Origin of the sequence: Nocardia sp. CDC159 (assembly GCF_023740735.1) — a bacterium.
GTDB lineage: Bacteria > Actinomycetota > Actinomycetes > Mycobacteriales > Mycobacteriaceae > Nocardia > Nocardia pulmonis.
In genome coordinates, this window is the sequence record NZ_JAMRXH010000004.1 from 1 (window position 1) to 55,444 (window position 55,444).

Consider the following 55,444-nt stretch of genomic DNA (forward strand, 5'->3'; position numbering starts at 1 on the left):
AAGGGGTGGGAGCTTCGCGGTGGGGAAGGGGTGGGAGCTTCGCGGTGGGGAAGGGGTGGGAGCTTCGCGGTGGGGAAGGGGTGGGAGCTTCGCGGTGGGGAAGGGGTGGGAGCTTCGCGGTGGGGAAGGGGTGGGAGCTTCGCGGTGGGGAACGGGTGGGAGCTTTGCGTCAGGGTTGAGTGGAGAGTTCGTGGTGGGGATCGAGTGGGGAGGTTGCCAGGGGGAGCGAGTAGGGAGTTCGTGGGCAGCGGGCGTTGTCGATTGGCGCGCGGGCTTTCGACGGGTGTGCCGGAACACTGTTTAGACTCGAAGTAGTTTTGGGTGTGAATCGACGAGGAGGACGGTGTCGCTGGAACAGTCCGCCGACCGGCTCGGGCGTCTGCTCGGGCCGCTGCGCCGGGCGATGGTGCGCTCGATCCGCCGCACCGATGCGGTCCCCGAGGTCAGCGAGAGCCAGTTCGAGCTGTTGCGGGTGCTGCCCGCCGATGGAGTGCTGGGTCCGCAGGCGGCGGCGGAGCGGATGCACGTGGCGCCGTCGACGGTCAGCAACCTCGTCAAGGCCATGACCAAAGCCGGTCTGGTGGAGCGCATTCGGGATCCCGATGATTTTCGCGCCGTCGGACTGTCGCTGACGCCGACGTCGCGCGCGGTGTTGGATCGCTACCTGCAGGTGAGCTCGGCCGTGCTGGTGCAGGCTCTTCGGCAGCTGCCCAAGCGGGATCAGCAGGCGTTGGAGCGGGCGATTCCCGCGCTCGAGCGGCTGCTGGTCGTGCTCACCGAGAATGACCAGCAGGAGTCCGGCGCGGGATGATCGTCAGTGCCGCAGCTGCGCGTCGGCGAAGGCGATGCTGTCGGCCGCGGCGGCCGCGACCACACCCTCGTGGGTTTGCCCGGGGTACTCGCGGTAGGTGACCGGTTGTCCGGCGGCGCCGAGTTCGGCGACGGTGAGTTGGGTCGTGGCCGGGAAGACGCACTGGTCGGCGAGACCCTGACCGATGCGGACGGGCGCGCGGTAACCGGTGGTGGGGATCTCGAACACCGAGGCGGCGACAGCGGTGACATCACCGTCGATCAGCGGTTTGGCCAGGAGCTGTCCGAACGCGAGATCGGCGACGTCGTCGGCCATTTCGGCGGGGCACTTGTGGTCGACGTCGGCCATGATCCGGGAACCTGTGGCGTTGAGGTAGGGGGTGGGGTCGAAATCCGGTCGCGCAACGGCCAACCCGCGCAGGATGTAGGCGCCGACCAAGGCAAATCCGGCCGGGGTGGCGGTCGCGGGGACCGCGGGATTGCCGAACGCGGCCAATTGCTGGGCTATGTGGTTGATCGGGGCCAACGCGACCGTGCCCCGCAAATCCAGTTCCGGTGCGTAGTCGGTCGCGTGGGTGGCGGTGAACAGAGCCGCGTGCCCGCCCTGGGAGTGGCCGACCGCCACCCACCGATTCGACAGGCCGGGGTCGACTGTGCGGGCGGCGCGGACGATATCGATGGCGGCGTGGGCTTCGGTGCGTCCGTCGAGGTAAGGCTGCGTGCCCGGGTCGCCGAGGGCGGCATAGTCGGTGGCTACCACCGCGTATCCGTGCCGCAGCCACCGGGCCAGGAATTCGTTCCTGTCGTCGTCGGAGCCGCTGGTGGACGGGGCGCATGCGGCGGCGATGCCGACGGTGGGATGGTGCCACGACATCACCGGCCAGCCACCGGGCGGCGGCGTTCCCGAAGGAAGGAATACGCGCCCGGTCACCGGGACGGGCTGGTTGTGCGGCCCGGTCGACCAATAGGTGATGCGTTGTGCCACACCGGCTCCCGCAGGCCGAGCCGCGCCGGTCAGCTCGCCGAACTCGATCACCGCGCCAGGCGTCGCCACGGTGGCCTCGTCGTGGGTTGGTCGAGCATCGGCGGTCGGCGCCGTCACGATGACGGCCGCGGTGGTTGCCGCGGTCAGCAAAAGCCGGCGACGCTTCATCGCGGGGTGCTCCTCTCGGAACTTTCGTTCTTGGCGATCCAGGCCGTGCGCATGTCGCGCAGGGTCCACATCAGCTGATCGTCGGGGATGAAGAAACCACCCAGACCGCTGGCGAACAGCAGGTCCAAGCTGTGGCGGGTGGTGGCATTCAATCGATGCTCGAGGTCCGCGCCCGGCTCGGGCGGGGCCGGGAGCAGGATCACCACGGTGTCCTCGCGCTGTTCGACGGCCTCGATCCGCACACCGTCGGGCCGACAGCCGTATTCCTCGGTGATCGCCGCGGTGGGGTCGGCGAGCAGCTCCCGTCGATAGTCGGGATCGACCATGAGCCGGGTGTAGTACGCGGTGATGTAGTCATGCGTCATCGGTGCCTCCCGGACGGTAGCCGCGGCGCATGGCCAGCAGGTCGACCTTGGCGGCCTCGGGCATCAACCACACGAACGATTCACCGCTGCGCCACAGATCGAACTGATTCACCACCTCCACGTCGTCGGGGCCGCATTCGGGGCGGGCCGGGGGGAAGGTGAAGTAGAGCGTGTCGCGGCGCTGCACCCGAATATCGAACCGCAGCCCGGCCGGTACCGAGACGCCCAGAGCGGCAAGGGCTTTCGTCGGATCGGTGCGCAGCTGTTCGGCGAATTCCGGGTCGGTCCAGGCGCGGCGGGTCAACGCCGCCTCGAGATCATCGCTCATCGGTCACCTCGCGGCGTCGGTCGAGGCTTATCAGGACAGTCGTACTCATCGGCACCCCTCTCCATGTACTTTTGTTACAAAATACTTTACAGGCAAAAATGAGTCGCGGTCTGTGACCCCTGCTACACGGTGCGCGGCGCTGCGGTGCTCGAATGGGAGAGTACGGTCGATCTGCGCGGGTCCGCGGCATCGACACCGTCGGATCGGGTGTTCCCCCGAGCGCGGCATTCCATCATCCGGGACGGGCTCGCCCTGGGGAGAGGTGGCGTGGCGGCACCGGATATCGTGGCGCAGTCTGTGGTCGGGCACGGGAGCTCGATATCTGCGGCCGGTGATACTGAACGGAGTGTTGTGAGATGAAGCTTGCTGTCATCCCAGGAGATGGGATCGGGCCGGAGGTCATCGCCGAGGCGCTCAAGGTGCTCGATGCGGTGGTGCCGGGCGTGGAGAAGACCCATTACGACCTGGGGGCCAAGCGGTATCACGCGACGGGGGAGGTGCTGCCGGAGTCGGTGCTGCCGGAGTTGAAGCAGCACGATGCGATTCTGCTGGGGGCCATCGGGGATCCGTCGGTGCCGAGCGGGGTGCTCGAGCGAGGGTTGTTGTTGCGCACCCGGTTCGCGCTCGACCATCACGTGAATCTGCGGCCGTCGAAGCTGTATCCGGGGGTGAGCAGTCCGCTGGCCGGGACGCCGGATATCGACTTCGTCGTCGTGCGCGAGGGAACCGAGGGGCCCTACACCGGAACCGGCGGTGCGATTCGAGTGGAGACGCCGCACGAGGTGGCCACCGAGGTCAGCACCAACACCCGCTTCGGCATCGAGCGCGTGGTGCGCTACGCCTTCGACAAGGCGAACCAGCGGCGCAAGCATCTGACCCTGGTGCACAAGACCAACGTGCTCACCTTCGCCGGATCGTTGTGGCAGCGCACGGTGAACGAGGTGGGCGCGCAGTACCCGGACGTCGAGATCGCCTACCAGCACATCGATGCCGCGACCATCCATATGGTCAACGATCCGGGCCGCTTCGATGTCATCGTGACCGACAACCTGTTCGGCGACATCATCACCGATCTGGCCGCGGCCGTCTCCGGCGGCATCGGCCTGGCCGCCTCGGGCAATATCGACGCCTCGGGCGCCAACCCGAGCATGTTCGAACCCGTGCACGGCAGCGCCCCCGATATCGCGGGTCAGGCCAAGGCCGATCCGACCGCCGCGATCCTGTCGGTCGCGCTGCTGCTCACCCACCTCGGCAGGACCGAGGAGGCCACCCGCATCGAGTCGGCCGTCGCCAAGGATCTGGCCGCCCGCACCGGCGCCGCGTCCACGACCGAGATCGGCGACCGCATCGCCGCCGCGATCTGATCTTCTCCGTCGGCCCCGTGTCCCAATCCCGTTAGGACGCGGGGTCGTTCGGTATCGAGATCCGGGAAGTGCTTGCCCCCGAAACTATTTCGAAGCGGTGGCTCTTCACACCCTAGGGGTGTTGCAAAAGATGCACCGGGACGGCACTCGTGTCCGATTTTCTCTGACACAATATGAAAAAGGTTGCCTCCCTTGGGCACCCAGCAACCTTCACGGGCTCGCCAGCAACCTACGCTCCCGGTTTGCCGGAAGCATCCGGGTCAGTTGTCCAGTACCCCTTGAGCTTCCGACCGAGACGCCGGCCGCGTCCGGACGCTTCGGTCGTCCGGGACGAGAGGCACTGCGGCGACGGCGATTACGGCCGCGATCAGATAGGCCGCGGGGAAGCCTACGGCGGCGATGACCGCGCCGAAGGCCGGTGCGATGGCGGCCGAGGCCAGATTCTGTCCGGTGTTCTGGATGCCCAGCCCCCGCCCGCTCCAATACGGCCCGGCGATCTCGGCCACCGCGGTGAAGGCAAGACCGTTGTCCGCCACGGTGATCACCGAGGCGACCACCAGGATCGGGACCGCCGCCCACCACCAGTGCAGCCCGGCGGCCGCGGCCAGGCCCGCCATCGACAGCACGGCCGCGACGGCAACCGTTCGCAGCGGCCGCAGTCGGCTGCCCACCCGATCCGACCAGATGCCCACCCCGATCCGACCGCCCGCACCCAGCAGCTGCGTCACCGTGACCAGCGCGCCCGCGATCGGCAGCGACAGACCCACATCGCGGTGCAACCACAGCAGTGCGAAGGTCCACACGGTGGCCTGCGGAATCACCAGCAGCACCGACACCCCGTGGATGCGCAACAGCGTCGTATCCCCGCGATACGGATTGTCCGGCCGGGCATCCCCCGACAGCGGAGGCCGTGGCGGATCGATGATGCCGATCGCGCAACCGGCCGCGGCCAGTCCGGCCATCACCGCCGGGACCAGCATCGCGGCGGAAAAACCGTGCGCGGCAGCGGCAGTGGGGATCGCCAGCGCGCCGACCGCGAGTCCGAGCGGCTGTGCGGTTTGCCGGATCCCCATCGCCAGGCCGCGTCTTTCCGGCGGGAACCAGCCGACGATCACCCGTCCGCTCGCCCCGTTGGTACTGGCCGCGCCCATGCCCGCCACGAACAGCAACGCGCCCAGCACAAAGTGATTGGACACCGCGGCCGCCGCCGCACCGGCCGCGCACATCAGCAGCGGACCGGCCACCAGTACCGCCCGCTCCCCGATCCGGTCGACCGCGTATCCCCAGGCGATGAGCATGCAGCACAGTCCGACGGTCGGCATCGCGACCAGCAGACCGGCAGTGGGCAAAGACATTCCGTGGTCGGTCAGCGCGGGGAGCAGAAACGGCGTGCCGTGCACCATGATCGCGCTGGAGCTCTGCGCGAAGACGCCGAGTGCGAGCATGGCCCACCGGCGGGTCGCCCGGATCTCGGACAAGGTGGCCATGCGCATCACTCCTGTCTCGCATAATGGGACGATTGTCTTGCATTATGAACGAGGGTCCAGCGTACACCCGCCGCGCGAATCGAAATTGCGCAGGTCGATAGACTGCGACCCATGCGTCTAGGTCGTGTTGCCAGCCCCGACGGGGTCGCTTTCGTGAGTATCGAGGGGTCCGAGCCGGACGCCGTAGTACGTGAAATCGCCGAACATCCGTTCGGCACGCCGACGTTCACCGGCCGCAGCTGGCCGCTGGCCGATGTGCGACTGCTGGCGCCGATCCTCGCCAGCAAGGTGGTCTGCATCGGTAAGAACTATGCCGCGCACGCTGCCGAGATGGGCGGCGAGGCGCCGGAGGATCCGGTGATCTTCCTCAAGCCCAATACCGCCATCATCGGTCCGAACGCGCCGATCCTGTTGCCGCCCAGCTCCTCTCGGGTGGACTACGAGGGCGAGCTGGCGGTGGTGATCGGCCGTCCCTGCAAGGATGTTCCGGCCGCCCGGGCCAAGGATGTCATTCTCGGTTACACCGTTGCCAACGATGTCACCGCCCGTGACCAGCAGCGACACGATGGCCAGTGGACCCGCGGCAAGGGCTATGACACCTTCTGCCCGCTGGGCCCCTGGATCGAGACTGCCCTGGACCCGGCCGATCTGGAGATCACCACCGAGCTCGACGGCGAGGTCCGCCAGCGCAGCCGCACTTCGCTTCTGCTGCACGACATTCCGAAGCTGGTCGAGTGGATCACCGCGGTGATGACGCTGCTGCCCGGTGATGTGATCCTCACCGGTACGCCGGAAGGTGTAGGAGAGATCAAGGATGGGCAAACTGTGTCCGTGACGGTCGAGGGCATCGGCACCCTAACCAATCCCGTTGCCGCCAAACGCTGATCGAGAGAAGGAACATGACTGACGTACGGGTCCGATTCTGCCCGTCACCGACCGGCACCCCCCATGTCGGCCTGATCCGGACCGCCCTGTTCAACTGGGCCTTCGCCCGGCACCACGGCGGCGCCTTCGTCTTCCGCATCGAAGACACCGACGCCGCACGCGATTCCGAGGATTCCTACCGGGCGCTGCTGGACGCGCTGCGCTGGCTCGGCCTGACCTGGGACGAGGGTCCCGAGGTGGGCGGGCCCTACGGTCCGTATCGCCAGTCGCAGCGACGCGAGCTGCACACCGACGTGGTGCGGCGGCTGCTGGAGGCGGGGGAGGCCTACGAATCCTTCTCCACCCCAGAGGAAGTCGAGGCCCGGCACCGCGCGGCCGGACGGGACCCGAAGCTGGGCTACGACAACTTCGATCGCGATCTGTCGCCCGAGCAGATCGCGGCGTACAAGGCCGAGGGCCGCCCTGCCGTGATCCGGTTGCGTATGCCCGATCGCGACATCACCTGGACCGATCTGGTGCGCGGTGAGACGACCTTCCGCGCCGGGAGCGTGCCCGACTTCGCGCTCACCCGCGGCACCGGCGACCCGCTGTACACCCTGGTCAATCCGCTGGACGACGCATTGATGAAGATCACGCACGTGTTGCGTGGTGAAGATCTGTTGTCTTCGACACCGCGGCAGATTGCGCTGTATGAGGCATTGCAGCGGATCGGGGTGGCGGAGTTCACTCCGGAGTTCGGTCATCTTCCGTTCGTGATGGGGCAGGGCAACAAGAAGTTGTCCAAACGTGATCCCGAATCGAATCTGTTCGTCCACCGCGAGCGCGGATTCATTCCCGAAGGTTTGCTGAATTACCTCGCGTTGCTCGGCTGGAGTCTCGCCGACGATCGCGATGTGTTCAGCATGGCGGAGATGGTTGCGGCCTTCGACATATCGAAAGTGAATTCGAATCCGGCGCGTTTTGACCAGAAGAAGGCCGATGCGCTCAACGCGGAGCACATTCGTTTGCTCGATTCGGGTGATTTTGCCCACCGGCTCCGCGAGTACCTGACCGAGCACGGTCACATCGGGGCCGAAGTGGACGAGGCGCTTTTCGCCACCGCGGCGGAGTTGGTGCAAACCCGAATCGTCGTGCTCGGCGATGCCTGGGATCTGCTGAAGTTCCTGTTCGTACCGGCCGACGAGTTCGCGATCGACCCGGTCGCGGCCCAGAAGAACCTCGGGCCCGATGCCGAGCCGGTGTTGCGCGCGGCCGTGAAGGCGCTGGCGGGCGTATCGGACTGGGCGGCGTCCGCGCTGGAGGAGGCGCTGAAAACGGCGCTGGTGGACGATCTGGGCCTCAAACCGCGCAAGGCCTTCGGGCCGGTGCGGGTCGCGGTGACCGGATCGCATATCAGCCCGCCGCTCTACGAGTCGCTCGAGCTGCTCGGGCGCGAGATCACGATGGAGCGGCTGCGCGCCGGGCTCGAGCGAACCTCCTGAGCCCGGTCGGACGCCCAAAACAGGCCGTCTGCCAGGCGATTTGTAGTTTTCCGGGCCGGGTTTGGTACTCTTCTTCCCGGCCCGGAAAGCGGCCCTCACCCCGACGGGGGAGAGGGAGAAAGCCCAGGTCATTGGGGTATGGTGTAATTGGCAACACAGCTGATTCTGGTTCAGCCATTCTAGGTTCGAGTCCTGGTACCCCAGCGGTGAGTGTTGATTCGCTTCGGTTCGCGGTCGAGGTGGACAGCCTCCAGGCGATTTGGTCGCCGAGGTCTCGGCCGGTTAAGCTAGCCGAGCCTCCACTCCGGAGCGCCAATCCTGGTCCCGTCGTCTAGCGGCCTAGGACGCCGCCCTCTCAAGGCGGTAGCGCGGGTTCAAATCCCGTCGGGACTACTTGCGAAGGCCCCCAGCTCATTGAGCTGGGGGCCTTCGTCGTGTCGGCCTGGGTCCCGGCCTTCGGCCGGGAAACAAGAGGGCGGGGCCCGGGCCAGCGAGGGCGCGGAGCTCGGGGCTACGGGGAGGTCGAGCTGGAGGCCTTCGTCGAGTTCAGGCCCGGGGCGGCCAGGTCGACCCGCCTGCGGGGATTTCCGGCATGCCGAGTTTGCGGTGGTCCCAGCTGCGGATTCGGGTGGGGATGATGCGGATGGCGACGCGCTTGTTGAGCATGGCCTCGACCATGGGGCGGACGTCTTCGGTGTAGGGGCCGGTATAGCGCTCCCAGACGCTCACTCCGACGCGGAACAGAGCCTCGGGGTCCTCCACGATTTCGGCGCGACCCTCGATCGACAGGCCGCGCAGCTGGTCGTAGGTGTCACCGGCCTCGACGAGGACGGTGACGCGGGGGTCGCGGCGGATGTTGACCGCCTTCTGTGATTTGGCCTTGGTCTCGAACCAGATCTGGCCGTCGACCAGGCCGTACCACATGGCGGTCAGGTGGGGCAGGCCCGATCTGCCCAGCGTCGCCAGGGTCATGACGCGGCTGCGCGCGAGGAATTCGGTGGCCTCGGCGTCGGACATGACGATCTGAGCGCGTTGTTTCACTCCCATACGCCGACTGTAGTTTACGGCGTATGGTCCGCGTCACAGCCGGATCCGGCCAGCGGGCGCTCAGAGCCGTTTGTGCAGCGCGTCGGCCGCGGCGACCAGGTCGGCAGCCCAGCGTGCGCCCGGTCGGCGGCCCATGCGGTCGATCGGCCCCGACACCGAGACCGCGGCCACCACGGCCCCGGTCGAATCGCGGACGGGCGCGGACACGCTGGCCACCCCGGCCGCCCGCTCGGCCGCGCTCTGCGCCCAGCCGCGGCGGCGCACCTCGGTCAGCGCCCGTTCGCCGAAGACCGCGTCCATCAGCACGCTGCGCTGCAATTCCGGATCGCCCCAGGCCAGCAGCACCTTGGCCGCCGAACCGGCGGTAAGCGGCAGTCGTGCGCCCACGGGGACGGTGTCGCGCAGCCCGGCCGCCGGTTCCAGCGCGGCCACGCAGACCCGCGAATGCCCGTCCAGGCGGTAGAGCTGCACGCTCTCGCCGGTGATCTCGCGCAGCCGGGGCAGGATGGCCGCGGCCGCGTCGAGCAGCGGATCGTCGGCCGTGGTGGCCAGCTCGGACAGGGCCGGACCGGGCCGCCACAGGCCGTTGCTGTCGCGGGCGAGCATGCGGTGCACCTCCAGGCCGACGGCCAACCGATGCGCGGTCGCGCGGGGCAGGCCCGTGCGCGTGCACAGCTCGTTCAGCCCGCACGGCTGCTCGGCCACCGCGTAGAGCACGGACATGGCTTTGTCGAGCACTCCGATACCGCTATGCTGTCTCATACAACGATACTAACGTCTCGCATAGTGAGATTTGCAAACCGCACCGCGTTGTCAGCCCATTCGATGCGGTGAATGCCTACCGAAAGGTGGATCGAAGATGGCCGACCGGCCACGCACTCTGGCGGAGAAGGTCTGGGAGCAGCACGTCGTCTCCCGTGGCGAGGGCGCGGGGGACGCCCGCGAGCCCGATCTCATCTACATCGACCTGCACCTGGTGCACGAGGTGACCAGCCCGCAGGCGTTCGACGGCCTGCGCGCGGCCGGGCGCGGCGTGCGGCGGCCCGACCTCACCATCGCGACCGAGGACCACAACGTCCCGACCGTCGACATCGATAAGCCGATCGCCGACCCCATTTCCCGCACTCAGGTGGATACGCTGCGGCGTAATTGCGCGGAATTCGGCGTCCGGCTGCACCCGATGGGCGATATCGAGCAGGGCATCGTGCACGTGGTCGGTCCGCAACTGGGCCTGACCCAGCCGGGTATGACCGTGGTCTGCGGCGATTCGCACACCTCCACTCACGGCGCGTTCGGCGCGCTGGCCATGGGCATCGGCACCAGCGAGGTCGAACACGTGCTGGCCACCCAGACGCTGTCGCTGCGGCCGTTCAAGACCATGGCGATCAATATCGACGGTCAGCTGCCGCCCGGCGTGACGAGCAAGGACGTGATCCTGGCCGTCATCGCCAAGATCGGCACCGGTGGCGGCCAGGGCTATGTGCTCGAGTACCGCGGCGAGGCCGTGCGGGCCATGTCCATGGAGGCGCGGATGACCATGTGCAACATGTCCATCGAGGCGGGCGCCCGGGCGGGAATGGTGGCGCCCGACGAGGTCACCTATGAATTCCTGAAGGGCCGCCCGCACGCACCGCAGGGTGCGGACTGGGATGCGGCCGTGGCGGCCTGGGAGGCACTGAAGACCGACGAGGGCGCGGAATTCGACGCCGAGGTGCATATCGACGCGTCGTCGCTGACCCCCTTCGTCACCTGGGGCACCAATCCCGGACAGGGTGCGCCGCTGGGCGCGACCGTGCCGAATCCGGCCGAGATCGCCGACGAGACCGAGCGGGAGGCCGCCGAGAAGGCGCTGCGCTATATGGCTTTGGAGCCCGGTACTCCGCTGCGAGAAGTGCCCGTCGACGCCGTGTTCGTGGGTTCGTGCACCAATGGCCGGATCGAGGATCTGCGGGCCGTGGCCGAGGTGTTGAAGGGCCGCAAGGTGGCCGACAACGTGCGGATGTTGATCGTGCCCGGCTCGATGCGGGTGCGCGCCCAGGCCGAATCCGAGGGGCTGGGCGAGATTTTCACCGCCGCGGGCGCGGAGTGGCGGCAGGCGGGCTGCTCGATGTGCCTGGGCATGAATCCGGATCAGCTTTCGCCCGGTCAGCGCTGTGCTTCCACCTCCAACCGCAACTTCGAGGGCCGGCAGGGCAAAGGTGGCCGCACGCACCTGGTTTCGCCGCTGGTCGCGGCGGCCACCGCGGTGCGCGGAACCCTGTCCTCACCTGCGGATCTGAACTGACCCCAGCCAAAGCGCTGGGGCGAGCCGGCCGACTTTTCGTACCAACCAGGAGAACTCATGGAACCCTTCAAGGTGCACAAGGGGATCGGGGTGCCGCTGCGCCGATCCAACGTCGACACCGACCAGATCATCCCGGCGGTCTACCTCAAGCGGGTCACCCGGACCGGCTTCGAGGACGGTCTGTTCGCGGCCTGGCGTTCGGATCCGGGCTTCATTCTGAACACCGAGCCCTACAACCGGGGGTCAGTCCTGGTCGCCGGTCCGGATTTCGGGACGGGATCCTCACGTGAGCATGCCGTTTGGGCCCTGCTGGACTACGGCTTCCGGGTGGTGATCTCACCCCGGTTCGGCGACATCTTCCGAGGTAACGCGGGTAAGGGCGGCCTGGTCGCGGCCCGAATGTCACAACATGATGTCGAATTGCTCTGGAAGTTGCTCGAGGAACAGCCCGGTCTGGAATTGATCGTGGACCTCGAGGCCCGCACGGTGACCGCTGGAACCACCGTGTTGCCCTTCGATATTGACGACTACACCCGGTGGCGTCTGCTCGAGGGTCTGGACGACATCGGCCTGACACTGCGTCGGGAGGGCGCCATCGCCGAGTTCGAAAAGGCAAGGCCAGCATGGAAACCCACCACCATTCCGAACCCTATTTCGCAGACGTAAACACTCCTGGGTGTTAGCTGAGAGCTACCAATCGCGATTGCTGCACGTGTGCCACGCCACATGAAATTTGGCGTGGCACATAGACTCTTGCCCAATGAAGGTTTACCGTGGTACCTAGTCGGTCCGACGACGGGCCATTAGTCTGCGGAGGATTCAATGAACAAGGCGGAACTGATCGACGTTCTGACCGAGAAGTTGGGCACTGACAGGCGCACGGCCACTGCGGCAGTCGAGCAGATTGTCGACACGATCGTGCGCGCGGTGAACAAGGGTCAGAGTGTCACCATCACCGGATTCGGTGTCTTCGAACAGCGCAAGCGTGCGGCGCGGGTGGCGCGTAACCCCCGCACCGGCGAGACCGTGAAGGTGAAGCCGACTTCGGTACCCGCATTCCGCCCGGGTGCGCAGTTCAAGGCGATCATCGCGGGCAAGCAGAAGATCGCGGCGGCCGGTCCGGCCGTGAAACGCGGTGTCGCAGCGCCGGTGTCGGGTGGCACGAAGAAGACCGCCAAGAAGGCCACGGCGAAGAAGACCACCGCCAAGAAGACCGCCGCCAAGAAGACGGCGACCGCGAAGAAGGCGGCCAAGAAGGCCCCGGCCAAGAAGGCGACGGCGAAGAAGACCACCGCCAAGAAGGCCCCGGCCCGCAAGACCGCGACCAAGGCCACCGCCAAGAAGACCACGGCCAAGGCCACGGCGAAGAAGACCACCGCCAAGAAGACCGCCGCCAAGAAGACGGCGACCGCGAAGAAGGCGGCCAAGAAGGCCCCGGCCAAGAAGGCGACGGCGAAGAAGACCACCGCCAAGAAGGCCCCGGCCCGCAAGACCGCGACCAAGGCCACCGCCAAGAAGACCACGGCCAAGGCCACGGCGAAGAAGACCACGGCCAAGAAGACGGCCGCGAAGAAGACCACGGCCAAGCGGACCGCTGCCAAGCGGACCGCGCGCCGCTGACCCACCACGCAAGACCCCCGGCCGAAGTACATGGCCGGGGGCTTCTTGTGTTTGGTGGGCCGGAGCCCTGGATCCGGCGCTGGGGCGCCGGATCCAGGGAATGGAGAGGGGGAGCGCGCCCTGGGGAAATAGGGGAGCGCGCCTGGGGGAGTGGGGAAGCGCGCCTGGAGGAGTAGGGGAGCGCGCCTGGAGGAGTGGGGAAGCGCGCCTGGAGGAGTAGGGAAGCGCCTGGGAGAGAGTGGCGAAGCGCCGGGAGAATGGCGAAGTGTTGGGGAGAATGGGGAGCGCGCCGGGGAAAGTGGGGAAGTGCTGGGAGAGAGGGGAAGCGCGCCGGGAGAGAGGAAGTGCGCTGGGAAGTGGGGAAGCGCGACGGGCTAGCGCGGCCGTAGGGCGCGGTCCAGGTGGTCGGCGGCGACCAAGCGGCCGTCGGCTATCGATAACACCCAGACGCTGCCCTTGCGGTTGCGGGCGGGAGGTAGTGCGACGCCGTCGATTTCGGCCCAGTTGGCGAGGAGGGGCGGAATCACCTTGCCCTGACTGCAGATAACGCGGACGGTGTCGGGAGAGACCAGTGAGCGGACGCGAGTCAGGGCCTCCTGAGGTGCTGCGGCATAACCCTTTTCGGACAGAAGGGGTTCCAGGATGATGTCGGTGCCGAGTTCGTCGGCGAGGGGCTGGACGGTCTCCACGCAGCGGCGTGGCGGGGCCGAGACGATCTCCTTCGGGCCGAAGGTCAGCAGATTGGGGGCCAGCGTGAGGGCCTGCTCGTAACCGGCCGGTTCCAGCGGGCGCTCCTCATCGGGTCCGGCGTAGCGGCCGCGTCGCCCGGCCTTGGCGTGCCGGACAACCAGCAGCGTGGCCGTATCCGGGGGTAGCCGCAGGAAACTGCGCAGGATGCGCCGATCCATCGGATAGGACAGCTGGTCCATCACCTGCTCGACGCGGTGCCACTCCAGCACGTCCACCTCGGAATTGGCGTTGAACTCGCCGCCCAGGACGGTGGCCGCCCAGTAGTCGACCCGCTTCAACTTCCGATGCCCCGTCACCGGATAGGTGACATGGCCGAGATAGCGGCCCAGGCGGCAGTTCAGCCCGGTCTCCTCGCCCACCTCGCGCACGGCGGCGATCATCGGCGTCTCACCCGGATCGAGCTTGCCCTTGGGCAGCGACCAGTCGTCGTACTTCTGGCGGTGGACCACGGCGATCTCGATCGAGCCGTCGGCCGCCCACCGCCACAGCACGGCACCGGCCGCCAGGATGTTGGCCGTCACGCGGGGGTCGGAGAATCCGTTCTCCTCGGATTCCTGGGCCACCGAACGCCTCACCGCTGATCCGGCCGTCGCAGACGCATGAGGAACTCCTGATGATCGCGCACCTGATCCACCCGCCCGTCGCCGATCGGCTCGGGTTCGGCCTGCCAGCTGCCATCCTGTTGGAGTACCCAGCAGCGGGTCGCGGGGTCGAGGGCCGAGTCGAACACCACGCCGAGCTGCTCGCACAGCTTCGGGTCCTTCACCTGCGCCATGACTTCCACGCGCCGATCCAGATTGCGATGCATCATGTCGGCGCTGCCGATCCAGAACTCGTCCTGCGCCCGGAAGTGCAGCATGCGCGAATGCTCCAGGAAGCGACCGAGAATCGAGCGCACCTCGATGTTCTCACTCATGCCCGGCACACCCGGCCGCAGCCCGCAGATCCCGCGCACCACGATCTGCACCGGCACGCCAGCCTGTGAGGCGCGATACAGCGCGTCGATGATCTGCTCGTCGACGATCGCGTTGCACTTCAATCTGATCCGCGCCGGCAGGCCCTGCTCGGCGAGCTCGGTCTCGCGGCGGATCCGCTCGATGATGCCCGAACGCACACTGCTCGGGGCGACCAACAGGTTGCGGTAGTTGGCCTTTCGCGAGTATCCGGTCAGCGAGTTGAACAGGTCGGTCAGGTCGGCGCCGATTTCCGGTGCCGCCGTGAGCAATCCGACATCCTCGTACAGGCGGGCCGTCTTCGGGTTGTAGTTGCCGGTGCCGATGTGGCAGTAGCGGCGGATGGTCGACCCCTCGCGCCGCACTACCAGACAGGTCTTGCAGTGTGTCTTCAACCCGATCAGGCCGTAGACCACGTGCACACCCGCCTGTTCCAGCTGGCGCGCCCATTTGATGTTGGCCTGCTCGTCGAAGCGGGCCTTGATCTCCACCAGCGCCACCACCTGCTTACCGGCCTCGGCGGCGTCGATGAGGGCGTTGACGATGGGGGAATCACCGGAGGTGCGGTACAGGGTCTGCTTGATCGCCAGCACCTGCGGGTCGGCGGCGGCCTGTTCGATGAAGCGCTGCACACTGGTGGAGAACGAGTCGTAGGGGTGGTGCACCAGCACGTCGCACTCGCGCAGGGCGGCGAAAACGTTTCGGGGCGTTTCCCTTTCGCCGAAGGCGGGCGGGGTGGCCGGGACATAGGGCGCGTCCTTGAGGGCCGGTCGGTCCACGCCGTACACCTGCCACAGGCACGACAGGTCCAGCAGTCCGGGCACCTGGATGACATCGGCCGGATCCACGTCGAGCTCGCGCAGCAGCAGCTCGAGCATGTGCTCGGTCATATCGTCGGAGACCTCGAGGCGTACCGGCGAGCCGAACCGTCGCCGCGCCAGCTCCCGCTCGAGCGCCTGCAGCAGATCCTCGTCGCGGTCCTCGTCCACCTCGAAGTCGGCATTGCGGGTGATCCGGAACGAGTGGTGCTCGACCACCTCCATGCCCGGGAACAGCTGTTCCAGATGGGCCGCGATCAGGTCCTCCATCGGCAGGAACGCCTCGAGCGGGCGTTCGAGCGCCTCGGGATCGCGGGGCTCGCGGGGGCGGGTCACCTTCACGAAGCGGTTGACGTTGTCGGGCACCTTCACGCGGGCGAAGTGCTCGCCGCCGGTCTCGGAATCCTTCACCGTCACGGCCAGATTCAGGCTCAGGCCGCTGATGTAGGGGAACGGGTGGGCCGGGTCCACCGCCAGCGGGGTGAGCACCGGGAAGACCTGGTCCTGGAAGTACCGCGACAGCCGCTGGCGCTCCTCGTCGTCGAGGTCGGCCCAGCCGATGATGGCGATGCCCTCCTCGGCGAGCGCCGGACGAACCTGGTCGAGGAAGACCCGCGCGTGGCGCACGGCGAGATCCTGGGTGCGCTTGGCGATCAGGGTCAGCTGTTCGGTGGGTGTCAGGCCGTCGGCGGAGCGGACCGCCAGACCGGCGTCGGCGCGGCGCTTGAGCCCGGCGACGCGGACCATGTAGAACTCGTCGAGGTTGGAGGCGAAGATGGCGAGGAATTTGGCGCGCTCGAGCAGCGGTTCGGAGGTGTCTTCGGCGAGGGCCAGCACCCGGGCGTTGAAATCCAGCCAGCTCAGCTCGCGGTTCAGATAGCGATCCTGGGGCAACTGCGCCGCGGCCGCGGCCTTGGGCGGCGGGGTCGCCGCCGGCGGCGCCGCCGGTAGTCGCGGCTGCTGGATGTCCGTTTCGCTCACCCTCACGATCATTCCTTACCCATCCGGCGATACCTCGCACGACACCGCCCACCGACAACCTATCGCCGCTCCGGCGATCATTCAGCACACATGTAACCCCGCCGTGCACCTGCGCGTGAGATCCATGTGAACGGGACGCGGCCATCCGATGTCGTCGAGCAGGGCCGCCGTGGCCGGGCCGACGCCCAGTTCGATCGCGCCCGCCAGATCGGCGGCGGTGTCCACGTCCAGGCGCAGGCCCGGCCAGTCACCGGCCAGATCCTTCGCCCCGGATTCGATGTGCCGCCGCGCCGAGTCGGGACCGAAAAGCGGTGTCAGCGGGGCGGTTCCGTCGCGCACCAGCAGTGCGGCGGTGCCGCGCCCGGTGTGATCGGCGACGACCGATCGGCCGCGGGCGGGCGCGGCGTTCAGCATGTCGGACAGCTCGTCCGGGCGCAGCGCGGGCAGATCCGCCTGTAGGGCAAGCAGTTCCACCCGGCCGTGGCGGCGGCGCACGGCCGCGGCCGCATCCGACAGCGCCGCGTTGAGCCCGTCGGCCCGCGCACCCGCGTCCGGGTGGACATGGGCGTCCAGCGCGCGCACGACCTCGGCCACCCCCGCGTCCGGGGTCACGACCGTCACCGAGCCCAGCCCGCCCGCGGCGGCCGCGGTGACGGTGTCCGAGAGCATGGCAAGAACCAGTCGCGCGCGCTCGGCCGGGGACAATCGGTCGGCGAGTCGGCTCTTCGCCCGCTCGAGGTTCTTCACCGCGATCACGGCGTGGACGGCATCCGGACGCATGGGCCAATCGTCGCACGCCGGGCACAGTGGTGGATGTCATGCCGGGTAGGGGGAATACCGGCGGGGCGGGCCCGGGTGGATGGCATATTGGCCTTCATGACTAGGGCGGCTGTGATGGGTGCGGGCTCGTGGGGCACCGCGTTCGCGAAGGTGTTGAACGACGCGGGAACCGACGTGACGATGTGGGCTCGGCGCGCGGAGGTGGCCAAGGCCATCGCCGCCGAACATCGCAATCCGACCTATCTGCCCGAGGTGTCGCTGCCGGGCGTGGCCGCTACCGACGATCCGCGCGTGGCACTCGACGGCGCCGATATCGTCGTACTGGCCGTGCCCTCGCAATCGCTGCGCGCCAATCTCGCGTCCTGGCGGGTGCCCGCCGACGCGACGCTGTTGAGCCTGGCCAAGGGCATCGAGACCGGCACGCTGCTGCGGATGAGCCAGGTGATCCACCAGGTCACCCACGCCGATCCGGGCCGAATCGCGGTGCTGTCCGGACCGAATCTGGCCCGCGAGATCGCCGCCGAACAACCGGCCGCCTCGGTGGTGGCCTGCGTGGATCCCGAGCGGGCCGAGGCCGTGCAGCACGCGTGCGGCACCGGCTACTTCCGGCCCTACACCAATACCGACGTCATCGGCTGCGAGCTCGGCGGCGCGTGCAAGAACGTGATCGCGCTGGCCTGCGGCATCGCGGCCGGAATGGGGCTGGGCGACAACTCGATCGCGAGCCTGATCACCCGCGGCCTGGCCGAGATCATGCGGCTGGGGGTGGCGCTGGGGGCAAATCCGGTGACGCTGGCCGGTCTGGCGGGCGTCGGCGATCTGGTCGCGACCTGCACCTCACCGCTGTCGCGCAATCGCTCCTTCGGCCATGTGCTCGGGGCGGGCGGGTCGATGGATGCCGCGCAGCAGGCCACCCACGGCCAGGTGGCCGAGGGTGTGAAGTCGTGCACCTCGATCCGCGCGCTGGCCGAGCGGCACGAGGTGGAGATGCCGCTGACCACGGCCGTGCACCGGGTGTGCCACGAGGGGCTGGCGGTATCGGACGCGGTGGGCGAGCTGCTCGGGCGGCGGATGAAGCCGGAATGAATGGCGGTACGACGGTTTGGGTACGGTTCGGTCTATGAGTAATCGGGTCAGGGTCGCGGTCCTCTTCGGCGGACGGAGCAACGAGCATGCCGTGTCGTGTGTCTCGGCCGGCTTCGTGCTACGCAACCTCGACCCCGAGCGGTTCGAGGCGGTGCCGATCGGGATCACCCGGGAGGGGACGTGGGTTCCGGCCGGATCCGACGCCCGCGCGCTGGCCATCGCCGACCGGGCGCTGCCGTCGGTGGATGCGAGTGGCGCCGAACTGGTGCTCGCGCCCTCGGGCAGCCTGCTCGCGGTGGACGGCTCCGGCGGCCCGGGCGCGGTCGACGTCGTATTCCCGGTGCTGCACGGCGCTTTCGGCGAGGACGGCACCGTGCAGGGACTGCTCGAGACGGCCGCCCTGCCCTACGTGGGACCCGGCGTGCTGGCCAGCGCGACCGGTATGGACAAGGAGTTCATGAAGAAACTCCTTGCCGCCGACGGCATTCCGGTCGGCGACTACGTCGTGCTGCGACCGGGTGTCGCCACGGTGCGCGCGGCCGATCGCGAACGCCTGGGCCTGCCGGTCTTCGTCAAGCCCGCCCGTGGCGGATCCTCGATCGGTATCACCAAGGTGGCCGACTGGGAGGAGCTGGACGCGGCGATCGCCGTTGCGCGCCAACACGATCCGAAGGTGATCGTGGAGGCGGGCATTGTGGGTCGCGAGGTCGAGTGCGGGGTGCTGGAGTTTCCCGACGGCCGGGTGCAGGCCAGCGTTCCGGCCGAGATCCGGATGCCCGAGGCCGAGACCACCGCTCCGGACTTCTACGACTTCGACACCAAATATCTCGACGACGTGTGCGAGTTCGACATTCCCGCCAAGCTGGACGACGATGTGGCCCAGCAGATCCGGGAGCTGGCGGTGCGCGCGTTCGCCGCCCTGGACTGCCAGGGCCTGGCCCGCGTCGACTTCTTTCTCACCGCCGACGGCCCGGTGATCAACGAGATCAACACCATGCCCGGCATGACCGCGATCTCGATGTACCCGCGCATGTGGGAGAGCACGGGCATCGACAATCCGACCCTGGTCACCACCCTGATCGAGACGGCGCTGGCCCGCGGCACGGGCCTGCGCTGATCGGTCGTGCCTAGTTCGGCACCGGTCCGGGATCGATCGGCTGCGCGGGCAGCGCCTTGGTGATGGTGTTCGAAATGTCCTGCAGCGGAGTCGGTCCGGCGCTGTTGGGCATGGTCACCGCGATGTAGGTGCCGCGGTCGACGGCGAACCAGGTGCCGGAGGTCACGCCGCTGGTCTGGTCGCGGATCTCGAACCAGTTGACGCCGTTGACGACCTGCAGCGCGGACGCCTTGTTGAATTCCAGCGGCCGGTCCAGCCCGCAGCGCAGCACGATCGGCTCACCGCCGTCGGGCAGTTGCCAGGCCGTGGTGGCGGGCGGTGCGGGCTGCACGAGTTCGGCCCGGGTGTAATCGCCGATCTGGTCGGGCAGGGCGGGCAGCAGGGTGGTGCATTGCGGGCCGGTCGCGGCGGGCGCGGGGACTGAGCCGAGCGCGAGCGGCTCGCGGGTGGTGTGCTGCCGCGCCATCACGGCGATGACCAGCACGGCGACGATCAGGGCGACCGGTAGGGCGACGGCCGTGGCGATCAGGGCGGCAGGCATTTTCGGCGCCTCGGATTCGGTCGAACCGTAGCGATCGCCGGACTCGGCCGCGGGGTCGGCGCCGCCGCCCGCGGTCGGCTTTGCGCTGGCCGCGTCGATGTCTCGACCCGCCTCGTCGTCCGGTGTGCCCGTCTGGGGCCGCTCCGTGTCCTTGCTCATCCGGGGGTTCGTCTCCGCTCGTGCCGCGCCGCACGGTTTCCGGCATTCGCCGTCACGGCGGCTGGTGGTCCGATTGCGAACCCGAGCGTAGCGAACCGCCCGGCCACCAGCCGTGAGCAGGGCGGTTCGTTCGGGCCCGGCGGTCACGGTAGCGTCGTTGGGTCCATCGCCCATCTCGCGCTCACCGAAGGAGGACGGTCATCGCCGCCAGCAGCCCGCGCACCGTGCGCGAACTCGGGGAGTTCGGGCTGATCGCGCGCATGAACCGCGGCCGCGGCCAGGGGCCGAATGTGGTGCTGGGCCCGGGCGACGACGCGGCGGTGCTCGCGGCTCCGGCCGGGCGCTATGTGGTCAGCGCCGACATGCTGCTGCAGGATCGGCACTTCCGGTTGGACTGGTCGAGTCCGCGCGATATCGGTGCGAAGGCGATCGCGCAGAACGCCGCCGATGTGGTCGCCATGGGCGCGGCTCCCAGCGCCTTCGTGGTCGCGCTGGGCTGTCCGGCCGAGACGACCGTGGAATTCGTCGATGGCCTGGTCGAGGGGCTGTGGGCCGAGGCCGGGCGCGCGGGCGCGTCCATCGCGGGCGGGGATGTGGTGAGCGCCCCGCTGCTGGTGCTGTCGGTGACGGCCTTCGGCGATCCGGTCGATCGCGCGCCGGTGCTGCGCGCGGGCGCGCGGCCGGGCGACGTCGTGGCGGTCGCCGGGCGGCTCGGCTGGTCGGCGGCGGGATATGCGATCCTGTCGGGTGGGCACGACCTCGAGCGGTTTCCCGAAGTCGTTGCCGCACATCGCGTTCCACAACCGCCCTACCGCGCCGTCCTGGAGCTGCCGCCGGACGTCACGGTGACGGCGATGACCGATGTCTCCGACGGCCTGCTCGCCGATATCGGGCATATCGCCGAAAGCTCCGGTGTCGCCATCGATCTCGACGCCGCCGCCGTGCGCGATCCGGCGCTCGACCCGATCGCGACGCTGGTCGGCGCCGATCCGCTGACCTGGGTGCTCGCCGGTGGTGAGGACCACGCCTTCGTCGCGACCTTCGCTGCCGGACAACGGCTTCCGCCCGGATGGGTGCGGATCGGCCGGGTCGCCGAGGGAGCCGGGGTGAGCGTGGACGGGCGGGGATGGTCCGGACCGGTCGGCTGGGAGTCGTTCGCGGGCGGTGGGTGAGCTACCGTCGTGAAACCGTCCGCGCTATGTTTTCCGGCCATGGGCGCTAAACCACTGTCGGAGATCATCGATACGGGCTGGGCCGAGGCACTCGCGCCGGTCGCCGAGCGCATTGCCGAGATGGGCGAGTTCCTGCGCGCCGAGAATGCCGCGGGTCGCGGCTATCTCCCCAAGGGGGAGAATGTGCTGCGCGCGTTCCAACGGCCGTTCGACAAGGTCCGGGTGCTGATCGTGGGCCAGGATCCCTATCCGACGCCGGGCCATGCGATGGGTCTGAGTTTTTCGGTGGCGCCGGATGTTTCGCCGGTGCCGCGCAGTCTGGCCAACATCTTCGCCGAATACTCCAAGGATCTGGGCTATCCGACGCCCTCCTGCGGCGATCTGTCGCCATGGTCGGATCAGGGCGTGCTGATGCTCAACAGGGTGCTGACCGTGCAGCCCGGACAGCCCGCCTCGCATCGGGGCAAGGGCTGGGAAGCGGTGACCGAGCAGGCCATTCGCGCACTCGTCGCCCGCGAGCAGCCGATGGTGGCCATTCTGTGGGGGCGCGATGCCGCCACCTTGAAGCCGATGCTCGGCACTGTGCCGTATATCGAATCCGCCCATCCCTCACCGCTGTCCGCCTCGCGAGGTTTCTTCGGTTCCAGACCCTTCTCCCGAACCAACGAAATGCTCGGTACATTGGGGGCCGCCCCGGTGGATTGGCGCTTGCCGTAGCCGGGCACGAGGTTGTTCGAGCGAATCAGGAGCAGTTGCATGCAGATCAAGTCCGTGCGCGGTGCCGTGGTCACCGCCGTTGCCGGAGCGGCCATCCTGGGCGCACCCGCGATGGCGCAGGCCGGGACGATCCCGTTGGAGCAGGAGACGGTCACCCAGCAGGCCGAACCGGTGCTGGCCCTCTACGACCCGCAGACCGGATCGGCCTCGCTGTCGTCCAATGTGAACGCGCGGGTGCTGTGCCTGTTCCAGAGCGTCAGCGCGGCGGGCGGACTGGACTGCCTCAACGGCGGGAGGTGAGTTCCGCGCGGCGGATCATGCGGACCTCGACGGCCGGTGTGAACGCCTCGACCCTGCGGGTGCCGTCGAGTTCGAAGCCGTATTTTCGATAGAAGGTCTGGGCGCGCGGATTCTCCTCGAAGACCCACAGCGAGGTGTCCACCCTCGGGTCGAGCGTCGCGCGCATCAGATCGTGGGCGACACCGGTGCCGTACCACGCGGTGCGGACGTACATCGCGTACAGCTGTTTGGCGGTCACCGGTGGCTCGTCCAGCGAATGCCCACCGCTGGCGAATCCGATGACCGTGTCGTCGAGAACCGCGACGACGGTGTTTTCCGGATATCGCCGCAGCCGGTGCTCCCACGTCACGGTCAGCTTGCCGACGTCGAAGGCCGCCAGGATGTGCGCGGGGACCAGGTCCCGGTAGGCGTCTCGCCAGCAGGCGATATGACATTCGGCCAGGCCGCGCGTGTATTCGGTGGTGAGCGGGACGACCCGCCAGCGTCGCTCGGTCACCATGTCCCCATTGTGCAGAGAAGGCCGGACGCCCCGTGTGGTTTGTGCCATACCGGTCGTGGAACGCCCGAGATGAATATGCGCGCCGGGAGGTGTCGGTGGGGGCGACTAGGCTGGCGAGGGGGGTTGCGCGGGAAAGGACGGTGACGGTGCCCGGGGTCCGGGAGACGCTCGACGGAGCGGCATTGGCGCGCTGGGGCCAGCTCTGCCTGGACGGATTGGAGCGTCATCGCGACGAGATCAATGCGCTGAACGTCTTCCCGGTGGCCGATTCCGATACCGGCACCAATCTGCTCGCCACCATGCGGGCCGCGGTCGCCGCGGTGCCCGAGACCGCCTCCGCGCACTCGGTGCTGGGTGCGATGGCCCGTGCGGGAACCGGTGGGGCACGGGGGAATTCGGGCATCATCCTGTCCCAGGTGCTGCGCGGCCTGGCCGAGGCCGTCGACGGAGCGGAATTGTCCGCGCCCAGCCTGCCGGTGGCCCTGCGCGGTGCGGCCGTCCTGGTCCGGGAGGCCCTCAGCGAACCCGTCGAGGGCACCATGCTGACCGTGCTGGAGGCCGCGGCCGATCGCGTCGCCGATACCGCCGGGGAGCCGCTGGCCGACATCGCCCGCGCCGCCGCCGAGGGCGCGGCCAAGGCGCTGGCCGATACCCCGTCGCAATTGGGTGTGCTGCGCGCGGCCGGTGTGGTCGACGCGGGGGCACGGGGGTTGCTGGTCCTGTTCGATGCCCTGGTCGAGGTGATCACGGGGAGTGCGCCGGTTCGCCCGGGGTATGTGCGGGGTGCGGCCGGGGTACGGACGGCTTCGGCCGACACGGCCCCCGCCCCCGGGCCGTCCCCGGTTTCCGCGTCCTCCCTTGTTCCCGCCGTAGTCGGGACCCCCCACTACGAGGTCATGTACCTGCTCTCCGGCACCGACGAATCGCGGATCGCGGGCCTGCGGAACGACCTCGCGCGGCTGGGGGATTCGGTGGTGGTCGTCGGGGACGGCGAGGGCGTCTTCTCCGCCCACGTGCACTGCGCCGACGCGGGTGCGGCCATCGAGGCGGGGCTGGCCGCGGGCACGCTCGGCAGTATCCGGATCGAGGGGCTGGCCGTGAACCCCCTTGCGGCACAGGGGTCATCCGATCGCGGCATCCTCGCCGTCGTGGCGGGCGCGGGCGCGGCGCGATTGTTCGAGGACGCCGGGGCGGTGGTGCTGGACGGGCGGGTGACCGCCGAGGTGCTGCTGGACGCGATCCGGCGGATGCCGCACCGGGAGGTCCTGGTGCTGCCCAACGGCGCGCTGCCCGCGCACGAACTGGTGGCCGTGAGCGTGGCCGCACGCGACGGCCACCGCGAGGTGCTCATGCTGCCCAGCGGGTCGATGGTGCAGGGGCTGGCGGCGCTCGCGCTGCACGACGACGGACGCATCGCCGTCGACGACGCCTTCACCATGTCCGAGGCGGCGGCGGGCACCCGCTGGGGTGCGCTGCGCATCGCGCCCGAGCGGGCCCTGACCATCGTCGGAACCTGCGAGCGGGGCGACGGTCTCGGCCTGGTCGGCCACGATGTGGTGGTCATCGATCCCGATCCGGGCCGCGCCGCGCGCACCCTGCTCGATCGCATGCTGGGCCTGGGCGGCGAACTGGTCACACTGCTGCTCGGCGCGCAGGCCCCGCCCGGCCTGGGCGACGAACTCGCCGAACACATCTCCGCGACCTTCCCGGGCGTGGAGGTCGTCTCCTACGACGGCGGCCAGCCGGTGGACCTGGTGCAGATCGGGGTGGAATAGATGGCGACTCTGAGCGATCGGCTCGATCACGTACTCGGCGTGAAGGCGGCCGAGCCGCTGGCCGACGCCTTCGACATGCATACGGTGGAGGATCTGCTGCGGCACTATCCGCTGCGCTACGCCACCCAGGGGCAGCCGCTGACCGAGGAGGCCCCCGAGGAGGGCGCGCACATCACCGTGGTCGGCGTGGTCACCAAGACCGAGCTGCGGCCCATGCGCCAGCGCCGCGGCAAACTGCTCAAGGTCGAGCTCGACACCGGCTCGGCGCGCCCGGTGGAGATCACCTTCTTCAACGGCGACAAGGTGAATTACCTTGTCAAACAGGGCGTTCGGGCCATGATGTCGGGCACCGTGCACTGGTGGCGGCCGGACCGCTGGAATCTGTCGCATCCGTCGTATCTGATCCTGCCCGAGGCGGGGGAGTCGGTGGAGAACCTCACCGCGGTGCGCGGGAGCGGCAGCCTGCGCGGGCTGGCGCAGAGCGCGAAAGGCGCGGAGGGTGTGGACGTCTCGTTCTTCGAACGCGAATACATTCCGGTCTACGCCGCCACCGCCAAGGTGCAGAGCTGGGACCTGCTGGCCTGCGTGCGGCAGGTGCTCGATCAGCTCGACCCCATCGACGACCCGCTCTCCTCGGAGATCCGCGACGAGCGCGGGCTGATGGCGATCTCCGACGCGCTGCGCCTCATTCATCTGCCCGAGCGCAAGTCCGATATCGAACAGGCCAGGGAGCGGCTGCGTTTCGACGAGGCGCTGGCCCTGCAGCTGGTGTTGGCCGAACGCCGCCACGATGTCGAGGGCCGCGCCGCGCGGCCCTGCCCGCCCCGGACCGACGGCATCGCAACGGCTTTCGAGCAGCGGCTGCCGTTCGAGCTGACCGCCGGACAGCAGAAGGTGATCGCCGAGATCTCCGACGATCTGTCGCGCAGCCATCCCATGCATCGGTTGCTGCAGGGCGAGGTCGGCTCGGGTAAGACGATCGTCGCGCTGCACGCCATGCTGCAGGTGGTCGACAGCGGACTGCAGTGCGCACTGCTGGCGCCGACGGAAGTGCTTGCCGCCCAGCACTATCGGTCGCTGCGCGGCATGCTCGGCGATCTCGGCACGGCCGGGGAGCTGGGCGCGGACGAGCGGGCCACCAAGGTGGTGCTGGTGACCGGGTCGATGTCCGCGGCGGCCAAGAAGTCCGCACTGCTGGACGCCATGACCGGCGAGGCGGGCATCGTCATCGGCACCCACGCGCTGATTCAGGACGCCGTGGAGTTCCACGATCTGGGCATGGTGATCGTCGACGAGCAGCACCGCTTCGGCGTCGAGCAGCGAGATGCCCTGCGCGCCAAGGCCAAGGGTGACCTCAGCCCGCATCTGCTGGTGATGACCGCGACGCCGATCCCGCGCACCATCGCCATGACCACCCTCGGCGATCTGGAGACCTCCACCCTCACCGAACTGCCGCGCGGCCGCTCGCCGATCACCACCCGCGTGGTGCCCGCGCGGATGAAACCGGCCTGGGTGGAACGGGCCTGGGAGCGCATCCGCGAGGAGGTCGCCGCGGGGCGGCAGGCCTATGTCGTGTGCTCGCGCATCGGCGACGAGGAGGACGACGCCAAGGGCAAGGGGAAGAAGGCGAAGGCGGCCGCGGAGAAGGAGGGGCCGACCACGCACGCGGCGACCGATGTCTACGAGACCCTGCGCACCGGGCCGCTGGCGCAGTTGCGGGTGGGTCTGCTGCACGGACGGCTGCCCAACGACGAGAAGGACCGCGTGATGCGGGCTTTCAACGAGGGCGAGATCGATGTGCTGGTGTGCACGACGGTCGTCGAGGTCGGTGTGGATGTGCCGAACGCGACGGTGATGGTGATCGTGGACGCCGACCGTTTCGGGGTGAGTCAGCTGCATCAGCTGCGCGGCCGCGTCGGTCGCGGTAAGCATGCGGGGCTGTGCCTGCTGATCACCGAGACCTCGCCCATGGGCACGGCCATGGCCCGGCTGGAGGCGGTCGCGGGCACGCTCGACGGTTTCGAGCTGTCGGTGCTGGATCTGCGTCAGCGCCGCGAGGGCGACGTGCTCGGCTCCGCGCAGTCCGGCACCGCCCGCAGCCTGCGCCTGCTGTCGCTGCTCGACGACCTCGAAGTCATCACGGCCGCACAGCAATTGGCGCGCGAGGTGGTCGCGGCCGATCCGGGGTTGACCGAACATCCCGGGCTGGCGTCGATGATGCATGCCGCGGTCGATTCCGAGCGGCTCGAATACCTCGCCAAATCGTAGCTCGCCGCCCCGAATTCCATTGTTTGGCACTTTGTCGGTGGGGAATGGGATGCTGCCGGATGGGATTGTGAGTCGAAGGGAGCGCCAGTGGTAGCGATCGATGTCGGGGGCCGATGGAAATCGTCGCTACCGCTGCTGTTCTCGCGGCTGCCGATCCGGCAGGGCATCGGCGGGGTACCGCCGACCATGCTGGTGATGACCGGCATCGTCAGCGTGCAACTCGGTGCGGCGCTGGCGACACGGCTGTTCGCCGCCACCGGCCCGGCGGGGGCGGTGAGCCTACGGCTGTTCTTCGCCGGGCTGGTGCTGCTGGTGTTCTGGCGCTCGGCATTGCGGGTCGGACGCCACGCTCTCCCGGCGGTGCTCGGCTTCGGCGTGGTGCTCGCGCTGATGAACCTCTGCTTCTACGAGGCGATCGACCGCATTCCGCTGGGGATGGCCGTCACCATCGAATTCCTCGGGCCGCTCGGGGTCGCGCTCGCCGGCTCGCGCCGCTGGATCGATCCGGCCTGGGCGGTGCTGGCCGGCGGCGGCGTCCTGCTGCTGACCAGGACCGATGGACCGGTCGCCTGGACCGGCGTCGCCTTCGCGCTGGCGACCGCGGTGCTGTGGGCCGCCTACATCCTGCTCAGCGCCAAGGTTGGCGAAAGGACCAGCGGCGGTGGCGGTTTGGCGCTGGCGATGGCCTTCGGCGGCCTGCTCGCCGCCCCGGTGGGCATCGCCGAGGCGGGATCGGCCCTGCTACAGCCGATGGCCCTGCTCGCCGGCTTCGGGGTGGCGCTGCTGTCCTCGGTGCTGCCGTATTCGGTGGAACTCGAGGCCCTGCGCCGCATTCCGCCGCGAGTGTTCGGCGTCCTCATGAGCCTCGAGCCCGCGGTCGGCGCGGTGGCGGGATTCGTGGTGCTGGGACAGTTCATGAACCTGTCGCAATGGGGCGGCATCGCCTGTGTGGTGGCGGCCTCGATCGGCGCGACCCGCAGCGCGAAGAGTTGACGCCGGTCAGCGGGGTGCGCGGGGGTAGGGGAGGTCGATGGAGGTGTTTTCGGTGATGGAGAGGGGGCGGCCGATCTGGGGGAAGGCGCGCTGGGGGCAGGCGGAGCGCTCGCAGACCTTGCAGCCCGCGCCGATCGGGACCGCGGCCGAGGGGTCGTCCAGGTGCAGGCCCTTGGAATAGACCAGGCGATCGGCGTATTCGATATCGCAGCCGAGGCCGATGGCGAATTCCTTACTGGCCGTGCCGAATCCGTGCGCGCCGGGATTGGTGGTGCGGGCGATCCAGAGGTAGCGGCGGCCGTCGGGCATGGCGGCGACCTGGGTGAGGATGCGGCCGGGATGGGCGAACGCATCGTGCACCACCCACAGTGGGCAGCTGCCGCCGACGCGGGAGAAGTGGAAGGCGGTGGCGGATTGGCGTTTGGAGATATTGCCCGCGCGATCGGTGCGCACGAAGAAGAACGGCACCCCGCGTTGGCCCTGCCGCTGCAGGGTGCTCAGCCGGTGGCACACCGTCTCGAAGCCGACCTCGAAGCGCAGCCCCAGCAGATCGATGTCGTAGCGCAATTCCTCGGCCGAGCGCAGGAACTTCCCGTACGGCAGGATCAGCGCACCCGCGAAGTAGTTGGCCAGCCCGACCCGCGCCAGCGCTCGCGATTCGCCGGTCAGCGACGGCGTATCGCCGAGCACCTCGTCCAGCAGCGGCCCGTACAGCAGGAAGGCCAGCGTGGTCGCGATCTGGAAGGCGCGCTGTCCGGGCCGCAGCCGCCGGGCCAGGGTCAGGGTGCGGGTCTCGGGCTCGTAGTACCGCTTCGGAATGTTCGGGTCCGCGCCGTCCCCGCGCACCAGCACCGTCACCCCGGCCTTCTCCTCGGCCACGCGGGCCAGCTGCCGATCCAGTGAGCCGATCGACAGCCCGCACTCCTCGAACAGCCGCTCGGCCGCGAGATCGAGCTGGGCGATGTGATTGTGATGGTCGTAGAAGAAGTCGCGCACATCCTCGTACGGCATCGGCACGCCGGGCGCACCGGTCGGGGTGGCGACCTTGGAGGACAGTAGGTCGAGCTGATCGGTCGCCGCGCGCAGGCGTCGATGCATGGCCACGATCGTCTTGGCGACCTCGGGCAGCCGGGTGGCCAGATCCTCCACCTCCGCCGCGGGCGGCGCGGTGCCGCCCGCCGCCTCGACCAGCACCTCGTGCAGATCCGACACCAGCCGGGCGTCGGAGTCGGCGGCGAAGAACTGCACGTCCAGATCGAAGGTGGAGTTCAGCTTCAGCAGGACCGGGATGGTCAGCGGTCGCTGATCGCGTTCGAGCTGGTTGAGGTAGCTGGGGGAGAGGTCCAGCGACTTCGCCAGGGCGGCCTGGGTCATCCGTCGTTCCTCGCGCAACCGCCGTAGCCGGGCACCCGCATACATCTTGCGCACGTGCAGATGCTACCCACAGATCTTCGCAATCATTGCAATTTTAACGGTACTCGCCGACAAAAATCGGCGATTGCGAGGTGTTTTGTCCTTCTGTGCCGCTGCGTAGCGTGCGAAGTATGAAGGTTCACATCGTACGTGCGCACGCCTCCTCGGAGGATTTCCCCCGAGCGGACCATCTGGCGACCCGCATTGCGGAGGTGGCGGCCGATCCGGTGGCGGTACCGGCCGAGGTGAGCGAGGCGGTCATCGATCGGATCATCGACAACGCCGGTGTCGCCGCGGCCGCACTGCTGCGCCGCCCGCCGACCACCGCGCGCCGCCAGGCGCAGACCCATCCCTTCGTGCCCGGGGCCACCATCTTCGGTCTGCCTGTGGCACAACGATTTTCCCCCGAATGGGCGGCCTGGGCAAATGGCGTGGCGGTGCGGGAGCTGGATTTCCACGACACCTTCCTGGCCGCGGAGTACTCCCATCCGGGTGACAACATTCCGCCGATCCTCGCCGTCGCCCAGCACGCCGGGCGCAGCGGGGCCGAACTGATCCGCGCCGTCGCGACCGGATACGAGATCCAGATCGATCTGGCGCGCGGAATCTGCCTGCACGAGCACAAGATCGACCATGTCGCCCATCTGGGCCCCTCGGCCGCGGCCGGAATCGGCACGCTACTCGGGCTCGACGTCGAGGTCATCTACCAGGCGATCGGGCAGGCGCTGCACACCACCACCGCCACCCGGCAATCGCGCAAGGGCGAGATCTCCAGTTGGAAGGCCTTCGCCCCGGCATTCGCGGGCAAGATGGCGGTCGAGGCGGTGGACCGGGCCATGCGCGGGGAGGGCGCGCCCGCGCCGATCTGGGAGGGCGAGGACGGGGTGATCGCCCGGCTGCTCGGCGGCCCGCAGGCGGAATACGAAGTGCCGCTGCCGGTTCCGGGCGAGCCGAAGCGGGCGATCCTGGACAGCTACACCAAGGAGCATTCGGCCGAGTATCAGAGTCAGGCCCTCATCGATCTGGCGCGCCGAATTCGTTCGCGCATCGGCGATCTCGGCCAGGTCGCCTCGATCGTGCTGCACACCAGCCACCACACCCACGTCGTGATCGGCAGCGGCTCGGGCGATCCGCAGAAATACGATCCGCACGCCAGCCGGGAGACTCTGGACCATTCCGTGCCCTATATCTTCGCGGTCGCGTTGCAGGACGGGACCTGGCATCACGAGCGGTCCTACGCCCCCGAGCGCGCACGGCGGGCCGACACCGTCGAACTGTGGCACAAGATCTCCACGGTCGAGGATCCGGAATGGACGCGGCGCTATCACTCGACCGACCCGCGCGACAAGGCATTCGGCGCCCGCGCCGTGGTGAGGATGGCCAGCGGCGAGACGATCGTCGACGAACTCGCGGTCGCCGACGCGCATCCGCTGGGGGCGCGGCCGTTCGGGCGGGCGCAGTACATCGAGAAGTTCCGCACCCTGGCCGAAGGGGTGCTCGACGCCGCCGAACAGGATCGCTTTCTCGATGCGGCGCAACGGCTTCCGGAGCTGAGGGCCGATGAGCTGGACCAGCTTGGCTTCAGCGTCGCGCCCGAGATCCTGGCCGCCGCCCCCGAAACCGGAACGGGGCTCTTCGGATGAGCGATCTAGTTCGGATCCCACACCAGGGCCTGCGCGGCGATCACGTGCTGGCCGTTGAACGTCACCGCGGGCGAACCGTGCAGTCGATAGCCCTCGTCGAGCAGGGCGCTGATCCGCTCGCAGAAGCGGGCGTCGTCGGGGCCGGTGATCAGGCGGTAACGCAGGGGCGTATCGGTCATGCCGTCAGCCTAGGACGGGGGACACGGTGAGCGGGCTCATGGCCGCCGAGAGCTCGGCGGCGGACAAGCGGGCGGCGTTGCGGGCGGGCCTGGCGAGCGGGCGCCTGCAGCGATTGCCGGGTGCGTTCAATCCGTTGGTGGCCAAGCTGATTCAACGACTCGGCTTCGAGGGGGTGTATGTCTCCGGCGCGGTGATCTCGGCGGAGCTGGCGCTGCCCGATATCGGGCTCACCACGCTGAGCGAGGTGGCCGAGCGGGGGCGGGTGATCTCGCGGGTCACCGATCTGCCGACGTTGATCGACGCCGATACCGGATTCGGTGAGCCGATGAATGCCGCGCGCACGATCACGCTGCTGGAGGAGGCGGGGGTAGCGGGTGCGCATCTCGAGGACCAGGTGAATCCGAAGCGGTGCGGGCATCTCGACGGTAAGACCGTGGTGCCGACCGGGGAGATGGTGCGCCGGATTCGTGCGGCGGTGTCGGCGCGGCGGGATCCGGACTTCGTCATCTGCGCCCGCACCGATGCCCGTGCGATCGAGGGGTTGGGCGCGGCCATCGACCGGGCCAAGGCCTACGCCGATGCCGGGGCCGATCTGATCTTCACCGAGGCGCTGGCCGATGCCGCCGAGTTCGCGGCATTCCGTGCGGCCGTGGATGTTCCGCTGCTGGCCAATATGACCGAGTTCGGCAAGTCCGAGCTGCTGTCGGCCGGGCAGTTGCAGGAGCTGGGTTACAACGCCGTCATCCATCCGGTCAGCACGCTGCGGTTGGCCATGTACGCGGTGGAGTCGGGATTGCGTGAAATCGCCTCCACCGGAACGCAATCGGGTCTGCTCGAGCGCATGCAGCACCGGTCGCGGCTGTACGAACTGCTCGACTACCCGCGGTACAACGAATTCGATTCCAGCATCTTCACCTACACCCCGAGCGAGTGAATTCATGACCGAGATCAAGAAGGGCCTGGCGGGAGTCGTGGTGGACACGACCGCCATCTCCAAGGTGGTGCCCGAGACCAATTCGCTGATCTACCGGGGCTATCCGGTGCAGGATCTGGCCCGCTATCGCGGTTTCGAGGAGGTCGCCCAGCTACTCTGGCACGGCGAACTGCCCGATGCCGGGCAACTGCGCGTGCTGTGCGAGCGCGAACGGGCGCTGCGACAGGCCGACCGGTCGCTGCTGGCCCTGGTCGACCGGCTGCCCGACACCTGCCATCCGATGGATGTGGTGCGGACGGTGGTCAGCTATCTGGGGGCGCAGGATCCGCTGGAGGATCGGGGAACGAGCCGGGAGGCATTGCTGGCCAAGGCATTACGGCTGACAGCGGTGCTGCCGACGGTGATCGCCGCCGATATGCGCCGCCGCCGCGGGCTCGATCCGATCGCGCCCGACGAGGACCGCGGCTTCGCCGAGAACTTCCTGTACATGTGCTTCGGCGACCGAGCGCGCCAGCTGGACCAGCGCCTGGTGCGCGCCTTCGAGACCTCGCTCATCCTCTATGCCGAGCACAGTTTCAACGCCTCCACTTTCGCCGCCCGCGTGGTGACCTCCACCCGCTCCGATATGTACTCCGCGGTCACCGCCGCCATCGGCGCCCTGAAGGGCCCGCTGCACGGCGGCGCCAACGAGGCCGTCATGCACATGATGCTCGACATCGGCGAGCCCGAACGTGCCCGAGAGTGGTTGCGCGCCAAACTCTCCCGCAAGGAAAAGATCATGGGCTTCGGCCACCGCGTCTACCGCAACGGCGACTCCCGTGTCCCCACCATGAAATCCGCCCTCGACGACATAGCAGCCCTCCTCGGCGACACCCACTGGCTCCGCATGTACACCGAACTGGAATCCGCCATGGCCGAAGCCACCGGCATCAAACCCAACCTCGACTTCCCCTCCGGCCCCGCCTACCACCTCCTAGGCTTCGACACCGAAACCTTCACCCCCATCTTCGTCATGAGCCGCATCACCGGCTGGACCGCCCACATCATCGAACAGTCCCAATCGAATACGCTGATCCGCCCGCTGTCGGAATACGTAGGCCAGCCCCAGCGAGCCCTCGACGTGGCATAGCCCCGGCTTCGCCGGGGACATGGTGGAGGGCCGGGGACATGGTGGAAACTCCAGGCGGAACAGAGAGGAGACGCCCATGGCCGCTTGTCCCTACACCAGCCTCGGCCTAGTTCTCCTTGGCTTCGCCCTCGCCTGTACCCGGCCTCCCGCCTCAACCCGCTCGTACCCGACCTGCGGCTTTGCCCCGCTCGTACCCGGCCTGCGGTCTTGCCCCGCGCCTGTACCCCGCCCCCGGGTTTCCTCCGCGCTCATACCGCGCCTCGAGGTTTCCTCCGCGCTTGTACCCCGCCCCCGGCTTCCGCCCCCTTGTACCCAGCCTCGGCGCCCCCAGGGCGCCGAGGCTGGGTCATCGCACTCCTCCGACTACCGAACCGCGTTGGCCGCCTGCACCATATTCGCCAGCGCGGCCTCCACCTCCGCCGGGCCGCGGGTCTTCAACCCGCAGTCCGGGTTCACCCAGAGCCGGTCCGCCGGAACGGCTTTGAGTGCCGCTCGTAGGGAGGTCGTGATTTCTTCGACCGAGGGGACTCGGGGGGAGTGGATGTCGTAGACGCCCGGGCCGACGCCGAGGTGGAAGCCTGCGGCGTTGAGGTCGTCGAGGACCTCCATGCGGGAGCGGGCGGCCTCGATGGAGGTGACGTCGGCGTCGAGGGCGGCGATGGCGTCGATCACCTCGCCGAATTCGGAGTAGCACAGGTGGGTGTGGATCTGGGTGGCGTCGGAGACGCCGCTGGTGGCCAGGCGGAAGGCGCGGACCGACCAGTCCAGGTAGTCCGGCTTGGCCTCGGCGCGCAGCGGGAGCAGCTCGCGCAGGGCGGGCTCGTCGACCTGGATGACCCGGATGCCGGCGGACTGCAGGTCGATCGTCTCGTCCCGGATGGCCAGTGCCACCTGGCGGGCCGAATCGGCCAGCGGCTGGTCGTCGCGGACGAACGACCAGGCCAGAATCGTCACCGGGCCGGTGAGCATGCCCTTGACCGGCTTGTCGGTCAGCGACTGCGCGTAGGAGATCCACTCCACCGTCATCGGCTCACGCCGCACCACGTCGCCGTACAGGATCGGCGGGCGCACGCAGCGGGTGCCATAGGACTGCACCCAGCCGTTCGCCGTGGCGGCGAAGCCGTCCAGCTGTTCGGCGAAGTACTGCACCATGTCGTTGCGCTCGGGCTCGCCGTGTACGAGCACGTCCAGGCCCAGCCGCTCCTGCAGCGCGATGACGGCGTCGATCTCGGCGCGCATCCGGCGGTTGTATTCCTCGACGCCGATCTCGTTGGCGCGCAGTGCGGCTCGCGCCTTGCGGATCGCCGAGGTCTGCGGATACGAGCCGATCGTGGTGGTCGGTAGCGGCGGCAGATCCAGGCGCTCGCGCTGCAACACCCGCCGTTCCTCGGCGGGTGCGCGCCGGTCCGCGTCCGGGCCGAGGGAGTCCAGCCGGGCGCGCACGGTCTCGTTGTGCAGCCGCGGATCCTGCCGACGACTCGCCAGAGCCGCACGCGCGGTAGCCAATTCGTCGGCGACCGCCTCGGTGCCCGCACGCAGCGCTGTCGCCAGCGAGCGCACCTCGGCCACCTTCTCCGCACCGAAGGCCAGCCACGACCGCAGCGCGGGATCGAGATCGGTCTCCGCCGACAGCGAATACGGAACGTGCAGCAGCGAACTCGACGTCGACACCGCCAGCGCACCGGTGCTGCCCAGCAGCGTTCCCAGCGTGCCCAGCGCCTGATCGAGATCGGTGCGCCACACATTGCGACCGTTCACCACGCCCGCGACCAGCAGCTTGTTCGCCAGCGCGGGGATGGCCGCGATATCGTCGGCGGTGGTGCCGCGGGTGAAATCGACCGCGATCGCGTCGATCTCGGTCCCCGCCAGCGCCGCCAGCGCGGCACCCGGTCGGCCGAAGTACGTCGCGACCAGGATCGCCGGTCGCTGCGGCGCCTGCGTCAGCTGCGCGTAAGTGTCCGCGGCCAGGGCGATTTCGTCGTCGGACAGATCGGTGACCAGCACGGGCTCGTCCAGCTGCACCCATTCGGCCCCGGCGGCGGCCAACTGCCGCAACAACTCGCGGTACAGCGGCACCAGCTCGCCCAGCCTGCTCAGCGGGGCGACGCCGTCGATGCCCTTGGCCAGCTTCAGGAAGGTCAGTGGGCCGACCACGACCGGCCGGGCGGGCACGCCCAGCTCCAGCGCCTCGCGCAATTCGTCGAGGATCTTCTCCGGATGCAGCGAAAACGTTGTGTCGGAACCTATTTCCGGAACCAGATAGTGGTAGTTGGTATCGAACCACTTGGTCATCTCCAGCGGTTCGATCGACTCGGCCCCACGCGCGGCGGCGAAGTACCGTTCCAGCGGATCGGCGATCCCGGCCACCCGCGGCGGCAGCGCGCCGAGCAGCACCGCGGTGTCGAGGACCTGGTCGTAGTAGGAGAAGGTGCCGACCGGCACCGAATCCAGGCCCGCCGCCCGCAGCGCGGTCAGCTGGTCGGAACGCAGCGTCTTCGCGACGCCGTGCAGTTCCGCGGCGTCGATGCGCCCGGCCCAGTAGCTCTCGATCGCGCGTTTGAGCTCGCGCCGCGGCCCGATCCGCGGGATGCCGAGAACCGTTGCGGTGAAGGGAGTTCGCGATGTGACAGTCACAATCAGTCTCCAGTGCTCGAAGTCACAGGGCACCGCCATGAGACAGACGGAGCCCGAGTTCGCACTGGTGTCCGCCCGCCGTTTCCACGAGGCGGTGGCCGCCGGATACGGCGTATCCGGCACAGCTGGCAGGTCTTCGGACTCGCAGGCGCACTACCCGTACCTACTGGCCGTCGCTTCCCAGGGGTCACCCCAGTGCCGATGACGGCGGTCGTTCCTGCATACCGCTGCGGGACAGTCCCGGATTCCCACCGGGTTCCCTCTCACCGGTCCCGGGGACCGGCTCGACACCGCATTCCGACGCTCGGGGCTCCAACTCGTCGGCGCGATGAACCAGCTGCGCATCCGAGCATAAGCGACATCGGTGAAAGTTTTGTTCCGGATACCGTCCCGAGCGGTGGTGTCGAAGAGAGCTTCGGCTCGCGCGCGAACGCCGCGTGCACGATCATGGTTAACCATCAATGTTCCATTCGGGAATATCGAAGGATTCCGCCGTGCCGCAGCCGACCGTCTCGATCGTGATCCCGACCCATCTGGCGAACCCGGCGGACCTGGCGCTGCTGGACGTTCAGCTCGCCGCACTGGCCGCCCAGACCTTCGACGGCCCGTTCGAGGTGCTCGTGGCCGACAACAATTCCGCTGTCGACCTGCGCTCGCATGTGGCGGCGCATCCGCTGCGCGCGCGGTTGTCGCTGCGCTACGTGGATGCGGGCGGGCCCCGCGGCGCGGCGCACGCCCGCAATGCCGGTGCGGCCGTGGCGACGGGGGAGATTCTGCTGTTCTGCGATCACGACGATCGGGTGTATCCGCAGTGGGCGGCGCGGCTGGTGGAGTTCCTGGAACAGGACCTCGATGTGGTCGGCTCGGCGGTCGAGGGTCGCAGCCTCAACCGGCCGCGCGCGGTCGCGGATGTGCCACCGCCGGAACGGTTTCAGGCGCCGGGGCTGTTCGCACCGCAGATCGTCGGCGGCAGCATGGGCGTGCGTGCGCAGGTTTACCGCAAACTGGGCGGGCTGGATGTCGGCTACGCCGCCAACGAGGATGTCGAATTCGGTTGGCGTGCGCATCGGGAGGGCTATCGGGTCGGCTTCCTGCCCGAGGCGCTGGTGGCCTACCGCTATCGCCACGGCTTCCGCGCCGGTTACCGGCAGGGCCGCCCGCGCGGCCGCACACTGGCCCGTCTGCAGGGCGAGTACCCCGACAGCGGTATGCCGCCGATCCGGCTGCCGCTGCTGCTGCTGACCCTCGTCGTGGTAGGGGGTAATCCGCGGCTGACGGGGGAGGAGCGCGGGCTGTTGCTCGGTATCACCGTGGGGCAACTGCGGGGTGGTCTGCGGTACCGCACGTTACGGCTCTGGTAACACAACTTCGCAGACCGTCCGACCTGGTTCGTGAGGATGGCTGCGAAGCCGCGATCGCGGTTTGGCGCAGCTCATCGGGCAGGTACCTTAGGCGAATGTTCTCCAAAGTGCTGGTCGCAAATCGCGGTGAAATCGCCATCCGGGCCTTCCGCGCCGCCTACGAACTCGGCATCGGAACCGTGGCGGTGTTCCCCTACGAAGACCGCAATTCGGTGCATCGGCTCAAGGCGGACGAGTCGTATCAGATCGGCACGCCGGGGCATCCGGTGCGGGCGTATCTGTCCATCGAGGAGATCATCAAGGCGGCCAAGACCGCGGGCGCCGATGCCGTCTACCCGGGCTACGGCTTCCTGTCGGAGAATCCGGACCTGGCCGCCGCCTGTGCCCGCGAGGGCATCACCTTCATCGGCCCGTCGACCGATGTGCTCGAGCTCACAGGCAACAAGGCCCGCGCCATCGCCGCCGCCAAGGCCGCCGGGCTGCCGGTGCTGGACTCCAGCGCGCCCTCGGCCGATGTGGACGAGCTGCTCGCCGCCGCGGAGTCGATGCGGTTTCCGGTCTTCGTCAAGGCCGTCGCCGGTGGCGGCGGGCGCGGTATGCGCCGGGTCGCCGAGCCCGGGCAGCTGCGCGAGTCGATCGAGGCGGCGATGCGCGAGGCCGAGTCGGCGTTCGGCGATCCGACGGTGTTCCTCGAGCAGGCCGTGGTCGATCCGCGCCATATCGAGGTGCAGATCCTGGCCGATCAGCACGGCAATGTCATGCACCTGTTCGAGCGCGACTGTTCGCTGCAGCGGCGGCACCAGAAGGTCATCGAACTCGCACCCGCCCCGAATCTGGATCCCGAACTGCGCCAGCGCATTTGCGCCGACGCCGTGGCCTTCGCCCAACAGATCGGATACAGCTGCGCGGGCACGGTGGAATTCCTGCTCGACGAGCGCGGAAACCACGTCTTCATCGAGATGAATCCGCGAATCCAGGTGGAGCACACGGTGACCGAGGAGATCACCGATGTGGACCTGGTGGCCTCCCAGCTGCGCATCGCGGCGGGGCAGACGCTGGAAGATCTCGGCCTGAGCCAGGATTCGGTCGCCATCCGCGGCGCGGCGCTGCAGTGCCGGATCACCACCGAGGACCCGGCCAACGGCTTCCGGCCCGATACCGGCCGCATCACCGCCTATCGCAGCCCGGGCGGCGGCGGTATCCGGCTCGACGGCGGCGCGAATCTGGGCGCCGAGGTGGGGGCCTACTTCGACTCCATGCTGGTCAAACTGACCTGCCGGGGGCGCGACTTCGAGCAGGCCGTGGCGCGGGCGCGACGGGCGGTGGCGGAGTTCCGGATTCGCGGTGTCGCCACGAATATCCCGTTCCTGCAGGCGGTTCTGGACGATCCGGACTTCCGAGCGGGCCGGGTGACCACCTCGTTCATCGACGAGCGTCCGCATCTGCTGACCCAGCGCGGCTCGGCCGACCGCGGCACCCGCATCCTGCGCTATCTGGCCGACATCACGGTCAACAAGCCGCACGGGGAGCGGCCGACCGCGGTGTACCCGCACGACAAACTGCCCGCGATCGACCTGTCCGTCCCGCCGCCGGACGGCTCGCGCCAGCGCCTGCTGCAACTGGGTCCGGAGGGTTTCGCGCGGGCGCTGCGCGATCAGAAGGGCGTTGGGGTCACCGACACGACCTTCCGCGACGCGCATCAGTCGCTGCTGGCGACGCGGGTGCGCACCAACAGCCTGCTGCAGGTGGCCGGGCATGTGGCGCGGATGACACCGGAACTGCTGTCGATCGAGTGCTGGGGCGGCGCGACCTACGATGTGGCGCTGCGGTTCCTGTACGAGGATCCGTGGGAGCGGCTGGCGGCGCTGCGCGAGGCGATTCCCAACATCTGCCTGCAGATGCTGCTGCGCGGGCGGAATACGGTCGGCTATACGCCCTACCCCGAAAAGGTCACCCGCGCATTCGTTTCCGAGGCGACCGCCACCGGCATCGACATCTTCCGCATCTTCGACGCGCTCAACAATGTCGACCAGATGCGCCCGGCCATCGACGCGGTACGCGAGACCGGCACCGCCATTGCCGAGGTCGCGATGAGCTACACCGGCGATCTGTCGAATCCGGACGAGAACCTCTACACCCTCGACTACTACCTGAAGCTGGCCGAGCAGATCGTGGAGGCGGGCGCGCACGTCATCGCCATCAAGGATATGGCCGGTCTGCTGCGCGCCCCGGCGGCGGCCACGCTGGTGTCGGCGCTGCGCAGCAACTTCGACCTGCCGGTGCACGTGCACACCCACGACACCCCCGGCGGGCAGCTGGCGACATACCTGGCGGCCTGGCAGGCCGGGGCCAATGCGGTGGACGGGGCCAGCGCGCCCATGGCCGGGACCACCAGCCAGCCCGCGCTCTCGGCGATCGTCGCGGCGGCGGCGAATTCGGAATACGACACCGGACTGAACCTGCAGCACGTCTGCGATCTGGAGCCGTACTGGGAGGCGCTGCGAAAGGTGTACGCGCCCTTCGAATCCGGGCTGCCGGGGCCGACCGGGCGGGTGTACCACCACGAGATCCCGGGCGGGCAGCTGTCGAATCTGCGGCAGCAGGCCATCGCGTTGGGACTGGGCGATCGGTTCGAGGAGGTCGAGGCGAAATACGCCGCGGCGGACCGGCTGCTGGGCCGACTGGTCAAGGTGACGCCGTCGTCGAAGGTGGTCGGCGATCTGGCGCTGTCGCTGGTCGGGTCGGGTGTGGACGTCGCGGACTTCGCGGCCGATCCGGGCCGCTACGACATTCCGGATTCGGTGATCGGCTTCCTGCGCGGGGAACTCGGCACACCCGCGGGCGGCTGGCCGGAGCCGTTCCGCAGTCGCGCGCTCGCCGGTCGCGGGTCCGCCAAGCCGGAGACGCCGCTGACCCCCGCCGACGAGGCGGCCCTGAACGGCACGTCCGAGCAGCGGCGAGAGACGTTGAACCGCTTGCTGTTTCCCGCGCCCACGGCTGAATTCCTTTCCCACCGTGAGAAATACGGCGACACCTCGGGGCTGTCGGCCAACCAGTTCTTCTACGGTCTGCGCCACGGCGAGGAACACCGCGTGCAGCTGGAGAAGGGCGTCACGCTGCTCATCGGGCTCGAGGCCATCTCCGAGCCCGATGAACGCGGTATGCGGACGGTGATGTGCATCCTCAACGGCCAGTTGCGTCCGGTCCTGGTGCGCGATCGGTCCATTGCCAGCGAGATTCCGGCCGCGGAAAAGGCCGACAGGTCCAATCCGGGCCATATCGCCGCGCCGTTCGCGGGCGTGGTCACCCTCGTGGTCTCCGAGGGCGATGCGATCGCCGCCGGTGACACCATCGGCACCATCGAGGCCATGAAAATGGAGGCCGCCATCACCGCGCCGCGCGCCGGGGTGGTCCAGCGCATCGCGATCGGCAAGGTGCAGCAGGTCGAGGGCGGGGATCTGCTGGTCGACGTGCGGCCCAACGAGACCGCGGCCGAATGACGCGGATCGTGGCCGGAATCGCCGGGGGGCGGCGCCTGCGCGTGCCGCCCGCCGGGACGCGCCCGACCTCGGATCGGGTGCGGGAGGCGCTGTTCAACCTGGTGGCGGCGCGCCTGGATCTCGACGGCGTGCGGGTGCTGGACCTGTATGCCGGGTCGGGGGCGCTGGGGCTGGAGGCGTTGTCGCGCGGGGCTTCCCATGCCCTGCTGGTCGAATCCGATCGCAAGGCCGCCGCGGTCGTGCGGAGCAATATCGCCGACCTCGGTCTGCCCGGGGCCGAGTTGCGCCAGACCGCGGTCGCGTCCGTGCTCGCCGGGGCTCCCGGCGATCGATACGACCTGGTCTTCTCCGATCCGCCGTACGCCCTGGACACGGCCGAGGTCGCCGCGGATCTGAAGGCCCTGGTCGGCAACGGTTGGCTGCACGAGGACGCGCTGATCGTCGTGGAGCGTTCGGCGCGCAGCCCCGAAACCCCGTGGCCCCCAGCGTTCTCCCCCCTGAAGGCGCGCGTCTACGGCGAGACCCGCCTCGACCTCGCCACCCATACCCCCGGCCCCGCCTAGCCGCACCCCTTCCCGCTCCTCGCACCGGTTGCGTACGGCCGCAGCCGGTGCGACGGCCCGGAACCGGTCCGGCGATTCGTCCTGCTAGCGTTCGCGTATGGCAGGAGCACTGTGCCCGGGATCGTTCGATCCGGTGACCAATGGGCATATGGACGTGATCAGGCGGGCCGCCACCCAGTTCGACGAGCTCGTCGTGACGGTGATGATCAACAAGAGCAAACAGGGCATGTTCACCGTGGACGAGCGCATCGAGATGTTGCGCGAGGCCACCGCCGATCTGCCCACCGTGCGCGTCGAATCGTGGCACGGCCTGCTGGTCGACTTCGCCCGCGAACAGGGCATCTCCGCGATCGTCAAGGGCCTGCGCGACGCCACCGACTTCGGTTACGAACTGCAGATGGCCCAGATGAACAAGAAGCTCTCCGGCGTGGACACCTTCTTCCTGGCCACCAATCCGGCCTACAGCTTCCTGTCCAGCTCCCTGGTCAAGGAGGTCGCCACCTTCGGCGGCGACGTCACCGACATGCTCCCCCCCGCGGTCCACAAGCGCCTGCTCGCCCGCCTCGCCGAGCGCCGCGGCTGAGCCTCGCACCCTTTCCCGCGCTCCGCACCCTTTTCAGGCGTCCATAGCGGGTGCGAAGCGCGAGAAGGGGTGCGGCGTCAGAGGGGCCGGAGGGTGAGGGGGCGGGGGGTGCGGGGACAGGCGGGGTCGAGGCGGCCCTGGGTGGGGGTGCGGGCTCGGGACAGGGCGGCGTGCAGGCGAGGGGTGAGGTCGGGGTCGGGGTCGGTGAGGTCCTCCCACGTCCAGCGGATCACCTGGAATCCCAGGGCGCGCAAGGCGTCCTCGCGGATCTTTTCCTGGTACACCGCGTCGCCGGGGGTCTGGCCGGGCTGGAGTAGTCGGCCGTACTTGATCCGGCCGTCGAATTCGCACAGCACTGCGGCCTTCTCGTAATAGAAGTCGACCCGGCCGACGAACTTGCCCGCCGGATCGAACACGTTGCCCTGCGATCGGGGTTGCGGCAGCCCCAGCCGTTCGAGCATCAGGCGGCTGCGGGACTCACCCACGCTCTCGCTGCGTCCGTCGAGGCGGGCGAGTACGCGCTTGGCGTGGGCGATTCCGTGCCGAAATTTGGCTCGCTCCAATTCCATCGCGAGTTCGGCCCCTTCGATCCCGAAGGCGCCGACGAGGGCGTCACCGGCCACCACCGCGGATTCCCGCGACAAGGTCCGCGCCAGATCGACCACGGTGCGCGCGGGCGTCGTCAGCTGATAACCGTCGACGATCGCCACCTGGTCGACCGGTGCGCAGTGCATCTTCACATCCGGCTTGATCCGGCCGCCGTGCCGTCGATCGCGCGTCACGCAGACCCGGTCGAGCGGTGTCTGCCACAGTGGGCAGCCGTAGACCAGTGCCGCCGACTGATGGCTCAGCACGGTCTGATCGGCCATATCGGGTAGTACCGCGTCGATCAGCAGTCGATGTCGTTCGATGACATCGAGATCGACGAAGGCCGCGTTCTTCACGTACGTACCGCGGCGGATGCGGTGCCACCGCTGACCGCGGTGTCGGCGGCGAATCTCGTTGTCGCTGAAGCCGCGGCGCAGCACCTCGTGGCGCCGGTGGATCGGAGCGCGCGGCCCGTGCACACTCACCGCGCCTCCGGATCGTTGCGCGGCCGTCTGTTTCGCCGGGCGGGAAGGCTTTCGCACGGACCGCCGCGACGGCCGGTCGTGCGCACCCGAACGGTGGACGAGCCCATCCCTCGTCGCCACGCAACTCGACATCCCTGGCAATCTCTCACGACAACCTCCGAATCGAGTACCCACGAACACGTTTGCTCGAATATGACGCGGGGTACCTCCGTTCGGTTCCGTGCTCCGCCGCCCCGACCCGAGGCCGCACCCTTTCCGGCACTTCGCACCGGCTGTGGACGGCGGAAAAGGGTGCGAAGGGCGGGAAAGGGTGCGGCGTTCAGGCGGGGTGGAAGACCCAGAGGCGCAGGGTGAGGAAGCGCAGGGCGCCGACGGCGGCGGTGATGGCTACTACCGCGAGGGCTTCGGCGATGTCGTCCAGGGTGGGGGCGACGATGTCCAGGATCGCCAGGGAGGCGGAGGTGATTGCCAGGCCCGCCAGGGCCAGGCCGCCGCCCTCGAGTTGGGCGGTGAGCCAGTTGACTCGGCCGGAGGCGTGGAAGGTCAGGCGGCGGTGGAGTTCGTTGGCCAGGGCGGTGCTCACGATCGAGCCGGTGAGGTTGGCCAGTTGCGGGCCGCCGCCGTAGCACGCCAGGAACAGCAGGAAGTAGCCGATATTGCTCAGGCCGCCGACGAGGGCGAATCGGATCAGTTGTGGAAACCAGTGGTCTCCGCGCAGGTATGCCGCCAGCCGCGCCGCCGCGGGGCGTCGGTGGGTGGCCTCGGGGTGCGCGGGAATATCCGGGCCGGTTTGCGGGATCACCCACATGCCCGGAGGTACCGGATACAGGACAGCCATTGTCTTTCCGATCCAACTTCGCCGGATCCGGGGGTGACCGGACGCCCGGCTGATCTACCGCTCGGTAAACAAAGATAGCACCAAGTGGAGAGATAGCCTCCACTTGATTCTGTGACCTTGGAAACACCTCACGACACACCGGGGGTGAACTGGGCGGATGATCGTGACGGGAGGCACACTGGGCCAAAGAGTTCGGCACGAGAGTGGGGTCAGTAGATGTATCGCGTATTCGAAGCACTCGACGAACTGGTCGCGATCGTGGAGGAGGCGCGGGGCATCCCGCCGACTCGCAACTGCATCATCCCCCGCGGCGACGTGCTCGAGCTGCTCGACGATGTGCGCGAGGCCCTGCCCGGTGAGCTCGACGACGCCCAGGACGTGCTGGATCATCGCGACAAGATCGTCAACGACGCCCGTACGGCCGCCGAGAGCACGGTGACCGGGGCGAACGAACAGGCCCATCAGACCGTCAATGCCGCCCGCGAGGAGGCCGACCGCATTCTGGCCGATGCCAAGGCGCATGCCGATCGCATGGTCGCCGAGGCCCGCGCGCATGCCGATCACCTGGTCAGCACCGCCCAGGCCGAGGCCGACCGCATCGTCGCCGACGGCAAGGCCGAGTTCGAGGCCGTCACCGGCCGCGCCCGCACCGAGGCCGATCGCATGATCGCCGCGGGGCAGGCGTCCTACGACCGCTCGGTCGCCGAGGGGCAGGCCGAACAGGACCGGCTGGTCGCGCAGACCGAGGTGGTACGGGCCGCGCACGCGGAGTCGGCGCGGCTGATCGACGCCGCGCACGCCGAGGCCGATCGGCTGCGGGAGGAGTGCGATCAGTACGTCGACGCCAAACTGGCCGATTTCGAGGAGACCTTGCACAACACCCTGCGGACGGTCGGCCGCGGCCGGCAGCAGCTGCGGACCGGGCTGGGGATCCCCGACTACGCCGCCGACTTCCGCCGGTGAGCTGAGCTGAGCGGTTTGGGATGGCGGGTGCGATTCGCGTATTGTTGAGTGGTTGCCCATCCAATCCCACACCTGAGTGAGTTCGTGATGCCCGCCGAATCCGGTTCCGGTCCGCGTCGTCAGAAGACGGACGCGGGTTTCGTGCTGGACACGCGCAGCCTCGGACGTGCGCCCGGATCGATGCGTGAGATGCGTCGCACCGTGACCGCGCCGGAGAAGATCGGCCTCGAGCTGGTCGGCATTCCGGCCGGTAGCGAGATCGATATGGATCTGACCCTGCAGTCGGTCTCGGAGGGCGTGCTGGTCACCGGCACGGTCACCGCGCCGATCGAGGGGGAGTGCTCGCGCTGCCTCGAAGCGTTCGCCGACGATATCGAGCTGCGGCTCATGGAGCTGTTCGCCTATCCGAACAGCGCGACCGAGCAGACCACCGAGGAAGACGAGATCCGTCGCCTCGTCGACGATCTGATCGACCTCGAGCCGGTGATCATCGACGCCGTCGGGCTCGAGCTGCCGCTGCAGCCGCTGTGCCAGGAGGACTGCCCCGGACTCTGCCCGGAATGCGGTGTGCGGATGGCGATTGCGGGTTCTGATCACAAGCATGAGATACTGGACCCTCGCTGGGCGGGGCTCGCGAAATTCGCGGCCGATCCCGCAGCGTCAGACCTGAACCGATCAACAGAGGAGAGTTAGTCGTGGCCGTTCCGAAGCGCCGGATGTCCCGTGCCAACACCCGCTCGCGGCGCAGCCAGTGGAAGGCCACCGCGCCGACCCTGATCACCTGCCCGAACCGGGCCTGCGGCCAGAAGACCCTGCCGCACATCGCCTGCCCGAACTGCGGCACCTACAAGGGCCGTCAGGTCGCCTCCGCCATCTGACGCCGCGATCCGGTAGCCGATCGTGACCGCCAGCAAGGATTCAGCGGACGCACCCGCCGTCGGGGAGGCCGCTGACCACACCCCTCTGCTCGAGGCACTCGGCGTCGACGTGCGTCCGGATCTGCTCCGGCTCGCGCTCACCCATCGGTCCTACGCGTACGAGAACGGCGGTCTACCAACCAACGAGCGCCTGGAATTCCTGGGCGACTCGGTGCTCGGTCTGAGCATTACCGAGCGGCTGTATCTCGAGCATCCGAACAAGTCCGAGGGCGAGCTGGCCAAGCTCCGCGCCAGTGTGGTGAACATGCACGCCCTGGCCGAGGTCGCCCGTGGCCTCGGCGAGGGTGGCCTGGGTCGCCATCTGCTGCTGGGCAAGGGCGAGGAGCTGACCGGCGGTCGCGACAAGCCGAGCATTCTGGCCGACGGCATGGAGTCGCTGCTCGGCGCGGTACATCTGCAGCACGGCATCGAGGTCGCGCGCAGTGTGGTACTGCGGCTGTTCGCGGATCTGCTCGAGCGCGGTCCGCGCATGGGCGCCGGGCTGGACTGGAAGACCAGCCTGCAGGAGCTGACCGCCGAGCGCGGCATCGGCGTGCCCAGCTACGAGATCACCTCCACCGGCCCCGACCACGACAAGGAGTTCACCGCCACCGCGGTGATCGGTGGTCAGGCCTACGGCAAGGGCGTCGGCCGTTCCAAGAAGGAAGCGGAGCAGAAGGCGGCGGGGGCCGCCTGGCAGTCCCTGAACTCCGAAGGGTGAGATGCCCGAACTACCCGAGGTCGAGGTCGTGCGACGCGGTCTGGCCGAGCATGTGGTCGGCCGCGTCGTCGAATCCGTTGCCGTCAAACATCCCCGGTCCGTTCGTCGTCATCTGCTGGGTGGGGATGATCTCGTGGCGCGGTTGGCCGGGTTGCGGGTCGAATCCGCGCAGCGCCGCGGGAAATTCCTCTGGTTGACCTTCGACGATCCGGATACCGCGCTCGTGGTGCATCTGGGTATGAGCGGGCAGATGCTGGTGCAGCCCGCCGATGCGCCGCTGGAGAAGCATGCGCATATCGTGGCCACCCTCGATACCGGCGCGCAGGTGCGGTTCGTCGATCAGCGGACCTTCGGGGGCTGGGCGCTCAACGAGATCGTCGAGGTCGACGGCACGCGGGTGCCCGAATCGGTCGCCCACATCGGCCGCGATCCGATCGATCCCCGCTTCGATCCCGAGGCCGTGGTGGCCAGGATCCGGGCCAAGAACTCCGAGATCAAGCGGGTGCTGCTCGATCAGACCGTGGTCTCGGGCATCGGCAACATCTACGCCGACGAGGCATTGTGGCGCGCCGGAATTCACGGTGAGCGCATCGCCGCCAAACTCACCCGCCCCGCGCTGCGCGGACTGCTCACCGATGTGCGAGCGGTGATGGCCGAGGCGCTGTTGGCGGGCGGCACCTCCTTCGACGCGTTGTACGTGAATGTGAACGGCCAATCCGGCTACTTCGAGCGTTCACTCGCCGCCTACGGCCGCGAGGACGAACCGTGCCGTCGCTGCGGCGCACCCATCCGCCGGGAAAAATTCATGAACCGTTCCTCCTTCTCCTGCCCTCGCTGCCAGGTGAGGCCCCGAAGCTGACGCCCGGGGCAATGAGCGGCTGCTGAAGGTGCCCGGGCAGTGAAGGGCTGCTGAAGGTGCCCGCGCAGTGAAGGGCTGCTGAAGGTGCCCGCGCAGTGAAGGGCTGCTAAAGGTGCCGGGGCAGTGAACAGCGCCTGGAGGTGCCCCGAGTAATGAAGGACTGCGGAGGTTTCGACCGAACCAGTACCGTTTTCATTACGGCCCTTGGTGTACGGACCGTGAGAGGGAGGACGGATGCGCAGACTGACCTACTACGTCGCATCGACCATCGATGGCTTCATCGCCACCGAGGACGGTTCGGTGGACTTCTTCCCGGTCGGGGGTGATCACGGTCCGGCGATCACCGCGCTGTATCCGGAGACCCTGCCGACCAAGGTGCGTGAATCGCTGGGCGTGGAGAAGGCGGGCAGCACCTTCGACACCGTGTTGATGGGCCGCAAGACCCACGACTTCGGCGTGCGGACCGGGACGTCGAGCCCGTATGCGCATCTGCGGCAGTACGTGGTGTCCACGACGCTGCCGGAGCGCCCGGATCCCGATGTTGAGCTGATCTCCGCCGATCCGCTGGCGCGGGTGCGAGAATTGAAGCGGGAGAAGGGACTCGGGATCTGGCTGTGCGGCGGCGGTGAACTCGCGCAGGTGCTGCTGCCGGAGATCGATCAGGTATTTCTGAAGCTGTATCCGATCGTCCTGGGCCGGGGCCGCCCGCTGTTCGGCACCGGCGCGCAGTTGCCGGAGCCGACCCGGTTCCGGGTGTCGACCAGTCGCGTGTTCGAGGATGGAGTCGCCTTCGTGAAGTACAGCCGAATTCGCCGATGACCGAGGGGATTCCGGGGCCGGTGCAGGCGCTGCGGGAGATCGCGTTCTGGATGGAGCGCTCCCGGGCCGAAACGCATCGGGTCAAGGCCTACCGGCGGGCGGCCGATGCCGTGGCCGCCCTGTCGGAGGCCGACTTCGACCAGTTCCGCAGGGACGGTAACTGGCAGGACATCCCGGGCGTCGGGCCCAAGACCGCGGCGGCCATCGCGCAGGCCGCCGCGGGTATCCTGCCCGACCGTTTGCACGAATTGCGCACCAGCGCCAAGGCGATCGCTCCGGACGCCGCGGGGCTGCGCAAACAGCTGCGCGGCGATCTGCACACCCACTCCGACTGGTCCGACGGCGGCAGTCCGATCGAGGAGATGATGCGCACCGCCATGGCGCTGGGCCACGAATACTGTGCGCTGACCGATCATTCGCCGCGCCTGACCATCGCCCGCGGGCTCACCGCCGAGCGGCTGCGCCGTCAGCTCGACGTGGTGGCCGAACTGAACGCGGAGCTGGCCCCGTTCCGCATCCTCACCGGCATCGAGGTCGACATCCTCGACGACGGCTCCCTCGATCAGGAGGCCGAGCTGCTCGAGCGCCTGGATATCGTTGTGGCCAGCGTGCATTCGCATCTGCGCGACGACAGCGAGACCATGACCAAGCGCATGGTGTACGCGGTGGCCAATCCGAATGTCGACGTCCTGGGCCACTGCACGGGACGGCTGGTGACCGGCGGCCGCGGCACCCGCCCGGAGTCCCAGTTCGACGCCGAGGTGGTCTTCGAGGCGTGCCGGAAGTACGGGACGGCCGTGGAGATCAACAGCCGCCCCGAACGCCGGGACCCGCCGGGCCGGTTGATCCGGCTGGCCATCGAGATGGACTGCTACTTCAGCATCGACACCGACGCGCACGCACCCGGCCAACTGGATTGGCAGTGGTACGGCTGCGAGCGCGCCATGGCCAACGGCGTTGCCGCGGAACGGGTCGTCAATACCTGGCCGCTGGACAAGCTGCTGGCGTTCACCGCGTCCTAGAGGATCGCGAAGGCGACCACCAGGCCGATGCCGAGGTGGGCGGCCGCCACCAGCAGCGACTGCGGGGTGTAGCCGGGCTGCCTCAACAGCGCGCCGATGTCGAGGCCGACCACCCGCTCCAGCACCCGCACCGAAATCACCTGTGCCACAACGCCGACCAGGCCGTAGACCGCGGTGGCGATCAGGCCCTCGGTCAACCGGCCCGCCGAGGAGAAGATGGCCAGCACCACGATCAGGGCCATGCTCACCATGCCCGCCGCGGTGATCACGACGGCATTGGTGTTGCCGTCGCAGACCATTCGCCGTAGCGGACCCGGGGTGGTGATATCGATCGCCCAGAATCCGGCCAGCATGAGCGCCAGTCCGACGATCGCGTACAGCAGGATCGCGCCCACACCGTGGCCGATCGTGCTCCAGTACCCCGATTCGAGCGCAAGGGTGGTGGTGGCCAAGGGGATCCTCCGGTGAGTGGTCGATGAGTGAGTCGGATGCTACTTGGTCGGAATGCGATGCGGAACGAAGGTGGAACTGTCATCGGTGATCAGGCCGGGCGTCTCCCGGATGCTCATGCCCGCCGCGGTATCGCCGACGATCCACGCGCCCACCACCGGGCGCATGCCGTCGAAATCGGGCAGCGGATCGAGCAACTGGTAGACGAAGCCCTCCTCGCCGTACACCCCGCCCGTGGCGGTCTCGAGGCCGGCGCCGACGATCGTCATATTCGCGCCCTCGCGGCCCAGCTTGGGCTTTTTGATGTATTCGGTGAGCTCGTGCGGATTGTCGATATAGGCGGGCAGCAGATTGGGGTGGCCCGGATACATCTCCCACAGCACCGCCAGCAGCGCCTTGTTCGACAGCATGGTCTTCCACAGCGGCTCGATCCACATGGTGCGCGGCAGCGAATCGACCACGCGCTTGCCGAAGTCGTCGTCGAGCACCCACTCCCAGGGGTAGAGCTTGAAGATCGACTGGATCGGCGCCTCGGCCAGATCGACGAAGCGCTCCAATTCGGTATCCCAGCCAACCTGTTCGATCGGCAGCGCCACGGTGTCGAATCCGGCCTCGGCGGCGGTCTCCTGCATATAGGCGGTGGTGACGTTGTCCTCGCCGGAGGCGTCGGCCGAGGACCAGGTGAAGTGCAGCTCGTTGGTGGGCAGCTGTTCCAGCAGTTCACCCCAGCGTTCGACCAGTTTCTCGTGCAGGGAATTCCACTGGTCGTCACCGGAGTACAGATCGGTCAGCCAGTGCCACTGCACGATCGCGGCCTCGAGCAGCGAGGTGGGCGTATCGGCGTTGTACTCCAGCAGTTTCGCGGGGCCGCGGCCGTCGTAGCGTAGATCGAAGCGGCCGTAGATGTAGGGGTCGGAGCGCTGCCAGGATTCCTTGATCGGCCCCCAACTCCATTCCGGGAGACCGAAATCGGCGAACCGCTCGGTGAGCACGACCTGTTCGCAGGCCTGCAGGCACATCGAATGCAGCACCTCGACCTGGGCCTCGAGCCCGAGGATCTCGTCGAGATCGAATTCGTAGTGCACCGATTCGTCCCAGTACGGCCGTGGCTGTCCGTTGGTGTCCACGCCGGGGGAGCCGTACACCAGGCCCTGCTCGGCAATGATCTGCTGCCAGCTCGCCCGGGGGCGGCCGCGGACGCGCCGCATCTAGGATCCTCCACTCTTCGAGCCGACGCTCGTCGTGCCCAGTCCGCCGCGCACGACCGTCCCGCTCTTGGTGGTGACGTGCGCGCCCTTCGGTTCGATGGTGCTGCCGCCGACCGGCGGGCGGCCGACGGTTTGGCTGGGCCCGCCGTAGTAATAGCGGTACTGGTGGCCGTTGAAGATGAAGATGCCCGGAATGTGCGGGCCGCCGTAGTAACCGCTGCCGCTGGAGTAGGCGGCCTGCGCCTGGGCGCACTCCTCGTCGGGGCGCACGACCTGCTGGCCGTCGTCCTCGGTGATGCAGGTAGCGGTCACATTGTCGGGCGCGGTGGCCGCTCGGTAGGCCAGATAGCCGCCGCCGACCAGCGCGGCCACACCCGCGACCGCCGCGCCGCCGATGAGCATCTTCTTGCGCTTGCGCCGCTTCTCCTCGAGCGCCGCCGCGGCGGCCCGCTCGGCCTCCTCCGCGCGCTTGCGGGCCTTCTCCCGCGCCCGCGCCTCGGCCAGCGTCGGCGGGCGCGGCTGGGTGACGCCCGGCTCCTGGCGCTGCATGCTGCCGCGCATCCGGCGCTGCGGCTGATCGTCGCCGCTCTCGGGGCCGGGATTATCGGTGCCCGGCAACAGATTCGGCATGCCGGGCAGTGGAGCCGTCGGCAGCGGTTCGGCGAATCCGGGTTCGCTCCGGCCGGGCTGCTGGGGCGCGGCCGGTGTGCCACTGGGGGATTCGGGCGTGGTCGGTTCGTTCGATTCGGGATTGCCGGGACGGTTGCCGGAATTATCAGTTGCCAACGATCGACTCCCTGTTCCCCGCCGCTACCGTTCCTCGAAGCCGGTGATACCGCCTTGCGCGGCGCCCCAGTCTTCCACAACCAGATTCACTCGGCCAGGAGTGTTGCCGGAACGCAATAGAGTCAGCAGCCGCTCGCACGCCGCGCGCGGCCCCTCGGCGATCACGTGTACCCGCCCGTCGCTGGTGTTGCGGGCGTGCCCGACCAGGCCGAGTTCGAGCGCGCGCGAGCGGGTCCACCAGCGAAATCCCACACCCTGCACCTGCCCGTGCACCCACGCGCTCAGGCGGACCGATTCGTCCATCACGCGTCGATGTCGAACGAGAGCGTGACCTTGGTGCCGGTCTGCAGCGTCCGGCCCACGGTGCACACCTTGTCGATGGCCCGCTGCACGGTCACCAGCAGCCGCTCGCGCGCGGCCTCGTCGAGTTCGCTGAGGTCGAGTTCGACCACCTCGTCCAGCTGCGGGTACACCTCGTTCTCGCGGTCGGCCGCGCCCGCGACCCGGATCCGCACGTCGTAGTTCTCGCCGAGCCGGTTGGACAGCGGGAAGTCGGTGCTCATCCCCGTGCAGGCCGCCAGCGCGATCTTGAGCAGCTCACCGGGGGTGAACACGCCCTCGACACCCTCCGAGCCGATGAGCACCTCCGCACCGCGCGAGCTGCGACCGGTGTAGCGCCGGGTGCCGGTGCGCTCGACCCACAGTTCGGTGGGCGCGTTCGCGGTCGACGCCGGGGCGGGTGCAGCGGTCTGTTCAGCCATACCCCGATCCTGCCATTGGTGCGGACGCGCCCGCAGACCAGCCGAGGATCAGGACTGGAAGCGGTAGCCCATTCCGGCCTCGGTGAGCAGATGCTTGGGGTGCGAGGGGTCGTCCTCGAGTTTGCGTCGCAGCTGGGCGAGATAGACCCGCAGATAATGGGTTTCGGTCGCATACGACGGGCCCCACACCTCGCGCAACAGTTCGCGCCGTCCCACCAGTTTGCCCTGGTTGCGCACCAGCATCTCCAGCACACCCCATTCGGTGGGCGTGAGGTGCACGTCGTGGCCGTTCTTGGTGACCTTCTTGGCCGCGAGATCGACGGTGAACGAGGCGGTTTCGACGACCGGATCGGCGCTGTCGCCGCCCGCGGCCGAGCGCCGCACTGCCGCCCGCAGCCGGGCCAGCAGCTCGTCCATGCCGAACGGCTTGGTGACATAGTCGTCGGCTCCGGCGTCGAGGGCCTCGACCTTGTCGCTGGAGTCGGTGCGCGCCGACAGCACGATGACCGGCGCCTGGCTCCAGCCGCGCAGCCCGGCGAGCACGTCGATGCCGTCCATATCGGGCAGGCCCAGATCGAGCACCACCACGTCCGGATGCTTCTCCGCCGCCGCTCGCAGTGCCGCGGCGCCGTTGGCGGCGGTGATGACCTCGTAGCCGCGCACCGACAGATTGATGCGCAGCGCCCGCAGGATCTGCGGCTCGTCGTCGACCACGAGCACCTTCGTCGGCGCGGCCTGGGACTGGTCGCGCTCGCGAGGCCCTATCGCCGGTGTCGTCACCCGTTCTCCTGTTCTTGTTGATCAGCCGGCAGATCTATCACCATCGTCAGTCCCCCGCCCGGGGTCGGTTCGGCGTGCACCGTGCCGCCCATGGCCTCGACGAAACCGCGGACCACGGACAGTCCGAGTCCGACGCCGGTGGAGTTGTCCCGATCGCCGAGGCGCTGGAACGGTTCGAACAGCTGGTCCTCCAGGCCCGTGGGCACCCCGGGACCGTAATCGACGACGGTAACCGACACGCGATCGCCGGTGCGCTCGGCGGTCACCCGAATTGGCGTGTCGTTGGGGGAGTAGCGCAGCGCGTTGTCGATGAGGTTGGCCAGCACCCGCTCGAGCAGGCCGCTGTCGGCCCGCACCGAGACGTCGCCGACCTCGACCTTGATCCGGTCCACCGCCGCCCGGCGCACCCCGCGGGTGCCCATGCCGACGCCGACCACCGCGCGGCCCACCACCTCCTCCAGATAGACGCGCTTGAGCTGCGGCTTCACCACGCCCACGGCCAGCCGCGAGGAGTCGAGCAGATTGCCCACCAGGCCGGTGAGCTGATCGATCGATTCCTCCACGGTCTCGAGCAGTTCGGCGGTGTCCTCGGGGGAGAATTCGACGTCGTCGCTGCGCAGGCTCGACACCGCGGCCTTGGCCGCGGCCAGCGGAGTGCGCAGATCGTGGCTGACCGCCGAGAGCAGCGCGCGGCGCAACCGGTCGGCCTCGAGGACCCCCGCCGCGGCCTGGGCCTCGTCGGCGAGTTCGCGCTGGCGCACCAGGGCGGCGGCCTGACTGGCGACCGCGCCGAGCACCTGCCGGTCGGCCGGGGTGAGCGAGCGGCCGCTCAGCAGCAGCCGATGTTCGTCGTCACCGGCCTCGATCACGGTGTCGGCGTCGGCGATCCGCCGCGGCGGTTCCTCCCCGACGCACGCCAGCACCTCCTCCTCGGTGGCGAAGCTGACCGCCCGCTGACCGTAGGTCTCGCGGGCGCGCTCGAGCAGATCGGGCAGATCCGCGCCGTGCAGGATGGCCCCGGCGAATACCGTCAGCAGCTCGGCCTGGCGCGATGCCTGTCGCGCCTCGCGGGTGCGCTTGGCCGAGATGTCGACCAGCGCCGCCACCGCGATCGCGATCATCGCCATCACCACGATGGTGAGGAAGTTGTTCAGCTCGGCGATGGTGAGGCTCTGCCGCGGCGAGACGAAGAACCAGTTCAGCAGGACCCCGCCGAGGATCGCCGACAGCGCCGCCGGCGCGACGCCGCCCAGCAGCGACACCCCGATGACGCCGATGAAATACAGCGCGCTCTCGCCGTCGAGGTTCATGTGCCGGTCGAGCCAGAAGTAGCAGACGGCGGTGATCAGCGACGGCACCAGCAGCGCCACCAGCCACGACGACAGCTTGTGTTCCCGCGGTGTCAGCGACGACCACCGGAAACCGCGTTTGGCCTCCTCGTGGGTGACCATGTGCACGTCGATCTTTCCCGACATCTGCACCACCGTCGAGCCGATACCCTCGTCGAGGATGCGCGCCCAGCGCGAGCGCCGCGAGGTGCCCAGCACCAGCTGGGTGGCGTTGACCTGCCGGGCGAAATCCAGCAGCGCGGTCGGCACGTCCTCGCCGGTGACGGTGTGCAGGCTGGCCCCGAGGCTGTTGGCAAGATCGCGCAGCCGGGTCAGCCGCTGCGGCGAGACCCCCACCAGCCCGTCGCCGCGCACCACATGCACCACGATCAGCTCGGCGCTGGACTTCGTGGCGATGCGCCCGGCGCGGCGCACGATCGTCTCCGACTCCGGCCCGCCGGTCACCGCCACCACGACCCGCTCGCGGGCCTCCCACATATCGGTGATCTTGTGATCGGCCCGGTACTTCGCCAGCGCCGCGTCGACCTGATCGGCCAGCCACAGCAGCGCCAATTCCCGTAGCGCCGTGAGGTTTCCGGGGCGGAAGTAGTTGCGCAGCGCCGCGTCCACCTTGTCGGCGGCGTACACGTTGCCGTGGGACATCCTGCGCCGCAACGCCTCCGGCGTGATGTCGACCAGCTCGACCTGATCCGCACCGCGAACCACCCAGTCCGGCACCGTTTCCCGCTGCACCACCCCGGTGATCTGTTCGACCACGTCGTTGAGGCTCTCCAGGTGCTGCACATTGACCGTGGAGACGACATCAATTCCGGCGGCGAGGATTTCGTGGACATCCTGCCAGCGCTTGTCGTTCTTCGAGCCCGGCACGTTGGTGTGGGCGAGTTCGTCGATCAGCACCACGGCGGGCTTGCGGCGCAGGACCGCCTCGACATCGAGCTCCGGCATGGCGGCGCCGCGATAGGTCATCGCCTTCGTCGGGATCCGCTCGATGCCCTCCAGCAGCTCCGCGGTCTTCTTACGTCCGTGTGTCTCCACCACCGCGGCCACCACATCGCGACCGCGTTCCAGGCGCCGATGCGCCTCGGACAGCATCGCGAAGGTCTTCCCCACGCCGGGGGCCGCGCCTAGGTAGATGCGTAATTGGCCGCGTTTCACTCGTCCATCATCGCGCGCACGGCCGGTCCCGAGTCCCGCGGCACGCGCACCTCGCTCGGGGTGCCCGCGG

Annotated in this window: 53 protein-coding genes, 2 tRNA genes and 1 riboswitch (1 of these 56 cut by a window edge); of the genes, 31 read left to right on the plus strand and 24 right to left on the minus strand. The window is 68.6% G+C overall.

The window, feature by feature from the left end; translation table 11 throughout:
- The first annotated feature begins 343 nt into the window (after window positions 1–343).
- On the plus strand, window positions 344–811 hold the full coding sequence (locus tag NDR87_RS09860; protein ID WP_251910869.1) for a MarR family transcriptional regulator: 468 nt from the start codon (window positions 344–346) through the stop codon (window positions 809–811).
- Between the two features lie 3 nt (window positions 812–814).
- On the opposite strand, the gene NDR87_RS09865 is transcribed toward NDR87_RS09860, so the two are convergent.
- Genes NDR87_RS09865 through NDR87_RS09875 form a run of 3 tightly spaced genes read right to left on the minus strand, consistent with a single transcriptional unit; the run spans window position 815 to window position 2,656 of the window.
- Complete coding sequence (locus tag NDR87_RS09865) at window positions 815–1,963, minus strand: S9 family peptidase (protein WP_251910870.1); 1,149 nt, start codon at window positions 1,961–1,963, stop codon at window positions 815–817.
- Window positions 1,960–2,328 (minus strand): hypothetical protein, encoded by a 369-nt coding sequence (locus NDR87_RS09870; protein WP_251910871.1) that lies wholly within the window; start codon window positions 2,326–2,328, stop codon window positions 1,960–1,962. Before NDR87_RS09870 ends, NDR87_RS09865 begins: the two co-directional genes overlap by 4 nt.
- The gene (locus NDR87_RS09875) at window positions 2,318–2,656 is read right to left on the minus strand and encodes a nitrile hydratase (protein WP_251910872.1); all 339 of its coding nucleotides are present in this window, start codon (window positions 2,654–2,656) and stop codon (window positions 2,318–2,320) included. Before NDR87_RS09875 ends, NDR87_RS09870 begins: the two co-directional genes overlap by 11 nt.
- 356 nt (window positions 2,657–3,012) lie before the next feature.
- Between NDR87_RS09875 and NDR87_RS09880 the strand changes: the two genes are divergently transcribed.
- Window positions 3,013–4,020 (plus strand): 3-isopropylmalate dehydrogenase, encoded by a 1,008-nt coding sequence (locus NDR87_RS09880; RefSeq protein WP_251910873.1) that lies wholly within the window; start codon window positions 3,013–3,015, stop codon window positions 4,018–4,020.
- Between the two features lie 260 nt (window positions 4,021–4,280).
- Here the strand turns inward: NDR87_RS09880 and NDR87_RS09885 are convergent, their stop codons facing one another.
- On the minus strand, window positions 4,281–5,507 hold the full coding sequence (locus tag NDR87_RS09885) for an MFS transporter (RefSeq protein WP_251910874.1): 1,227 nt from the start codon (window positions 5,505–5,507) through the stop codon (window positions 4,281–4,283).
- A 111-nt stretch (window positions 5,508–5,618) separates the two neighbouring features.
- Between NDR87_RS09885 and NDR87_RS09890 the strand changes: the two genes are divergently transcribed.
- The 4 genes from NDR87_RS09890 (at window position 5,619) to NDR87_RS09905 (ending at window position 8,266) form a co-directional block, all read left to right on the plus strand.
- Window positions 5,619–6,392, plus strand: coding sequence for a fumarylacetoacetate hydrolase family protein (locus NDR87_RS09890; protein WP_251910875.1), 774 nt, complete (start codon window positions 5,619–5,621; stop codon window positions 6,390–6,392).
- A 14-nt stretch (window positions 6,393–6,406) separates the two neighbouring features.
- Complete coding sequence (gltX, locus tag NDR87_RS09895) at window positions 6,407–7,873, plus strand: glutamate--tRNA ligase (protein ID WP_251910876.1); 1,467 nt, start codon at window positions 6,407–6,409, stop codon at window positions 7,871–7,873.
- 132 nt (window positions 7,874–8,005) lie between these two features.
- A tRNA-Gln gene (locus tag NDR87_RS09900) sits at window positions 8,006–8,077 on the plus strand.
- 116 nt (window positions 8,078–8,193) lie between these two features.
- A tRNA-Glu gene (locus NDR87_RS09905) sits at window positions 8,194–8,266 on the plus strand.
- A 153-nt stretch (window positions 8,267–8,419) separates the two neighbouring features.
- Here NDR87_RS09905 and NDR87_RS09910 read toward each other — a convergent pair.
- Window positions 8,420–8,920, minus strand: coding sequence for a pyridoxamine 5'-phosphate oxidase family protein (locus tag NDR87_RS09910; protein ID WP_251910877.1), 501 nt, complete (start codon window positions 8,918–8,920; stop codon window positions 8,420–8,422).
- Between the two features lie 60 nt (window positions 8,921–8,980).
- Complete coding sequence (locus NDR87_RS09915) at window positions 8,981–9,682, minus strand: IclR family transcriptional regulator (RefSeq protein ID WP_251910878.1); 702 nt, start codon at window positions 9,680–9,682, stop codon at window positions 8,981–8,983.
- A 97-nt stretch (window positions 9,683–9,779) separates the two neighbouring features.
- On the opposite strand from NDR87_RS09915, the gene leuC reads away from it, so the two are divergent.
- From leuC to NDR87_RS09930, 3 genes are all read left to right on the plus strand, one after another.
- The gene (leuC, locus tag NDR87_RS09920; RefSeq protein WP_251910879.1) at window positions 9,780–11,204 is read left to right on the plus strand and encodes a 3-isopropylmalate dehydratase large subunit; all 1,425 of its coding nucleotides are present in this window, start codon (window positions 9,780–9,782) and stop codon (window positions 11,202–11,204) included.
- A 57-nt stretch (window positions 11,205–11,261) separates the two neighbouring features.
- Entirely contained in the window at window positions 11,262–11,870 is a 609-nt protein-coding gene (gene leuD, locus NDR87_RS09925; protein WP_251910880.1) for a 3-isopropylmalate dehydratase small subunit, read from the plus strand.
- Window positions 11,871–12,026: 156 nt separating this feature from the next.
- The gene (locus NDR87_RS09930; RefSeq protein ID WP_251910881.1) at window positions 12,027–12,824 is read left to right on the plus strand and encodes an HU family DNA-binding protein; all 798 of its coding nucleotides are present in this window, start codon (window positions 12,027–12,029) and stop codon (window positions 12,822–12,824) included.
- Window positions 12,825–13,198: 374 nt separating this feature from the next.
- On the opposite strand, the gene NDR87_RS09935 is transcribed toward NDR87_RS09930, so the two are convergent.
- The 3 genes from NDR87_RS09935 to cofC form a co-directional block, all read right to left on the minus strand.
- The gene (locus NDR87_RS09935; protein WP_251910882.1) at window positions 13,199–14,149 is read right to left on the minus strand and encodes an NUDIX hydrolase; all 951 of its coding nucleotides are present in this window, start codon (window positions 14,147–14,149) and stop codon (window positions 13,199–13,201) included.
- Complete coding sequence (locus tag NDR87_RS09940) at window positions 14,146–16,338, minus strand: RNA degradosome polyphosphate kinase (RefSeq protein WP_251910883.1); 2,193 nt, start codon at window positions 16,336–16,338, stop codon at window positions 14,146–14,148. Before NDR87_RS09940 ends, NDR87_RS09935 begins: the two co-directional genes overlap by 4 nt.
- A gap of 69 nt (window positions 16,339–16,407) precedes the next feature.
- Window positions 16,408–17,106 carry a 2-phospho-L-lactate guanylyltransferase gene (gene cofC / locus NDR87_RS09945; protein WP_251910884.1) on the minus strand — a complete coding sequence of 233 codons (699 nt, stop codon included), beginning with the start codon at window positions 17,104–17,106 and terminating at the stop codon, window positions 16,408–16,410.
- Window positions 17,107–17,202: 96 nt separating this feature from the next.
- On the opposite strand from cofC, the gene NDR87_RS09950 reads away from it, so the two are divergent.
- On the plus strand, window positions 17,203–18,192 hold the full coding sequence (locus NDR87_RS09950) for an NAD(P)H-dependent glycerol-3-phosphate dehydrogenase (RefSeq protein WP_251910885.1): 990 nt from the start codon (window positions 17,203–17,205) through the stop codon (window positions 18,190–18,192).
- Between the two features lie 34 nt (window positions 18,193–18,226).
- Window positions 18,227–19,309, plus strand: coding sequence for a D-alanine--D-alanine ligase family protein (locus NDR87_RS09955; protein ID WP_251910886.1), 1,083 nt, complete (start codon window positions 18,227–18,229; stop codon window positions 19,307–19,309).
- A 10-nt stretch (window positions 19,310–19,319) separates the two neighbouring features.
- Here NDR87_RS09955 and NDR87_RS09960 read toward each other — a convergent pair whose 3' ends face one another.
- Window positions 19,320–19,850: a DUF3515 domain-containing protein gene (locus NDR87_RS09960; RefSeq protein ID WP_251911815.1), complete on the minus strand. Its 531-nt coding sequence runs from the start codon at window positions 19,848–19,850 to the stop codon at window positions 19,320–19,322.
- 359 nt (window positions 19,851–20,209) lie between these two features.
- Between NDR87_RS09960 and NDR87_RS09965 the strand changes: the two genes are divergently transcribed.
- Genes NDR87_RS09965 through NDR87_RS09975 form a run of 3 tightly spaced genes read left to right on the plus strand, consistent with a single transcriptional unit; the run spans window position 20,210 to window position 22,198 of the window.
- A complete protein-coding gene (locus NDR87_RS09965) occupies window positions 20,210–21,181 on the plus strand; it encodes a thiamine-phosphate kinase (protein WP_308212080.1) in 972 nt (323 codons plus the stop codon).
- 39 nt (window positions 21,182–21,220) lie between these two features.
- Entirely contained in the window at window positions 21,221–21,898 is a 678-nt protein-coding gene (locus tag NDR87_RS09970; RefSeq protein WP_251910887.1) for a uracil-DNA glycosylase, read from the plus strand.
- A gap of 39 nt (window positions 21,899–21,937) precedes the next feature.
- Window positions 21,938–22,198 carry a hypothetical protein gene (locus NDR87_RS09975; RefSeq protein ID WP_251910888.1) on the plus strand — a complete coding sequence of 87 codons (261 nt, stop codon included), beginning with the start codon at window positions 21,938–21,940 and terminating at the stop codon, window positions 22,196–22,198.
- On the opposite strand, the gene NDR87_RS09980 is transcribed toward NDR87_RS09975, so the two are convergent.
- Complete coding sequence (locus tag NDR87_RS09980) at window positions 22,182–22,697, minus strand: GNAT family N-acetyltransferase (protein WP_251910889.1); 516 nt, start codon at window positions 22,695–22,697, stop codon at window positions 22,182–22,184. The genes NDR87_RS09975 and NDR87_RS09980 overlap by 17 nt on opposite strands.
- A gap of 140 nt (window positions 22,698–22,837) precedes the next feature.
- Here NDR87_RS09980 and NDR87_RS09985 point away from each other — a divergent pair, with 140 nt between their 5' ends.
- From NDR87_RS09985 to NDR87_RS09995, 3 genes are all read left to right on the plus strand, one after another.
- Complete coding sequence (locus NDR87_RS09985) at window positions 22,838–24,472, plus strand: DAK2 domain-containing protein (RefSeq protein WP_372494127.1); 1,635 nt, start codon at window positions 22,838–22,840, stop codon at window positions 24,470–24,472.
- Complete coding sequence (gene recG, locus NDR87_RS09990) at window positions 24,473–26,740, plus strand: ATP-dependent DNA helicase RecG (RefSeq protein ID WP_251910890.1); 2,268 nt, start codon at window positions 24,473–24,475, stop codon at window positions 26,738–26,740. It begins immediately after the preceding gene.
- A gap of 87 nt (window positions 26,741–26,827) precedes the next feature.
- Complete coding sequence (locus tag NDR87_RS09995) at window positions 26,828–27,733, plus strand: DMT family transporter (protein ID WP_251910891.1); 906 nt, start codon at window positions 26,828–26,830, stop codon at window positions 27,731–27,733.
- 6 nt (window positions 27,734–27,739) lie between these two features.
- Here the strand turns inward: NDR87_RS09995 and NDR87_RS10000 are convergent, their stop codons facing one another.
- Window positions 27,740–29,161 carry a short-chain fatty acyl-CoA regulator family protein gene (locus tag NDR87_RS10000; RefSeq protein WP_251910892.1) on the minus strand — a complete coding sequence of 474 codons (1,422 nt, stop codon included), beginning with the start codon at window positions 29,159–29,161 and terminating at the stop codon, window positions 27,740–27,742.
- Between the two features lie 116 nt (window positions 29,162–29,277).
- Here NDR87_RS10000 and NDR87_RS10005 point away from each other — a divergent pair, with 116 nt between their 5' ends.
- Window positions 29,278–30,789 carry an MmgE/PrpD family protein gene (locus tag NDR87_RS10005; protein WP_251910893.1) on the plus strand — a complete coding sequence of 504 codons (1,512 nt, stop codon included), beginning with the start codon at window positions 29,278–29,280 and terminating at the stop codon, window positions 30,787–30,789.
- 5 nt (window positions 30,790–30,794) lie between these two features.
- Here the strand turns inward: NDR87_RS10005 and NDR87_RS10010 are convergent, their stop codons facing one another.
- Complete coding sequence (locus NDR87_RS10010; protein ID WP_251910894.1) at window positions 30,795–30,968, minus strand: DUF1737 domain-containing protein; 174 nt, start codon at window positions 30,966–30,968, stop codon at window positions 30,795–30,797.
- A gap of 38 nt (window positions 30,969–31,006) precedes the next feature.
- Between NDR87_RS10010 and prpB the strand changes: the two genes are divergently transcribed.
- Both prpB and NDR87_RS10020 read left to right on the plus strand, forming a co-directional pair.
- Window positions 31,007–31,903 (plus strand): methylisocitrate lyase, encoded by an 897-nt coding sequence (gene prpB, locus NDR87_RS10015; protein ID WP_286013375.1) that lies wholly within the window; start codon window positions 31,007–31,009, stop codon window positions 31,901–31,903.
- Between the two features lie 4 nt (window positions 31,904–31,907).
- Window positions 31,908–33,032: a bifunctional 2-methylcitrate synthase/citrate synthase gene (locus NDR87_RS10020; protein WP_251910896.1), complete on the plus strand. Its 1,125-nt coding sequence runs from the start codon at window positions 31,908–31,910 to the stop codon at window positions 33,030–33,032.
- Window positions 33,033–33,395: 363 nt separating this feature from the next.
- Here the strand turns inward: NDR87_RS10020 and metE are convergent, their stop codons facing one another.
- Window positions 33,396–35,705 (minus strand): 5-methyltetrahydropteroyltriglutamate--homocysteine S-methyltransferase, encoded by a 2,310-nt coding sequence (gene metE, locus NDR87_RS10025; RefSeq protein WP_251910897.1) that lies wholly within the window; start codon window positions 35,703–35,705, stop codon window positions 33,396–33,398.
- A gap of 70 nt (window positions 35,706–35,775) precedes the next feature.
- Window positions 35,776–35,965, minus strand: a riboswitch (cobalamin riboswitch).
- A 195-nt stretch (window positions 35,966–36,160) separates the two neighbouring features.
- Here metE and NDR87_RS10030 point away from each other — a divergent pair.
- The 4 genes from NDR87_RS10030 to coaD all read left to right on the plus strand — a co-directional run bounded on the left by NDR87_RS10030 (window position 36,161) and on the right by coaD (window position 41,673).
- Window positions 36,161–37,027, plus strand: a complete 867-nt coding sequence (locus NDR87_RS10030; RefSeq protein ID WP_251910898.1) for a glycosyltransferase — start codon at window positions 36,161–36,163, stop codon at window positions 37,025–37,027.
- 95 nt (window positions 37,028–37,122) lie between these two features.
- Window positions 37,123–40,527, plus strand: coding sequence for a pyruvate carboxylase (locus NDR87_RS10035; protein WP_251910899.1), 3,405 nt, complete (start codon window positions 37,123–37,125; stop codon window positions 40,525–40,527).
- Window positions 40,524–41,090 (plus strand): 16S rRNA (guanine(966)-N(2))-methyltransferase RsmD, encoded by a 567-nt coding sequence (gene rsmD / locus NDR87_RS10040; protein ID WP_251910900.1) that lies wholly within the window; start codon window positions 40,524–40,526, stop codon window positions 41,088–41,090. Before NDR87_RS10035 ends, rsmD begins: the two co-directional genes overlap by 4 nt.
- Window positions 41,091–41,187: 97 nt before the next feature.
- Entirely contained in the window at window positions 41,188–41,673 is a 486-nt protein-coding gene (gene coaD, locus NDR87_RS10045; RefSeq protein ID WP_251910901.1) for a pantetheine-phosphate adenylyltransferase, read from the plus strand.
- A 77-nt stretch (window positions 41,674–41,750) separates the two neighbouring features.
- Here coaD and NDR87_RS10050 read toward each other — a convergent pair whose 3' ends face one another.
- Together NDR87_RS10050 and NDR87_RS10055 are read right to left on the minus strand one after the other, a co-directional pair.
- Window positions 41,751–42,746, minus strand: coding sequence for a hypothetical protein (locus NDR87_RS10050; protein WP_251910902.1), 996 nt, complete (start codon window positions 42,744–42,746; stop codon window positions 41,751–41,753).
- 319 nt (window positions 42,747–43,065) lie between these two features.
- Complete coding sequence (locus NDR87_RS10055; protein ID WP_251910903.1) at window positions 43,066–43,584, minus strand: GtrA family protein; 519 nt, start codon at window positions 43,582–43,584, stop codon at window positions 43,066–43,068.
- 216 nt (window positions 43,585–43,800) lie between these two features.
- On the opposite strand from NDR87_RS10055, the gene NDR87_RS10060 reads away from it, so the two are divergent.
- The 7 genes from NDR87_RS10060 to NDR87_RS10090 all read left to right on the plus strand — a co-directional run bounded on the left by NDR87_RS10060 (window position 43,801) and on the right by NDR87_RS10090 (window position 48,885).
- Entirely contained in the window at window positions 43,801–44,547 is a 747-nt protein-coding gene (locus NDR87_RS10060) for a DivIVA domain-containing protein (RefSeq protein ID WP_251910904.1), read from the plus strand.
- An 87-nt stretch (window positions 44,548–44,634) separates the two neighbouring features.
- A complete protein-coding gene (locus NDR87_RS10065; RefSeq protein WP_251910905.1) occupies window positions 44,635–45,240 on the plus strand; it encodes a DUF177 domain-containing protein in 606 nt (201 codons plus the stop codon).
- 2 nt (window positions 45,241–45,242) lie between these two features.
- Window positions 45,243–45,425, plus strand: coding sequence for a 50S ribosomal protein L32 (gene rpmF, locus NDR87_RS10070; protein ID WP_187687618.1), 183 nt, complete (start codon window positions 45,243–45,245; stop codon window positions 45,423–45,425).
- A gap of 22 nt (window positions 45,426–45,447) precedes the next feature.
- Complete coding sequence (gene rnc / locus NDR87_RS10075) at window positions 45,448–46,185, plus strand: ribonuclease III (protein WP_372494128.1); 738 nt, start codon at window positions 45,448–45,450, stop codon at window positions 46,183–46,185.
- Between the two features lies 1 nt (window position 46,186).
- Window positions 46,187–47,044 carry a bifunctional DNA-formamidopyrimidine glycosylase/DNA-(apurinic or apyrimidinic site) lyase gene (mutM, locus tag NDR87_RS10080; RefSeq protein ID WP_251910906.1) on the plus strand — a complete coding sequence of 286 codons (858 nt, stop codon included), beginning with the start codon at window positions 46,187–46,189 and terminating at the stop codon, window positions 47,042–47,044.
- A gap of 234 nt (window positions 47,045–47,278) precedes the next feature.
- Window positions 47,279–47,863 carry a dihydrofolate reductase family protein gene (locus NDR87_RS10085; protein WP_251910907.1) on the plus strand — a complete coding sequence of 195 codons (585 nt, stop codon included), beginning with the start codon at window positions 47,279–47,281 and terminating at the stop codon, window positions 47,861–47,863.
- The gene (locus NDR87_RS10090) at window positions 47,860–48,885 is read left to right on the plus strand and encodes a PHP domain-containing protein (RefSeq protein ID WP_251910908.1); all 1,026 of its coding nucleotides are present in this window, start codon (window positions 47,860–47,862) and stop codon (window positions 48,883–48,885) included. The genes NDR87_RS10085 and NDR87_RS10090 overlap by 4 nt, the downstream gene beginning before the upstream one ends.
- Here NDR87_RS10090 and NDR87_RS10095 read toward each other — a convergent pair.
- The 8 genes in view from NDR87_RS10095 to NDR87_RS10130 are tightly spaced (at most 48 nt apart) and all read right to left on the minus strand, a layout consistent with a single transcriptional unit that may run on beyond the window.
- Window positions 48,882–49,337, minus strand: coding sequence for a DUF350 domain-containing protein (locus NDR87_RS10095; RefSeq protein WP_251910909.1), 456 nt, complete (start codon window positions 49,335–49,337; stop codon window positions 48,882–48,884). The two genes, NDR87_RS10090 and NDR87_RS10095, sit on opposite strands and share 4 nt — an antisense overlap.
- 39 nt (window positions 49,338–49,376) lie before the next feature.
- Window positions 49,377–50,543: a glutathionylspermidine synthase family protein gene (locus tag NDR87_RS10100; RefSeq protein WP_251910910.1), complete on the minus strand. Its 1,167-nt coding sequence runs from the start codon at window positions 50,541–50,543 to the stop codon at window positions 49,377–49,379.
- Window positions 50,544–51,329 carry a hypothetical protein gene (locus NDR87_RS10105; RefSeq protein WP_251910911.1) on the minus strand — a complete coding sequence of 262 codons (786 nt, stop codon included), beginning with the start codon at window positions 51,327–51,329 and terminating at the stop codon, window positions 50,544–50,546. It lies immediately after the preceding gene.
- Between the two features lie 24 nt (window positions 51,330–51,353).
- Window positions 51,354–51,632: an acylphosphatase gene (locus NDR87_RS10110; protein WP_251910912.1), complete on the minus strand. Its 279-nt coding sequence runs from the start codon at window positions 51,630–51,632 to the stop codon at window positions 51,354–51,356.
- A complete protein-coding gene (locus NDR87_RS10115) occupies window positions 51,632–52,090 on the minus strand; it encodes an OsmC family protein (protein ID WP_251910913.1) in 459 nt (152 codons plus the stop codon). Before NDR87_RS10115 ends, NDR87_RS10110 begins: the two co-directional genes overlap by 1 nt.
- A gap of 48 nt (window positions 52,091–52,138) precedes the next feature.
- Window positions 52,139–52,870 (minus strand): response regulator, encoded by a 732-nt coding sequence (locus tag NDR87_RS10120; RefSeq protein ID WP_308212073.1) that lies wholly within the window; start codon window positions 52,868–52,870, stop codon window positions 52,139–52,141.
- A complete protein-coding gene (locus NDR87_RS10125; RefSeq protein WP_251910914.1) occupies window positions 52,867–55,374 on the minus strand; it encodes a sensor histidine kinase KdpD in 2,508 nt (835 codons plus the stop codon). The genes NDR87_RS10120 and NDR87_RS10125 overlap by 4 nt, the downstream gene beginning before the upstream one ends.
- Window positions 55,371–55,444, minus strand: partial view of a hypothetical protein gene (locus NDR87_RS10130; protein ID WP_251910915.1) — the 3' end only. Its footprint extends 76 nt past the window's final position; 74 of the gene's 150 nt are visible here — the last part of the coding sequence; its start codon lies off the right edge, out of view — the gene reads right to left on this strand; its stop codon occupies window positions 55,371–55,373. Before NDR87_RS10130 ends, NDR87_RS10125 begins: the two co-directional genes overlap by 4 nt.

What these genes read in the sequence shown, in the direction of transcription:
- NDR87_RS09865 (WP_251910870.1), bottom strand. Translation starts at nt 1,963, where the DNA reads ATGAAGCGTCGCCGGCTTTTGCTGACCGCGGCAACCACCGCGGCCGTC.
- NDR87_RS09870 (WP_251910871.1), bottom strand. Translation starts at nt 2,328, where the DNA reads ATGACGCATGACTACATCACCGCGTACTACACCCGGCTCATGGTCGAT.
- NDR87_RS09875 (WP_251910872.1), bottom strand. Translation starts at nt 2,656, where the DNA reads ATGAGCGATGATCTCGAGGCGGCGTTGACCCGCCGCGCCTGGACCGAC.
- NDR87_RS09880 (WP_251910873.1), top strand. Translation starts at nt 3,013, where the DNA reads ATGAAGCTTGCTGTCATCCCAGGAGATGGGATCGGGCCGGAGGTCATC.
- NDR87_RS09885 (WP_251910874.1), bottom strand. Translation starts at nt 5,507, where the DNA reads ATGGCCACCTTGTCCGAGATCCGGGCGACCCGCCGGTGGGCCATGCTC.
- NDR87_RS09890 (WP_251910875.1), top strand. Translation starts at nt 5,619, where the DNA reads ATGCGTCTAGGTCGTGTTGCCAGCCCCGACGGGGTCGCTTTCGTGAGT.
- gltX (WP_251910876.1), top strand. Translation starts at nt 6,407, where the DNA reads ATGACTGACGTACGGGTCCGATTCTGCCCGTCACCGACCGGCACCCCC.
- NDR87_RS09910 (WP_251910877.1), bottom strand. Translation starts at nt 8,920, where the DNA reads ATGGGAGTGAAACAACGCGCTCAGATCGTCATGTCCGACGCCGAGGCC.
- NDR87_RS09915 (WP_251910878.1), bottom strand. Translation starts at nt 9,682, where the DNA reads ATGAGACAGCATAGCGGTATCGGAGTGCTCGACAAAGCCATGTCCGTG.
- leuC (WP_251910879.1), top strand. Translation starts at nt 9,780, where the DNA reads ATGGCCGACCGGCCACGCACTCTGGCGGAGAAGGTCTGGGAGCAGCAC.
- leuD (WP_251910880.1), top strand. Translation starts at nt 11,262, where the DNA reads ATGGAACCCTTCAAGGTGCACAAGGGGATCGGGGTGCCGCTGCGCCGA.
- NDR87_RS09930 (WP_251910881.1), top strand. Translation starts at nt 12,027, where the DNA reads ATGAACAAGGCGGAACTGATCGACGTTCTGACCGAGAAGTTGGGCACT.
- NDR87_RS09940 (WP_251910883.1), bottom strand. Translation starts at nt 16,338, where the DNA reads ATGATCGTGAGGGTGAGCGAAACGGACATCCAGCAGCCGCGACTACCG.
- cofC (WP_251910884.1), bottom strand. Translation starts at nt 17,106, where the DNA reads ATGCGTCCGGATGCCGTCCACGCCGTGATCGCGGTGAAGAACCTCGAG.
- NDR87_RS09950 (WP_251910885.1), top strand. Translation starts at nt 17,203, where the DNA reads ATGACTAGGGCGGCTGTGATGGGTGCGGGCTCGTGGGGCACCGCGTTC.
- NDR87_RS09955 (WP_251910886.1), top strand. Translation starts at nt 18,227, where the DNA reads ATGAGTAATCGGGTCAGGGTCGCGGTCCTCTTCGGCGGACGGAGCAAC.
- NDR87_RS09960 (WP_251911815.1), bottom strand. Translation starts at nt 19,850, where the DNA reads ATGCCTGCCGCCCTGATCGCCACGGCCGTCGCCCTACCGGTCGCCCTG.
- NDR87_RS09970 (WP_251910887.1), top strand. Translation starts at nt 21,221, where the DNA reads ATGGGCGCTAAACCACTGTCGGAGATCATCGATACGGGCTGGGCCGAG.
- NDR87_RS09975 (WP_251910888.1), top strand. Translation starts at nt 21,938, where the DNA reads ATGCAGATCAAGTCCGTGCGCGGTGCCGTGGTCACCGCCGTTGCCGGA.
- NDR87_RS09980 (WP_251910889.1), bottom strand. Translation starts at nt 22,697, where the DNA reads ATGGTGACCGAGCGACGCTGGCGGGTCGTCCCGCTCACCACCGAATAC.
- recG (WP_251910890.1), top strand. Translation starts at nt 24,473, where the DNA reads ATGGCGACTCTGAGCGATCGGCTCGATCACGTACTCGGCGTGAAGGCG.
- NDR87_RS10005 (WP_251910893.1), top strand. Translation starts at nt 29,278, where the DNA reads ATGAAGGTTCACATCGTACGTGCGCACGCCTCCTCGGAGGATTTCCCC.
- NDR87_RS10010 (WP_251910894.1), bottom strand. Translation starts at nt 30,968, where the DNA reads ATGACCGATACGCCCCTGCGTTACCGCCTGATCACCGGCCCCGACGAC.
- prpB (WP_286013375.1), top strand. Translation starts at nt 31,007, where the DNA reads ATGGCCGCCGAGAGCTCGGCGGCGGACAAGCGGGCGGCGTTGCGGGCG.
- NDR87_RS10020 (WP_251910896.1), top strand. Translation starts at nt 31,908, where the DNA reads ATGACCGAGATCAAGAAGGGCCTGGCGGGAGTCGTGGTGGACACGACC.
- metE (WP_251910897.1), bottom strand. Translation starts at nt 35,705, where the DNA reads ATGGCGGTGCCCTGTGACTTCGAGCACTGGAGACTGATTGTGACTGTC.
- NDR87_RS10035 (WP_251910899.1), top strand. Translation starts at nt 37,123, where the DNA reads ATGTTCTCCAAAGTGCTGGTCGCAAATCGCGGTGAAATCGCCATCCGG.
- rsmD (WP_251910900.1), top strand. Translation starts at nt 40,524, where the DNA reads ATGACGCGGATCGTGGCCGGAATCGCCGGGGGGCGGCGCCTGCGCGTG.
- coaD (WP_251910901.1), top strand. Translation starts at nt 41,188, where the DNA reads ATGGCAGGAGCACTGTGCCCGGGATCGTTCGATCCGGTGACCAATGGG.
- NDR87_RS10055 (WP_251910903.1), bottom strand. Translation starts at nt 43,584, where the DNA reads ATGGCTGTCCTGTATCCGGTACCTCCGGGCATGTGGGTGATCCCGCAA.
- NDR87_RS10060 (WP_251910904.1), top strand. Translation starts at nt 43,801, where the DNA reads ATGTATCGCGTATTCGAAGCACTCGACGAACTGGTCGCGATCGTGGAG.
- NDR87_RS10065 (WP_251910905.1), top strand. Translation starts at nt 44,635, where the DNA reads ATGCCCGCCGAATCCGGTTCCGGTCCGCGTCGTCAGAAGACGGACGCG.
- mutM (WP_251910906.1), top strand. Translation starts at nt 46,187, where the DNA reads ATGCCCGAACTACCCGAGGTCGAGGTCGTGCGACGCGGTCTGGCCGAG.
- NDR87_RS10085 (WP_251910907.1), top strand. Translation starts at nt 47,279, where the DNA reads ATGCGCAGACTGACCTACTACGTCGCATCGACCATCGATGGCTTCATC.
- NDR87_RS10090 (WP_251910908.1), top strand. Translation starts at nt 47,860, where the DNA reads ATGACCGAGGGGATTCCGGGGCCGGTGCAGGCGCTGCGGGAGATCGCG.
- NDR87_RS10100 (WP_251910910.1), bottom strand. Translation starts at nt 50,543, where the DNA reads ATGCGGCGCGTCCGCGGCCGCCCCCGGGCGAGCTGGCAGCAGATCATT.
- NDR87_RS10110 (WP_251910912.1), bottom strand. Translation starts at nt 51,632, where the DNA reads ATGGACGAATCGGTCCGCCTGAGCGCGTGGGTGCACGGGCAGGTGCAG.
- NDR87_RS10115 (WP_251910913.1), bottom strand. Translation starts at nt 52,090, where the DNA reads ATGGCTGAACAGACCGCTGCACCCGCCCCGGCGTCGACCGCGAACGCG.